The 57,671-nt window shown below is 72.8% G+C and carries 50 protein-coding genes, 1 tRNA gene and 1 pseudogene (1 of these 52 running past the window's edge); 33 read left to right on the forward strand and 19 right to left on the reverse strand.

Annotated elements, in window-relative coordinates:
• The 3 genes from rocD to E1258_RS00385 all read right to left on the reverse strand — a co-directional run.
• Positions 1–1,034, reverse strand: a 1,034-nt coding sequence (gene rocD, locus E1258_RS00375) for an ornithine--oxo-acid transaminase (RefSeq protein WP_207919343.1), incomplete at its 3' end; no start/stop codon positions are given.
• Complete coding sequence (ddaH, locus tag E1258_RS00380) at positions 1,034–1,849, reverse strand: dimethylargininase (RefSeq protein ID WP_207919344.1); 816 nt, start codon at positions 1,847–1,849, stop codon at positions 1,034–1,036. The genes rocD and ddaH, both read right to left, overlap by 1 nt.
• Positions 1,850–2,272: 423 nt before the next feature.
• Positions 2,273–3,139: a DUF4383 domain-containing protein gene (locus tag E1258_RS00385; RefSeq protein WP_243715083.1), complete on the reverse strand. Its 867-nt coding sequence runs from the start codon at positions 3,137–3,139 to the stop codon at positions 2,273–2,275.
• 249 nt (positions 3,140–3,388) lie between these two features.
• Between E1258_RS00385 and E1258_RS00390 the strand changes: the two genes are divergently transcribed.
• Entirely contained in the window at positions 3,389–4,240 is an 852-nt protein-coding gene (locus E1258_RS00390) for an Fpg/Nei family DNA glycosylase (protein WP_132395705.1), read from the forward strand.
• 3 nt (positions 4,241–4,243) lie between these two features.
• Here the strand turns inward: E1258_RS00390 and E1258_RS00395 are convergent, their stop codons facing one another.
• Complete coding sequence (locus tag E1258_RS00395; protein WP_243715085.1) at positions 4,244–5,137, reverse strand: aminoglycoside phosphotransferase family protein; 894 nt, start codon at positions 5,135–5,137, stop codon at positions 4,244–4,246.
• A gap of 112 nt (positions 5,138–5,249) precedes the next feature.
• Between E1258_RS00395 and E1258_RS00400 the strand changes: the two genes are divergently transcribed.
• Positions 5,250–6,020, forward strand: coding sequence for an alpha/beta fold hydrolase (locus tag E1258_RS00400; protein ID WP_243715088.1), 771 nt, complete (start codon positions 5,250–5,252; stop codon positions 6,018–6,020).
• Positions 6,021–6,077: 57 nt separating this feature from the next.
• On the opposite strand, the gene E1258_RS00405 is transcribed toward E1258_RS00400, so the two are convergent.
• The 5 genes from E1258_RS00405 to E1258_RS00425 all read right to left on the reverse strand — a co-directional run bounded on the left by E1258_RS00405 (position 6,078) and on the right by E1258_RS00425 (position 11,825).
• Positions 6,078–7,496: a WGR domain-containing protein gene (locus E1258_RS00405; RefSeq protein WP_132395709.1), complete on the reverse strand. Its 1,419-nt coding sequence runs from the start codon at positions 7,494–7,496 to the stop codon at positions 6,078–6,080.
• Positions 7,497–7,654: 158 nt separating this feature from the next.
• Positions 7,655–9,028, reverse strand: a complete 1,374-nt coding sequence (locus tag E1258_RS00410) for an FAD-dependent oxidoreductase (RefSeq protein ID WP_132395711.1) — start codon at positions 9,026–9,028, stop codon at positions 7,655–7,657.
• A 72-nt stretch (positions 9,029–9,100) separates the two neighbouring features.
• Positions 9,101–10,246 carry a glutamate--cysteine ligase gene (locus E1258_RS00415; RefSeq protein WP_132395713.1) on the reverse strand — a complete coding sequence of 382 codons (1,146 nt, stop codon included), beginning with the start codon at positions 10,244–10,246 and terminating at the stop codon, positions 9,101–9,103.
• A 199-nt stretch (positions 10,247–10,445) separates the two neighbouring features.
• Entirely contained in the window at positions 10,446–11,114 is a 669-nt protein-coding gene (locus tag E1258_RS00420) for a DedA family protein (protein ID WP_132395715.1), read from the reverse strand.
• A gap of 96 nt (positions 11,115–11,210) precedes the next feature.
• On the reverse strand, positions 11,211–11,825 hold the full coding sequence (locus tag E1258_RS00425; protein WP_132395717.1) for a DUF1349 domain-containing protein: 615 nt from the start codon (positions 11,823–11,825) through the stop codon (positions 11,211–11,213).
• A gap of 78 nt (positions 11,826–11,903) precedes the next feature.
• Between E1258_RS00425 and E1258_RS00430 the strand changes: the two genes are divergently transcribed.
• Positions 11,904–13,556 carry an alpha-amylase family protein gene (locus E1258_RS00430; protein ID WP_132395719.1) on the forward strand — a complete coding sequence of 551 codons (1,653 nt, stop codon included), beginning with the start codon at positions 11,904–11,906 and terminating at the stop codon, positions 13,554–13,556.
• 57 nt (positions 13,557–13,613) lie between these two features.
• Entirely contained in the window at positions 13,614–14,372 is a 759-nt protein-coding gene (fabG, locus tag E1258_RS00435) for a 3-oxoacyl-ACP reductase FabG (RefSeq protein WP_132395721.1), read from the forward strand.
• A 102-nt stretch (positions 14,373–14,474) separates the two neighbouring features.
• Here fabG and E1258_RS00440 read toward each other — a convergent pair whose 3' ends face one another.
• Together E1258_RS00440 and E1258_RS00445 are read right to left on the reverse strand one after the other, a co-directional pair.
• Positions 14,475–14,885, reverse strand: a complete 411-nt coding sequence (locus tag E1258_RS00440) for a hypothetical protein (protein ID WP_132395723.1) — start codon at positions 14,883–14,885, stop codon at positions 14,475–14,477.
• Positions 14,878–15,273, reverse strand: a complete 396-nt coding sequence (locus tag E1258_RS00445; protein WP_132395803.1) for a hypothetical protein — start codon at positions 15,271–15,273, stop codon at positions 14,878–14,880. Before E1258_RS00445 ends, E1258_RS00440 begins: the two co-directional genes overlap by 8 nt.
• Before the next feature lie 270 nt (positions 15,274–15,543).
• On the opposite strand from E1258_RS00445, the gene E1258_RS00450 reads away from it, so the two are divergent.
• Positions 15,544–16,449 carry a Gfo/Idh/MocA family protein gene (locus tag E1258_RS00450; RefSeq protein WP_207919346.1) on the forward strand — a complete coding sequence of 302 codons (906 nt, stop codon included), beginning with the start codon at positions 15,544–15,546 and terminating at the stop codon, positions 16,447–16,449.
• A gap of 708 nt (positions 16,450–17,157) precedes the next feature.
• Here the strand turns inward: E1258_RS00450 and E1258_RS00455 are convergent.
• A complete protein-coding gene (locus tag E1258_RS00455; protein ID WP_132395725.1) occupies positions 17,158–17,349 on the reverse strand; it encodes a DUF2795 domain-containing protein in 192 nt (63 codons plus the stop codon).
• Between the two features lie 116 nt (positions 17,350–17,465).
• On the opposite strand from E1258_RS00455, the gene E1258_RS00460 reads away from it, so the two are divergent.
• Positions 17,466–18,722, forward strand: coding sequence for an erythromycin esterase family protein (locus E1258_RS00460; RefSeq protein ID WP_132395727.1), 1,257 nt, complete (start codon positions 17,466–17,468; stop codon positions 18,720–18,722).
• Positions 18,723–18,799: 77 nt separating this feature from the next.
• Here E1258_RS00460 and E1258_RS00465 read toward each other — a convergent pair whose 3' ends face one another.
• Positions 18,800–21,022 carry an MMPL family transporter gene (locus E1258_RS00465; RefSeq protein ID WP_132395729.1) on the reverse strand — a complete coding sequence of 741 codons (2,223 nt, stop codon included), beginning with the start codon at positions 21,020–21,022 and terminating at the stop codon, positions 18,800–18,802.
• Between the two features lie 73 nt (positions 21,023–21,095).
• The gene (locus tag E1258_RS00470; RefSeq protein ID WP_132395731.1) at positions 21,096–21,641 is read right to left on the reverse strand and encodes a TetR/AcrR family transcriptional regulator; all 546 of its coding nucleotides are present in this window, start codon (positions 21,639–21,641) and stop codon (positions 21,096–21,098) included.
• 164 nt (positions 21,642–21,805) lie between these two features.
• Between E1258_RS00470 and E1258_RS00475 the strand changes: the two genes are divergently transcribed.
• Positions 21,806–22,588, forward strand: coding sequence for an isocitrate lyase/phosphoenolpyruvate mutase family protein (locus E1258_RS00475; RefSeq protein WP_132395733.1), 783 nt, complete (start codon positions 21,806–21,808; stop codon positions 22,586–22,588).
• A 277-nt stretch (positions 22,589–22,865) separates the two neighbouring features.
• Here the strand turns inward: E1258_RS00475 and E1258_RS00480 are convergent.
• From E1258_RS00480 to E1258_RS00495, 4 genes are all read right to left on the reverse strand, one after another.
• Positions 22,866–22,940, reverse strand: a tRNA-Arg gene (locus E1258_RS00480).
• Positions 22,941–23,004: 64 nt separating this feature from the next.
• Complete coding sequence (locus E1258_RS00485) at positions 23,005–23,697, reverse strand: winged helix-turn-helix domain-containing protein (protein ID WP_132395808.1); 693 nt, start codon at positions 23,695–23,697, stop codon at positions 23,005–23,007.
• Between the two features lie 186 nt (positions 23,698–23,883).
• Positions 23,884–24,558 (reverse strand): DUF305 domain-containing protein, encoded by a 675-nt coding sequence (locus E1258_RS00490; RefSeq protein ID WP_132395735.1) that lies wholly within the window; start codon positions 24,556–24,558, stop codon positions 23,884–23,886.
• Between the two features lie 44 nt (positions 24,559–24,602).
• On the reverse strand, positions 24,603–25,418 hold the full coding sequence (locus E1258_RS00495) for a DUF3105 domain-containing protein (RefSeq protein ID WP_132395737.1): 816 nt from the start codon (positions 25,416–25,418) through the stop codon (positions 24,603–24,605).
• A gap of 100 nt (positions 25,419–25,518) precedes the next feature.
• Between E1258_RS00495 and argS the strand changes: the two genes are divergently transcribed.
• The 11 genes and pseudogenes from argS (at position 25,519) to prfA (ending at position 41,546) form a co-directional block, all read left to right on the forward strand.
• Entirely contained in the window at positions 25,519–27,183 is a 1,665-nt protein-coding gene (gene argS / locus E1258_RS00500) for an arginine--tRNA ligase (protein WP_132395739.1), read from the forward strand.
• Positions 27,184–27,279: 96 nt separating this feature from the next.
• Positions 27,280–28,665 carry a diaminopimelate decarboxylase gene (lysA, locus tag E1258_RS00505; protein ID WP_132395741.1) on the forward strand — a complete coding sequence of 462 codons (1,386 nt, stop codon included), beginning with the start codon at positions 27,280–27,282 and terminating at the stop codon, positions 28,663–28,665.
• Positions 28,666–28,673: 8 nt separating this feature from the next.
• Positions 28,674–29,981 (forward strand): homoserine dehydrogenase, encoded by a 1,308-nt coding sequence (locus tag E1258_RS00510; protein ID WP_207919347.1) that lies wholly within the window; start codon positions 28,674–28,676, stop codon positions 29,979–29,981.
• A gap of 175 nt (positions 29,982–30,156) precedes the next feature.
• Positions 30,157–31,206 (forward strand): threonine synthase, encoded by a 1,050-nt coding sequence (gene thrC / locus E1258_RS00515; RefSeq protein ID WP_132395745.1) that lies wholly within the window; start codon positions 30,157–30,159, stop codon positions 31,204–31,206.
• Between the two features lie 149 nt (positions 31,207–31,355).
• A complete protein-coding gene (locus E1258_RS00520) occupies positions 31,356–34,607 on the forward strand; it encodes an efflux RND transporter permease subunit (RefSeq protein WP_132395747.1) in 3,252 nt (1,083 codons plus the stop codon).
• Positions 34,608–34,856: 249 nt separating this feature from the next.
• A pseudogene (locus tag E1258_RS35625) lies at positions 34,857–34,937 on the forward strand (hypothetical protein); the annotation flags it as partial.
• A gap of 178 nt (positions 34,938–35,115) precedes the next feature.
• Positions 35,116–36,357 (forward strand): MFS transporter, encoded by a 1,242-nt coding sequence (locus tag E1258_RS00530; protein ID WP_132395749.1) that lies wholly within the window; start codon positions 35,116–35,118, stop codon positions 36,355–36,357.
• Between the two features lie 102 nt (positions 36,358–36,459).
• The gene (thrB, locus tag E1258_RS00535) at positions 36,460–37,413 is read left to right on the forward strand and encodes a homoserine kinase (RefSeq protein WP_371688545.1); all 954 of its coding nucleotides are present in this window, start codon (positions 36,460–36,462) and stop codon (positions 37,411–37,413) included.
• 295 nt (positions 37,414–37,708) lie between these two features.
• The gene (rho, locus tag E1258_RS00540; RefSeq protein ID WP_132395753.1) at positions 37,709–39,763 is read left to right on the forward strand and encodes a transcription termination factor Rho; all 2,055 of its coding nucleotides are present in this window, start codon (positions 37,709–37,711) and stop codon (positions 39,761–39,763) included.
• A 355-nt stretch (positions 39,764–40,118) separates the two neighbouring features.
• Positions 40,119–40,343 carry a 50S ribosomal protein L31 gene (rpmE, locus tag E1258_RS00545; RefSeq protein ID WP_007072707.1) on the forward strand — a complete coding sequence of 75 codons (225 nt, stop codon included), beginning with the start codon at positions 40,119–40,121 and terminating at the stop codon, positions 40,341–40,343.
• 114 nt (positions 40,344–40,457) lie between these two features.
• A complete protein-coding gene (prfA, locus tag E1258_RS00550; protein WP_007072706.1) occupies positions 40,458–41,546 on the forward strand; it encodes a peptide chain release factor 1 in 1,089 nt (362 codons plus the stop codon).
• 87 nt (positions 41,547–41,633) lie between these two features.
• Here prfA and E1258_RS00555 read toward each other — a convergent pair whose 3' ends face one another.
• Positions 41,634–43,184, reverse strand: coding sequence for a diguanylate cyclase (locus tag E1258_RS00555; RefSeq protein WP_132395755.1), 1,551 nt, complete (start codon positions 43,182–43,184; stop codon positions 41,634–41,636).
• Positions 43,185–43,224: 40 nt separating this feature from the next.
• On the opposite strand from E1258_RS00555, the gene prmC reads away from it, so the two are divergent.
• From prmC to E1258_RS00630, 15 genes are all read left to right on the forward strand, one after another.
• Positions 43,225–44,301, forward strand: a complete 1,077-nt coding sequence (gene prmC, locus E1258_RS00560) for a peptide chain release factor N(5)-glutamine methyltransferase (protein WP_371688546.1) — start codon at positions 43,225–43,227, stop codon at positions 44,299–44,301.
• The gene (locus E1258_RS00565; protein WP_132395812.1) at positions 44,301–44,945 is read left to right on the forward strand and encodes an L-threonylcarbamoyladenylate synthase; all 645 of its coding nucleotides are present in this window, start codon (positions 44,301–44,303) and stop codon (positions 44,943–44,945) included. Before prmC ends, E1258_RS00565 begins: the two co-directional genes overlap by 1 nt.
• Positions 44,946–45,557, forward strand: coding sequence for a phosphotyrosine protein phosphatase (locus E1258_RS00570; RefSeq protein WP_132395757.1), 612 nt, complete (start codon positions 44,946–44,948; stop codon positions 45,555–45,557). It abuts the gene before it with no gap.
• 221 nt (positions 45,558–45,778) lie between these two features.
• Positions 45,779–47,899: a transglycosylase domain-containing protein gene (locus tag E1258_RS00575; protein ID WP_132395759.1), complete on the forward strand. Its 2,121-nt coding sequence runs from the start codon at positions 45,779–45,781 to the stop codon at positions 47,897–47,899.
• 190 nt (positions 47,900–48,089) lie between these two features.
• Positions 48,090–49,379 (forward strand): serine hydroxymethyltransferase, encoded by a 1,290-nt coding sequence (gene glyA, locus E1258_RS00580; RefSeq protein ID WP_207919345.1) that lies wholly within the window; start codon positions 48,090–48,092, stop codon positions 49,377–49,379.
• Complete coding sequence (locus E1258_RS00585) at positions 49,372–49,803, forward strand: hypothetical protein (protein WP_132395763.1); 432 nt, start codon at positions 49,372–49,374, stop codon at positions 49,801–49,803. Before glyA ends, E1258_RS00585 begins: the two co-directional genes overlap by 8 nt.
• A gap of 182 nt (positions 49,804–49,985) precedes the next feature.
• On the forward strand, positions 49,986–50,222 hold the full coding sequence (locus tag E1258_RS00590) for an AtpZ/AtpI family protein (RefSeq protein WP_132395765.1): 237 nt from the start codon (positions 49,986–49,988) through the stop codon (positions 50,220–50,222).
• Positions 50,223–50,233: 11 nt separating this feature from the next.
• The gene (gene atpB / locus E1258_RS00595; protein WP_007072697.1) at positions 50,234–51,031 is read left to right on the forward strand and encodes a F0F1 ATP synthase subunit A; all 798 of its coding nucleotides are present in this window, start codon (positions 50,234–50,236) and stop codon (positions 51,029–51,031) included.
• A gap of 67 nt (positions 51,032–51,098) precedes the next feature.
• Positions 51,099–51,332 carry an ATP synthase F0 subunit C gene (locus E1258_RS00600; protein ID WP_007072696.1) on the forward strand — a complete coding sequence of 78 codons (234 nt, stop codon included), beginning with the start codon at positions 51,099–51,101 and terminating at the stop codon, positions 51,330–51,332.
• 28 nt (positions 51,333–51,360) lie between these two features.
• Positions 51,361–51,900, forward strand: coding sequence for a F0F1 ATP synthase subunit B (locus E1258_RS00605; protein WP_132395767.1), 540 nt, complete (start codon positions 51,361–51,363; stop codon positions 51,898–51,900).
• Entirely contained in the window at positions 51,900–52,721 is an 822-nt protein-coding gene (locus E1258_RS00610; protein ID WP_132395769.1) for a F0F1 ATP synthase subunit delta, read from the forward strand. The genes E1258_RS00605 and E1258_RS00610 overlap by 1 nt, the downstream gene beginning before the upstream one ends.
• Positions 52,722–52,823: 102 nt before the next feature.
• Complete coding sequence (atpA, locus tag E1258_RS00615) at positions 52,824–54,464, forward strand: F0F1 ATP synthase subunit alpha (protein WP_007072693.1); 1,641 nt, start codon at positions 52,824–52,826, stop codon at positions 54,462–54,464.
• A gap of 9 nt (positions 54,465–54,473) precedes the next feature.
• A complete protein-coding gene (locus E1258_RS00620) occupies positions 54,474–55,403 on the forward strand; it encodes a F0F1 ATP synthase subunit gamma (RefSeq protein ID WP_132395771.1) in 930 nt (309 codons plus the stop codon).
• The gene (gene atpD, locus E1258_RS00625; protein WP_132395773.1) at positions 55,403–56,857 is read left to right on the forward strand and encodes a F0F1 ATP synthase subunit beta; all 1,455 of its coding nucleotides are present in this window, start codon (positions 55,403–55,405) and stop codon (positions 56,855–56,857) included. Before E1258_RS00620 ends, atpD begins: the two co-directional genes overlap by 1 nt.
• A gap of 213 nt (positions 56,858–57,070) precedes the next feature.
• Positions 57,071–57,671, forward strand: partial view of an LCP family protein gene (locus tag E1258_RS00630; protein ID WP_132395775.1) — the 5' portion only. 545 nt of this gene lie beyond the right edge of the window; 601 of the gene's 1,146 nt are visible here — the first part of the coding sequence; the start codon lies at positions 57,071–57,073; its stop codon lies beyond the right edge, outside the window.

Raw genomic sequence — 57,671 nt, forward strand, 5'->3', positions numbered from 1 at the left:
GCCCAGAGCCCCCGGCCCCGCACGGCGACGAGGCCCCGGCCGATCAGGGCGCGCAGGCCGGCGTGCAGCCGCTCGCCCAGCTCCGCCGAGCGGCGCTGGAACTCGCCGGTGGTCAGCAGCCGGACGACCTCGGTGGCCACCGCGCAGGCCAGCGGGTTGCCGCCGAACGTCGACCCGTGCTGACCCGGCTGGAGCACCCCGAGCACGTCGGCGTTCCCGGCGACCGCGGAGACGGGCACGATGCCGCCGCCCAGCGCCTTGCCGAGCAGGTACAGGTCCGGTACGACGCCCTCGTGGTCGCAGGCGAACGTCGCACCGGTGCGGCCCAGGCCGGACTGGATCTCGTCGGCGACGAACAGCACGTTCCGCTCGGTGCAGACCCGGCGTACGCCCGGCAGGTAGCCCTCCGGCGGCACCACGACGCCCTGCTCGCCCTGGATCGGCTCCAGCAGCACGGCCACGGTGTTGTCGTCGATCGCCGCTTCCAGCGCCGCCAGGTCGCCGTAGGGGACGACGGTGAAGCCCGGCGTGTACGGCCCGAAGTCGGCGCGTGCCTCGTCGTCGGTGGAGAAGCTCACGATGGTGGTCGTACGGCCGTGGAAGTTCCCCTCGGCCACCACGATGTTGGCCTGCCCGGCCGGTACGCCCTTGACCCGGTAGCCCCACTTGCGGGCCACCTTGATCCCCGTCTCCACGGCCTCCGCGCCGGTGTTCATCGGCAGGACCATGTCCTTGCCGCACAGCTCGGCCAGCTCCCGGCAGAAGTCGGCGAACTGGTCGTGGATGAACGCCCGGCTGGTGAGGGTCAGCCGGTCGAGCTGGGCGTGCGCGGCGGCGATCAGCCGGGGATGCCGGTGGCCGAAGTTGAGCGCCGAGTATCCGGCGAGGCAGTCCAGGTAGCGCCGGCCGTCGATGTCGGTGAGCCAGGCACCCTCGGCCGAGCTGACCACCACCGGCAGCGGGTGGTAGTTGTGCGCGGTGAAGCGCTCCGCGTCCCGGACCGCGCCCGGCGTCCGCAGCATGTCTTCCACGATCACTTGCTCGCCTTTCCCTGACGGAGTCGCAACGTGCAGCACTTCGGTCCGCCGCCGGCCTTGCGCAGCTCGGACAGGTCGACCCCGATGGTCTCGTAGCCCCGGTCGCGCAGCCGCGCGGCCAGGTCGGTGGCCTGCTCGGGCAGCACCACGTGCCGGCCGTCGCTGACGGCGTTGAGCCCGAGCACCTCCGCGTCGGCTTCGGTGGCGTGGACCGCGTCCGGGAAGAGCCTGCGCAGCGCGGCCCGGCTGCCGGGCGAGAACGCCTCCGGCAGGTACGCCACGGTGCGCTCGTCCAGCACGGTGAGCGCGGTGTCCAGGTGGTAGAAGCGGGGATCGACCAGTTGCAGGGTGATCACCGGGTAGCCGAAGACCTCCTGGAGCTGGGCGTGCGACGCGTGCGCGGTGCGGAATCCGGTGCCGGCCAGCAGCACGTCGCCGGCGAGCAGGATGTCGCCCTCTCCCTCGTTGACGTGCTTGGGGTCGTACACGTCGAAGCCGGCGGACTCGAACCAGACCCGGTAGGCGGGGGCCTCGTCGGCGCGCTGGGGGTCGCGGAACTGCACGGCCATCGCCTTGCCGTCGATCACCGTGCCGCCGTTGGCCGCGAAAACCATGTCGGGCAGACCGGGCACGGGCACGATCTCCTCGACGGTGTGGCCCAGCTCGCGGTAGATCTGACGCAGCCGCTCCCACTGCCGGACGGCCAGCTCGGTGTCGACGGGGGCGGTGGGGTCCATCCAGGGATTGATCGAGTAGTCGACGGCGAAGTACGTCGGCCGGCACATGAGAAAGCGCTGGCTGGTGGCGTCCATCGGCACTGTGCTGCTCCCAGGGGTCGGGCGCGCCCGGCCATCTTCGGCCCACGGGCTGGCGCCGTTGCCCAACCGTATGCGGGGGAAGCGACGACATCCACCGCCGGAAGTTGCGTCGCCCGACGATTCGTTGCGTCTCACGGGCCAGTCATGGCGATTCGTTGCGTCGATGCCCTGGCGGTGTCGATGCCCTGGCGATCTGCCGGTCCGTCCCCCGACTGGCCGCTCCGGCCCACCCCGCCGGCCGCCTCGCCCTGCGACCTGTCCGCTTCTGCGCCGTGGCCCGGCCGGCGACGCCGCACGGGTGACGCCGGACATGCTTCGGGGGCGGCGAACCGCCGCCCCCGAAAAGGTGTGCCCGGCTGGTGAACCACCAGACCCGTCGGGCTGCCGGCGCACCGCCGGCGGGGTCCTATGTGCCCGTCAGCGGCGGCCGACAAACTGTGAGTCGAGCCACTCGCGCAGCCGCTGCACCCAGTCGCCGTCGGTGGTGGGCCAGTCGAACTGACCGGTCATCGCCAGCACCCCGAGGACCACGGCGGCCACACCGAAGGCCATGCCCAGCAGCGCGTCGGACTTGCCCGCGATGTGCCGGCGGCGGGTGGCGAGCAGGCCGAACACCGACAGCACCGCGCCGACCGCGCCGACCGCGATGCCGTACCCGGCGAGGGTGCCGGTCAACACGGCCGCCAACCCGGCGACGCCGACGACCAGGCCGCAAGTCGCGAGCAGGCTGGCCCGAGGCCTCGGCCCGGCCACCACCGGCACCGGCTCCCGTCGGGCCTCGCCCTGGGCGTCGGTCCGGTCGGTCGGCAGGGGCGGCTGGGCGGCACGGTCCCGCTCGGCCGTACGGTTCGTCGGCTGCCCGGCCGCGGGGTCCGCCGGCAGCGGTCGCTTGTCGGTGTGCTCCCGGTCGCCGTCCCGGTCGAGGGTGCGCTCGGTGACGGGGGAAGCGGCGGCGGGGGGAGCGGTCGTGGCGACGGCCGGGCGGCGCACCTCGCCGTCCGGGGTGCGGGCGGTGGCCGCGCGGGCGGTGGCGGCCCGGGCCAGGGCCCCGCGCTCGGCCGCCCGTCGCTCCGCGTCCGAGGCCCGCTCGTCGTCGGTGGCGGTCGCGCTGCTGCGGTACGTCGCCTGCTCCTCGCCGCGGCCGGTGACCACCGGCTGCCCGTCCGGGCGGCTGCCGGCGCCGGACGCGACAGCTGGGTCGCGTTCGTTAACCCGCCCGTCGCCGTTGCTGTCGTATGTCGTCGCCGGCTCGTTCCGGCGGGACAACAGTGGAAAAATCCTCACCACGTCACCTCCCTGATCAACGCGGGGTGGCCTCGGAAGCGCCGATGGCCGCCGCGCGGTAGCGCCACCGGGGTACCCAACCGTCGATCCGCCGACACCTGCGTCACCCGATCGGGCGCGGGCCGCGCTGACCGTGTTCGGGATTGCCCACCCCGACGGCCGGCCGAAGGCCTCCGGTTCGTCGCCGCCGGCCGGCGGCGAACAGGGGCAGATGGCGGCGGTGAGCCCGGCTGACTACCCTTGGCGGCCGTGCCAGAGGGACACACCATCCATCGCCTCGCCGCCCGGCACGCCGAGCTGTTCGCCGGCGACAGGGTGCAGGCCGCCAGCCCGCAGGGCCGCTTCGCCGAGGGCGCGGCCCTGCTCTGCGGCACCGTCCTGGAGGGCACCGAGGCGTACGGGAAGCACCTGCTGCACCACCACTCGGGTGGCCTGACCCTGCACGTGCACCTCGGCCTGTACGGCAGGTTCGCCGACGGGCCGGGCGAGCCCCCACCACCAGTCGGCCAGGTGCGGCTACGGCTGACCAGCGACGGTTCGAGTACGGGGCGCACCGGGCCGGAGTCGCCGCACGATCGGCACTGGCTGGACCTGCGCGGCCCGAACGCCTGCGAGCTGCTCACCCCGCCCGAGGTGGCGGCGCTGCGCGACCGCCTCGGCCCCGACCCGCTGCGCGCCGACGCCGACCCGGCCCGCGCGTACGCCCGGATCTCCCGCAGCCCGACCCCGCTCGCGGCGCTGCTGCTCGACCAGTCGGTGGTGGCCGGCACGGGCCTGATCTTCGTCACGGAGGCGCTGTTCCGGGCCGGCCTGTCGCCGCTGCTGCCCGGTTGGGAGCTGGCCCCGGCGCGGTGGCGGGAACTGTGGACGGACCTGGTGGACCTGATGACCCGGGCCGTCGAGGTGGGCCGGATCGACACCGTCCGGGACGCCCACCTGCCGGAGGCCACCGGCCGCGCGCCCCGGGTCGACCGGCACGGCGGCGAGGTGTACGTCTACCGCCGCCCGGGCCAGCCCTGCCACGTCTGCGGTGACGAGGTGCGCCGGGGCGCGCTAACCGGCCGAAACCTGTACTGGTGCCCCACCTGCCAGCCGCGGTAGGACTCAGGCGAGGTCGAGCAGCCAGCGTGTCACGTCGATCTGGTTGGTGAACACCACGTCCTCGGCCATGCTCCAGGCCAGCGTGTGCCCGATCGCCCAGCCCAGCGCCCGCTCCCGGTCCAGGCCCAGCTCGTCGGTGAGCCGGTCCAGCCGCCGCCGCACGGCAGCCGGGGAGTGGCCCAGCTCCGGCCCCCGGACGATCGCCACCACGCCGAACTCGCGCTCCCCGGCCAGCGGCTTCGGGTCGATCACCAGCCACGGCTCGCGGGTGGCCCGCAGGATGTTGCCCGCGTGCAGATCCTGGTTGACCAGTACCTGCTCGCCCTGCGTGCCGGCCAGCTCGGCGAGCCGGCCGAGCCCGGCGTCGAGCAGCCGGCGCTCGAACGGCCGGCCGAGCCGCGCCCACTGCACCGGCAGCCGCTCCAGCCAGCCGGCAGCCTCCTCGGCCAGCGGGGTGAACGGCGCGCCGGCGGGCCGCCAGAGCCGGGGCAGCAGCCCGACGACCACGTCCAACGCCGCGTCCAGTCCCCCGTCCTGCGTGAGGGCGTGCAGCGGCGTGCCCGGGTCGCAGCGCTCCACCAGCAACGCCCGCCGGCCCGGGACGTGCGCCAGCAGCCGGGCCGCCCCGTCGCCCGCCCAGCACGCCAGGGCCGCGGCCTCGTGCGCGCTGTCGGCGTCCGGGTACTGGAGCTTGAGCACCGCCCGGGTGCCGTCGGGCAGCTCGGCCGGCAGCGCCAGGGAGGCGAACGCGTACGCGAAGGGCGGGCCGGTGACCCGCAACCCCCAACGCCGGACGCACTCCGCCAGCCGGGCCGGCAGCACCGCCAGCCAGGCCCGCCCGGCGGGCGTGCGCCCCACCCAGCCCAGCCGCTCGGGGATTTCCAGCTCCATCTCCATCAGACCATTCTCGGTTGGTCCGCGACCGGCCCTACCACCGCTCGCGGGCGACCCCGACCAGACGGACGACCTGGCCAACCCTCGTGGCTGTGCCACCATGATCGGTGTGACGATGTTCGTACATGAGGCGGGCCCTGCGGACGGGCCGCCCGTGGTCCTGCTGCATGGCGTGGGCACCACCGGTTGGATGTGGACGAAGCAGCTCTCCGCCCTCTCCGGCGAACTGCGTCTGCTGGTCCCTGACCTGCCTGGCCACGGACGGAGTAACGCCCTCCCGTGGGAGTCGATCCCGGAGACCGCCCGTCTCGTGGCCCAGATGATCAGGGCGCGGACCACAGACGGCAGGGCGTACGTGGTCGGACTGTCGCTCGGCGGCTACGTCGGTGCGCTCGTCGCCGCCACCGCGCCCGATGTGGTGCTGGGCGCGATCGTGAGTGGGGTGAACGTGCTGCCGTTGCCCCATCCCGGCCGGCTCCGGCTCATGGGTGCGCTGATCGCACCCGTGATGGGGTGGGGCCCTGTGCTACGGGCGAACGCCCGCGCGCTCAACGTCCCGGCTGAGGATCTCCACGGTTACCAGGCGGCCGCGCGTACGACGAGTCGGCAGGCGTTCCGTAGGGTCAACAGCGAGGCCCTCGACTTCCGCCTTCCCGACCAGGCCACGTCCTCGCGTTGCCCGGTCCTGGCGGTGGCCGGGGAGAACGAGCACGATCTCACGAAGCGGTCCCAGACCGTGATCGCCTCGACGTTTCCGAACGCCCAGGCACGCCTGGCGTCGGGGGTGGGCCACGCGTGGAACGGTGAGAACCCAGCGCTGTTCTCGGCCATGATCCGCTCCAGGGTCACCGGTGCCCCGCTGCCCGACGAGCTGATCCCCGGGTGACCCGCCGTCGGCCGGCAGCGGTGCCGCATGCCGCCGGCCGACGGCGGGGCGGGCCGCTCAGCGCAGCCGGCGGATGTCGCCGTACGCCCGGTAGAAGCCGCCCCGGCCCGCCTGGCGGACCTCGGTGACCAGGTAGCGCGCGCCCGGCTCGCGGATGCCCTTGGGGAACTGCACCGACCAGTCCCGCCGGTAGCCGTCGGAGAGTACGTGGACGCGCAGCCGGCCGCCGTCGTCGACGCACTGCACCACCACGCCGCTCCGGTCGTCGGTGACCACCTCCACGGCGCGCCACGCCGCCGGCTCGGGCTGCCGGGCGGGGGCCTTGACGTCCACCACCTCCGGCACGCTGCCCGCCTCGGCGGCCCGGATCGCCGGCTCGCTGGCGTCGACGCAGGCCAGGTAGCCGCTGGTGGTGACCACGTACAGCCGGTTTTCGTGGTACTGCATCGAGTATGCCGAGCCGCAGCCGGTGCCGAGCTTCCACAGCCGGTTGCCGGCCGCGTCGAAGCAGTAGATCGAGGACTGGTTGTCGCCGGCGAAGACGTACCGGCCGTCCTCGGCGGTGGCGCACGAGAAGACCGGGGCGTCGCACCGGTACGTCTGCTCGGCGCGCCCGTCCTTGCGCAGCCGCACCACCTCGCGGGTGCCGGTGCCGGCGAACACGGCGTCGCGCTCCTGCCAGCCGAACAGCACCGACCCGGTGCGGGTGTGCCACAGCTCCCGCCCGGTGCGCCAGTCGTAGCCGGTGACCCCCTGCGAGTGGCCGTGGTAGAGCGCGTCGGCGTCGCAGCGCACCATCCACGCGGCCCGGCCGCGCCCAGGCCGCCGCCAGAGGAACTCGTCCTCGTGGTCGATCGCGGCGATGCCGCCGTCGGCGTCGGAGACGCCCAGCACCCCGTCGTGGATGTCCAGCCAGTAGATGTCGATGTCGGGGGCGATCGCGTACGCCACCCGGGGCACCTTGCCGGACAGGTCGTAGACGTTACCGTCGTCGCAGCCCGCGTAGATCCAGGCGTCGTCGGCGACGATGCACTTGACCCCCTCGGGCAGGCGGACCTGGTCCAGCACCCGGGCGTCGTGGTCGAGGGTGGTGATCACCCCGTGCTCGTTGCCGACCATGCAGTGCTGCCCGTCGACGAAGATGCCGAACGCGGGCGCGCCCGAGGCGTACCGCCACAGCACCGGGGCGGTGCGGGCCGTCGAGCGGGTGCTGACGATCTGCCGCCGCGACACGGGCCGCTTCTGGCGGACGCCGGGCACCGCCGGGGCGTACCCCTTGCGGACCTTCTCGCCGATCTTCTTCGCGGCGGCGGCGCGGGCGCGGGCGTTGTCCGGGTAGGCCGAGGTCTTCACCTGCCCCTGGTCGCCGATCCGGCCGTAGCGCACGGTCAGCGCGGTGTCGTCCACCACCACCTCGTAGAACTTGTGCGCACCGTCCACTTCGGACAGTTCGAGGTAGGTCGTCTCCTGCGACATGGCGATGCCTTTCGAGGGGGAAGGGCGCCGGACCCGGCACCACGACAACGCCCACACGCTAACCGCGCCCCCCGACAGAACCGGTCGCCGTGCCGCCCGGCGTGTTAGGAGGGGGCCCTTGCTATACCCGAAGCGTTAACAGGGGCCCTTCCTTGCACCTAGCCCCGGTGCAGGGCGTCGACGGCCTTGCGGGCCGCGATCAGCACCGGGTCCCACACCGGCGCGTACGGCGGTGCGTAGCCGAGGTCGAGGGCGGTCATCTCGTCCACCGTCATCTCGTTCCACAGCGCCACGGCCAGCGTGTCGATCCGCTTGGCCGCCTCGGACCAGCCGACGATCTGCGCCCCGAGCAGCCGCCCGCTGGGGCGCTCGGCGATCAGCTTCACCGTCATCGTCCGCGCGCCCGGGTAGTAGCCGGCCCGGTTCGTCGACTCGGACAGCACCGAGACGAACTCGAAGCCGCTGGCCGCGGCGTCCCGCTCGCGCAGGCCGGTGCGCCCCACCTCCAGGTTGCAGACCTTCGTCACGGCCGTGCCGATGACGCCCGGGAAGGTGGCGTACCCGCCGCCGAGGTTGATCCCGGCGACCCGGCCCTGCTTGTTGGCGTGGGTGCCCAGCGGCATGTGCACGGGCAGCCCGCTGACCCGGTGCAGGGTCTCCACGCAGTCACCGGCCGCCCACACCCCCGGCACTCCGGGCACTCGCATCCGCCGGTCCACCCGGATCGCGCCGGAGGGGCCGACCGGCAGGCCGGCGGCCTCGGCGAGGGCGGTGTTGGGGCGTACCCCCAGGCCCAGGACCACGACGTCGGCCGGCAGCGGGCCGTCGGCGGTGACCACCGCGGACACCCGCCCGTCGCGCCCGTCGAGCCCGGTCACCTCGGCTCCGGTACGGATGTCGACGCCGACGCCGCGCATCGCGTCGGCAACCAGCGCGGCCATGTCCGCATCAACGGTCGACATCGGCTGGTGGGCCTGCTCGACGAGGGTGACCGACAGCCCGCGCTGGATCAGCGACTCGGCCATCTCCACCCCGATGTAGCCGCCGCCGACCACCACCGCGCGGCGGGGCGCAGGGTCGGCGTCCAGCCACTCGCGCAGCGCCGAGGCGTCGTCGAGGGTCTGCACGCCGAAGACGCCGCGCACGCCGGGGGTGGCCCAGTCGGGCCGCTTCGGCACCGCACCGGCGGCGTACACCAGGTCATCGAAGCGCTCGCGGACCTCGCCGCCGCCGTCGAGGTCGCGGGCGACGACCTCCCGGCGGCCCAGGTCGATCGCGGTGACCTCGTGCCGCAGCCGGACGTCGATGTCGAAGTCGGCGCGGAAGGTGGCCGGGTCGCGGGCGACGAGCTGGTGCCGCTCCGGGACCACCCCGCTGATCCAGTACGGGATGCCGCACGCCGAGTACGACGTGAAGCTCCCCCGCTCGAACGCCACGATCTCCAGGTCGGCGCGATCGCGGCGGCGGCGTGCCTGGGAGGCCGCCGACATGCCGGCGGCGTCCCCGCCGATGATGATCAGCCGTTGCGCCACGACGACCATCCTGTCACGCCGCACCAGGCCACGGGCCCGTCCCGGCGGTGCGCGGGCGTCCGGCCGCCGCGCTCAGCCACGGGTCTGCCGGGCCACGTCCCGCACCACGTCGACCAGGCTCCCGGTGCGCGCGAAGACGGCCCGCTGCCGCGCCGCCCCGGTGCCGTGTCGGCGCAGCCCGCCCAGCAGGTCGGTCACCTCCGCCAGGTCGCCGTGCCGCTCCAGCGCGGGGCCGAGCCGCTCGACGAGGGAGTCCAGCAGCTCCCACGCGGGGCGCAGCTCGCCGTCGGTCAGGTCGACGCACCGGCCCTCCAGGCCGTCGTGGGCGGCCCGCCAGTGCGCGGCCACCAGCAGGTGATGGTCGGTGCGGATGGGCGGGCCCTCGGCGATGTCGGTCATCGCGGTCGCCACCAGGGCCCGGACCAGCGCGGCGACCAGCACCGCGTCGTCCACCGAGGGGCAGACGTCGCCGATGCGGATCTCCACCGTCGGGTACTTCGCCGACAGCCGGGCGTACCAGTAGAGCATCCCCTCGTCGAGCATCACACCGCTGGCGATGAGCTGCCGGATCAGCCGCTCGTAGTGCTCGTGCGACTCCAGGTACGGCGTCGGCGCCACCGACGGCCAGCGTTCCCACTCCACCGACCGCCAGCTCGCGTACCCGGTGTCCTCCCCGGCGAAAAACGGGGAGTTCGTGGTGACCGCGTGCAGGATCGGCAGCCAGGGCCGGACGTGGTTGAGCACCCGCACCCCGGTCTGCGGGTCCGGCACCCCGACGTGCACGTGCATGCCGTTGTTGCCGGGGCCCGGCACCAACAGCCGGAACCGCTCGATCATCCGGTCGAAGCGGGGCTTGTCGACCACCGGCGGAACCGGGCCGTCGACCGGGCCGGTGCCGATGGCCAGCACCCGTACGCCGGCCCGCTCGGCGGCGTCGGCCAGCGCCCGGCGCAGCACCCCGAGGGAGTGCCGGATCGAGGACAGCTCCAGCCCCGGCGGGCTGCCGATCTCGATCTGGCTGGTCTGGAACTCGCGCTCCACCTGTCCGCGCAGCTCCGCCGGCACCTGCTCCATGACCAGGTCGACGGCCGGCACGGCGGTGCCGGTGTGCGGGTCGACGAGCAGGAACTCCTCCTCCACGCCGACGGTGAACAGGTCGGTGCCGCCCGGGGCGGCGTGCCGTTCCCGCTCGGCCACTGGCCCGCTCATCGTCCTCACCGTCCGTTCCGTGCCGGTCGCGGCACCGTGCCGCGACGTCGACGGCGCATTACCCAACGTGTCGGTGCGGGGAAACGCCAGGGCCCGCGTGTCGCCCCGCGCGCCGCGAGCGAGGAAGGGCCCCCTCTTAACGCCTGCGGTGGAGAAGGGGCCCCTTCTCACCCTCGTCCCCGGCCACCCGCCACGCAGATCCGCGCGGTCAGCGGCCGGCGGTCACGGACTGCCGGTCGCGCCGCGCGCGGCGACGTACCTTCTTCACCGCCCAGCTCACGATCATCACCCCGAAGACGGCGAAGATCGCGTAGTTGAACCAACTGCTGTACCGGTCCACCTCTTCCCAGCGCGACCCGAGCGCGAAGCCGGCCCCCACGATCAGCGCGTTCCACACCCCACTGCCCAGCGTGGTCAGCGCGACGAACTCACCCAGCGGCATCCGGTTCGCCCCGGCCGGGACCGACACCAGGCTGCGTACCACCGGCACCAGCCGGCCGATCAGCACCGCCCACCGGCCGTGCCGTTCGAACCAGCGGTCGGCCTTCTCCAGGTCGTCGCGGTCGACCAGCGGGATGTGGTCCAGCCAGCGCTTCAGCCGCTCCTCGCCGATCGCCGCGCCGAGCCAGTAGAGCACCAGCGCCCCGACCAGCGAGCCGACCGTCGCGGCGAGGACGATCAGCACCACGTTGAACCGGCCCTGCGAGGCGAGGTAGCCGGCCATGGCCAGCACGATCTCGCTCGGGATCGGCGGGATGACGCTCTCCAGGGCCACGAGCAGGGCCACCCCGACCGCGCCCGTCGCCTCGATGACGCCGGCCACCCAGCCGGTCAGCCCCGTGAACTGCGACGGCTCGACGTCTTGGGCGAGGGCCATGGGTGTCCTTCCGTGGAGCCTCCGGGGGATCAGGAGGTGTTACCCAGTCGGCGGGCGATCACACCCGCCGGTGACGGGGCCCACCCGACGCGGCGCTCAGTGCTCGGGGTGCAGCGCCGCGTCCGCCGGGCCCTGCCGCCAACCGGTGAACACCACTACCAGCCCGCCCCGGGTCGGCGAGCAGCAGAACGGCCCGGCCGACGCCTCGGCGTCCGGCGCGAGCGGGGCCACCCGGACCAGCCGCCACGGCTCGCCGCCGGCGCGGGCCCGAACGGTCAGCGCGTCGCCGGCCCGGCTCACCCGCACGGTCACCGTCCGCCCCGACCACTGCGGCACCGGTGCCACCGACCAGTCGGAGAACTCCCGGGTGACCACCGCGCCGAGCTGCGGCTCGCCGTCGCTGATCTCCACCCCGGCCTTGACCCAGTTCCGTTCGTCCACCCGGACCAGCACGCCCGCCTGGTCGAACTGCTCGGTGAAGTCGAACCGGAAGCCGACCTCCACGGCGCTGCCGCCGGGCAGCGGGGCGAGCAGGGCCGGGCCGTCGTCGTGCACGAAGCCGTAGCTGGTGTGCCGCCAGAAGTCGCTGCCCGAGCCCGGCTCCACGACCAGCCCGCCGTCCGGGGTCGGCTCGGCCCGTACCGGTCGGTGCAGCCAGTCGCCCTGCGCCCAGTCGACGTCGCGGTGCCCACTACCCGATCCGATGCTCATGCCCGGAACGCTAACGTCCGCGCGACGCGGAAGGAATTCGCGTTTCCCGGCGTGCCGAATCGGAGAAGGTACGCCGGCATGGGTGACAGGTGGTACTCCGAGGCTGTCGTCTACTGCCTCGACATCGACACGTACGCGGACTCCGACGGCGACGGGGTCGGCGACATCCGGGGCCTCATCGGCCGGTTGGACTACCTGGCCCGGCTCGGGGTGACCTGCCTGTGGCTGCACCCGATCCACCCGTCGTCCAACCGGGACGACGGCTACGACGTCACCGACTTCTACAACGTGGACCCGCGCTTCGGCACCCTCGGCGACTTCGCGGAGCTGCTGCACCAGGCACAGAACCGGGGCATCCGGGTGATCATCGATCTGGTGGTCAACCACACCTCCGACCAGCACCCGTGGTTCCAGTCGGCTTGCTCGTCGCCGGACTCGCCGTACCGGGACTGGTACGTCTGGTCCGACCACGAGCCCGCCGACCGGCACCAGGGCATGGTCTTCCCGGGCGAGCAGAACGAGACGTGGACGTACGACCGGACGGCGAAGTCCTGGTACTACCACCGGTTCTACAAGTACCAACCGGACCTCAACTTCGCGAACCCGAAGGTGCGCGCGGAGGTCAAGAAAATCGCCTCGTTCTGGCTCCAGCTCGGCGTCTCCGGGTTCCGGATGGACGCCGTGCCGTTCATCATCGAGCTGACCGAGCCGGGCAACCCGGACTCCCCGAAGGACTTCGAGTTCCTCACCGAGCTGCGCCAGCACGTCCAGTGGCGCCGGGGCGACGCGGTCCTGCTCGCCGAGGCCAACGTGGAGCCCGACCAGCTCCCCACCTTCTTCGGCGACGGCAGCGGCTCCGGCAACCGGATCCACATGCTGTTCGACTTCATGCTCAACGGCCGGCTCATGCTCGCCCTGGCCCGGCGCGACCCGGAGCCGATCGTCGAGGCGCTGCGGGGCACCCCGATGCTGCCCGCCGGCGGACAGTGGGCCACCTTCCTGCGCAACCATGACGAGATCGACCTGTCGCGGCTCGACGCCGAGCAGCGCAACCAGGTGTACGCCGAGTTCGGCCCCGAGGAGCACATGCGCATCTACGACCGGGGCATCCGCCGCCGGCTCGCCCCGATGCTCGGCAACGACCGCCGGCGCGTCGAGCTGGCGTACGCGCTCCAGTTCTCGCTGCGCGGCACGCCGGTGCTGCGCTACGGCGAGGAGATCGGCATGGGCGAGGACCTGTCGCTGCCGGGGCGGGAGGCGATCCGCACCCCGATGCAGTGGTCGTTCAAGCCGAACGCCGGCTTCTCCACGGCGGAGGAGGAGAAGCTGGTCCGCCCGGTGATCGACTCGGGCGACTTCTCGTACGAGAAGGTCAACGTCACCGCCCAGCGCGGTGACCCGCGCTCGCTGCTGTCCTGGTTCGAGCGGATGATCCGGACGCTGCGCGAGGCCCCGGAGATCGGCTCCGGGTCGACCACCCACATCGACGTGCCGATGCCGACCGGGGTCCTCGCGCACCGGGCCGACGGCCCGACCGGGACGATGGTCTTCCTGCACAACCTCGGCACCGAGGACGTGGAGGTCGACCTGGGCGGCCTCGCCGCCGAGGCGGACCTGCCGATGGACGTGCTCGCCGACCGCCACTACGGCGAGGTGGGAAAGCTCGACTCCCTGAAGCTCTCCGGCTACGGCTACCGCTGGATCCGGCTCTGCCGCGGCGCCGAGGTCTGATCGCCGACGGGTGGGCTACGCTCCCCCGGGGTCGCCGCAAGTTACCGGGAGGTAGTCATGTCTGAGGAGCAGCGGGTCGCCATCGTGACCGGGGCCGCACGGGGGATCGGGGCGGCCACCGCCCGCCGGCTGGCCGCCGACGGGCTGGCCGTCGCCGTGGTCGACATCGAGGAGTCGGCCACCAGTGACACCGTCGACGCCATCATGGCGGCCGGCGGCCGGGGGATCGGCGTCGGCGCCGACGTGGCCGACCGGGCGCAGGTCACCGCCGCCGTCGAGCGGGTCGCCGCCGAGCTGGGCGCGCCCACCGTGCTGGTCAACAACGCCGGCGTGCTCCGCGACAACCTGCTGTTCAAGATGACCGACGCCGACTGGGACACGGTGATGGGCGTGCACCTGCGCGGCGCGTTCCTGTTCAGTCAGGCCGCCCAGCAGCACATGGTCGAGCGGCGCTGGGGCCGGATCGTCAACCTCTCCAGCACCTCGGCACTGGGCAACCGGGGCCAGGCCAACTACGCGGCTGCGAAGGCGGGCCTGCAGGGCTTCACCAAGACCCTCGCCATCGAGCTGGGCCCGTTCGGGGTGACCGTCAACGCGGTCGCGCCCGGCTTCATCGTCACCGACATGACCGCCGCCACCGCCGCCCGGATGAAGCTGGACTTCGAGGCCTTCCAGAAGCACGCCGAGTCGGAGATCCCGGTGCGCCGCGTCGGCCGCCCGGAGGACGTCGCGCACACCATCTCGTTCCTGGTCAGCGAGGGCGCGTCCTTCGTCTCCGGCCAGGTCGTCTACGTGGCCGGCGGCCCGAAGGACTGACGGGTGAGGAAGGGCACCTTGTTGACGCCTACGGTATAGCGGGGCACCCCTTCTCACCCGGTCGTCGGTGTGGAGGTTGGTGCGGACGACGGGTGAGGGGCCTCAGTGGGTGCGGGTGCGCCAGAGCCAGAGCAAACCGAGCGCCGGCAGCACCAGCGGGACGTAGCCGTATCCGCTGCCGAACCCCGACCAGACCGTCTCGTCGGGGAACAGCTCCGGGTCGGCGAGGCTGAGCACACCCACGCCGACCACCCCGGCCAGCTCCACCGAGCAGCAGGCGAGCGCGACCCGCCGGCCCGCGTGCCCGGCGCGGGCCAGCCCCACGGCGGCCACGATGTAGATCAGCGCGGCCAGCGCCGACAGCAGGTACGCCACCGGCGCCTCGGCGAACCGGGTGGCGATCTGAAGGCCCGCCCGGGAGGTCGCGGCGATGGCGAAGAGCAGGTACACGGCGATCAGCAGCCGCCCCGGCCCCGTGTTGGTGGCCCGCTGGGGCGCCCGCGTCTCAACCACCGACGACCTCCCAGGTCTGCTGGAGCCGGACCGCCACGACCGGGGTGACCAGGCAGATCGCGCAGACGATCGCCGAGCCCCACCGGGTCGGCTCCATCCGGGCCAGCACCCAGGCCAGCGGCGGCAGGCAGACCAGCGTCACCAGGTAGCCGAAGAACGCGCCGGGCTCGCCCGGCCGCTCGCCGCCGCCGAGCGCGACCAGCGTCACCACCGCCAGCGCGAGCAGCGCCAGCTCCAGCGCGGCCAGGCCGGCGAACTGCATCCGGTCCGGCGGCCGGTTGCGCACCGCCGCCACCAGCGCCCACACCGCGAGTACGAGCGACAGCACGATCGTCGTCGTCGCCAGGTGCCCGTCCACCGGCGAGCCGGCCACGGCCGCGCTGGTCATCGGCGTCAACGGCGTCGCAGTCTCGGTCACCGGGACAGCCTACTAAGCCGTGTAGTACACCCTCCCGGCCCGGTCGCCGAGTGCCCCGTCCCGCGCGTGCCCCCGGCGCGTGCCCCCTCGGCCTGGTGGCGCGTTCGCGGCGCGTACCGCCTGGGCCTGGCGTGTGTGTCTCCGTTCCCGCCGCGTCGGCTGCGGCGGGCAGGCCGGACGGCTAGCGTGGATCACGGCCCCGGGCTCGCCGTGGCCGACGACGGACACCGGGGGTGCACCGTGCTGCGGTTCGGCTTGTTCGGCACCGGCCACTGGGCTGCCGGGACGCACGCGGCGGGCATCGACGCGCACCCCCGCGCGGAGCTGGCCGGCGTCTGGGGCCGCAACCCCGACCGGGCCGCCGCACTGGCCAGCCGGCACGGGGTGCCCGCCTTCACCGAGGTCGACGCGCTGCTCGACGCCTGCGACGCGGTCGCCGTGGCACTCCCGCCGGACGTCCAGGCCGATATCGCAGTCCGGGCCGCCATGGCCGGCCGGCACCTGCTGCTGGACAAGCCGCTGGCGCTCAGCCGCGCCGACGCCGACCGGGTCGTCACCGCCGCCGGGCAGTCCGGCGTCGCCTCCGTGGTCTTCTTCACCAACCGCTTTCAGCCGAACATCGCCGGATTCCTCGCCTCGACCGCCGCCGCGGGTGGCTGGCACACCGCCAAGGCGATCCGGTTCGGGTCGATCTTCCAGCCCGGCAGCCCGTACGGCGGCTCGCGATGGCGCCGCGACCGGGGTGCGCTGTGGGACATCGGCCCGCACGCCCTGTCGATCATCCTGCCGGTGCTCGGCCCGGTGACCCGGGTCGCCGCGATGGACGGCCCGCGCGGCCTGGTCCACCTGCTGCTCACTCACTCCGGCGGCGCGACGAGCACCGTCTCGCTCACCCTCGACGCCCCGCTCGAGGCGGTCGCGAGCGAGTTCACCTTCTACGGCGACAGTGGCGTGCAGATGGTCCCGCCCGGTGACGGCAGCTCGCTGACCGCGTTCGGCGTGGCGATTGACCAGCTTCTGGAGGAGATCGACGCCGGCACCCGGGACCACCGGTGCGACGTCCGGTTCGGCCGCGACGTGGTGGTCGTCCTCGACGCCGCCGGGACCGCCCGCGCCGAGGGCCGCACCGTCACCCTCCCCGGCTGAGACCGCCTCACCACCGGCCGCAGGTGAGACGGGCCTGCACCGGGCGGTCGAGCTTGCGCGGCAGCTTGCGGCTGCCCGATCGACCCGAACGGTGCAGATCGGCGGTGTGGTCCGCTCACAACCCGAGTTCGGCCCGTAGTCCGGCCAGCGAGATCGGGCGTCGCCGGCGTCGATGCGGGCCAGCGGTGACATAGGTGATCCGCCGGCGCGGTGGGCCAGAGGTGCCGGCAAGATCGGTCGCGGGGTCGTGCCGTCCCGGCGTACCATCCCCCGCATGTCCGCGCACGCTCTGATCGACGTGGCCGGTACGCCGGCCGCGTGGGCCCCGCTGCTGGTGGCCCGCCCGCGAGTCCGGCGTCCGGCCCCGGCCGGCCGGGACGCGACCCGCGCCTGATCGCCTCCGTCGATCCGACCCGCCCGCTGAGCGGCACAGCCGCCGACCCGACCCCTGCTCCCCGCGCCGAGCCGCGCCGGGAGCCGCCGGTCGGGCGGTGAACGCCGCCGTCGTCCCCCGCGCCGAGGGTTGTCCGAGTCCCCATCCGACCGGACAGGCCCACCTGCCGGCTGCCCGCCGGCCGCCTGTCCGTGCCCGTCGCCACCGGCGCGAGCAGTGGATCACCCTGCACCGCTGCTCCGCTGAGGTGCTTGCAGGGGCCCCCTGTAACGCATTCTGTTGTACAGGGGGCCCCTGCAAGCACCTGCGGTCGCTCAGGTGAGCGTGCTCAACGCCTCGGTCAGCTGCGCCGGGGAGGAGAACTCCTCCGCCGGCAGCGCGCGCAGCATCTGCAACACCTCGGTGCTGGCACCGTTCTCCTGGCCCCAGCGGACGAGGTCCTCCCGGGACACCGGGTAGTCGAGCCCGGCGACGTACTCCTGCAGTTGCAGCCCACTGACGGTCATGCCGGTCGCCTACCCGCTCCGCGCGTCCCCATGCCCGCGCGTCCCTGTCCCCGCGCGGTCCCGCCCGCCCGCGGCGGTGAGCGGTTTGCCCTGGCGGGGGCCGGGTAGCCGCGGACATGCTGGTACAGCGGCTCGGAGCGCCGAGCGACTTCGATCCCCTGCTGGAGCGGACCCGGGGTGCCCGGATCGTCATGATCGGCGAGGCGACGCACGGTACCCACGACTACTACCGCCTCCGCGAGCAGCTCACCCGGCGGCTCGTCGCCGAGCAGGGTTTTCGCTTCGTCGCGGTCGAGGGGGACTGGCCGGACTGCGAGCGCGTACACCGGTCGGTCACCGTCGCTCCAGGCGGGCTCGCCGATCCGCAGGCCGCGCTGGAGCGCTTCATCCGCTGGCCGACCTGGATGTGGTCCAACGCCGAGGTGGCCCGCTTCTGTCGCTGGCTGCGCGCCTGGAACCAGGAACGCCCGCAAAAGCAGCGGGCCGGCTTCCACGGGCTGGACGTCTACAGCCTCTGGGAGTCCATGCAGGCGATCTTCGACTACCTGGGCGAGGAGGAGCCGGCCTCGCTGGAGGCCGCCCAGGAGGCGTACCGGTGCTTCGAGCCGTACGGGCGGCGGATCGAGGAGTACGGCGCCGCCAGCCGATTCGCCTCGGCCCGCTGCGAGGAGGAGGTGGTGCGGCTGCTGGCCCGTACCCGGGAACAGGCCACCGCGGACGGCCCGGACCGCTTCTCGGCGTGGCAGAACGCGGAGGTGGTGGCCGGCGCGGAGCGTTACTACCGGGCGATGATGGGCGGCGGGCCGCATTCCTGGAATGTTCGGGACATCCACATGGCCGACACCCTGGACCGGCTGCTGGACTTCCACGGCCCCGGCTCGCGGGGGATCGTGTGGGCGCACAACACGCACGTCGGCGACGCCCGAGCCACCGACATGGCCACCGGCGGGATGATCAATATCGGGCAGCTCGCCCGCGAGCGGCACGGTGCGGACGCCGTGGCGCTGATCGGCTTCGGCAGCTACCGGGGCACGGTTGTCGCCGCGCCGCGCTGGGGCTCGCCGGCCGAGGAGATGGTGGTGCCGCCGGCCCGCCCCGGCTCGGTGGAACGGCGGTTGCACGAGTTGCTGCCCGAGCGGGCGGTGCTGGTTTTCGGCGGCCCAGACCAGCCCGGCTGGGTCACCGAGGAGCACGACCACCGGGCGATCGGCGTGGTGTACGACCCGAGCTTCGAGTCGTGGGGCAACTACGTGCCGACCCGGCTGGGCGAGCGCTACGACGCGTTCGTCTGGTGCGACGAGACCACGGCCGTGCGTCCCCTGCCCGCGCTCACCACGTTCGGCGAGATGGAGACGTACCCGGCGGGGGTGTGAGCGGGCGGTGCCGAGTGGTGCAAGGAGGGGCCCCTATACAACAGAATGCGTTGACGGGGGCCCCTCCTTGCACAGCGTCAGACGTGTGCCGGCTCCTTCTCGGCGAGGTGCACGCGCAGGCCCTCGCCCTCGACGTCCACGTTGGGCAGCGCCCTGTGCAGCCAGCGCGGTATCCACCACGCCGCCGCGTTGAGCAGTGACATCACCGCCGGGACGATGGTCATCCGGACCACGAAGGCGTCGATCGCGACGCCGACGGCGAGCGCGAAGCCCATCGACTTGATCACAGGATCGTCGAGGAAGACGAAGCCGCCGAAGACCGAGATCATGATCAGCGCGGCGGCGGTGACCACCCGCGCGCCGTGGCCCATGCCGTTGATCGTGGCCTGGCGCGCGCTGTCGCCGTGCACGTAGTCCTCCCGCATCCGGGAAACCAGGAAGACCTCGTAGTCCATGGCCAGGCCGAACAGGATGCCGATGAGCAGGATCGGCAGGAAGCTGACCAGCGGGCCGGGGGTGTCCAGGCCGACCAGGCCGGCCAGGTGCCCCTCCTGGAACACCGCCACCGTCATGCCGAACGTCGCGGCGACCGTGAGCAGGAAGCCCAGCGCCGCCTTGACCGGCACCAGGATCGACCGGAACACCAGCATCAGCAGCAGGACCGATAGGCCGACGACCAGCAGCAGGTAGACCGGCAGCGCGTCGGAGAGCTTCTCCGACACGTCGATGCCGATCGCGGTCGCGCCGGTGAGCAGCACATCCGCGCCGGTGACCCCGGCGACCTGGCGACGGATGTCGTGCACCAGTTCCTCGGTGGCCTCGTCGGTCGGGCCGCTGCGCGGGATCACCCCGAGCAGCGCGGTGCGTCCGGTCGGGTCGGTCTGCGGCGGGGCCACCGCGAGCACCCCGTCCGTGGCCTGGATGAGCCGGGCGACCTGCGGGGCCGTGGCGGCGGTGGCCTGCGGGGAGTCGGCCGTGACGACCACCGCGAGGCGGCCGGTGAAGCCGGGGCCGAAGCCCTCCCGGATCAGGTCGTTGTTCACCCGGGCCGGCGAGCCCGCCGACGCGGTGCTGGCGTCCGGCAGAGCCAGCCGCATGTCGGGGGCGGGCACCGCGAGCAGGCCCAGGCCGAGCAGGGCGACCAGGATCACCGGTACGCGCAGCCGGATGACCAGATGGGCCCAGCGGAAGCCGAAGCCGGACCGGTCCTCGGCGGCCGCCTTGACGGGCGCGGACCCGGCGCGCTCCTCGCCGGCCGGCGTTCCGCCCACCGCCGTGCTGCCGGCCCGGCGCAACCGGCGGGGGAGGACCCGGTTGCCGGCGAAGCCGAGCAACGCGGGGGCGAGGGTGATGGCGACCAGCACGGCGACGGTCACCGTGCCGGCGGCGGCCAGGCCCATGACGGTGAGGAACGGGATGTCCACCACCGCGAGGCCGGCCAGCGCGATGACCACGGTGGCCCCGGCGAACACCACGGCGGAGCCGGCGGTGCCGACGGCCCGGCCGACCGCCTCCTCCGGGGAGTGCCCGTCGACCAGGTTCTGCCGGTGCCGGGAGGTGATGAACAGCGAGTAGTCGATGCCGACCGCGAGGCCGAGCATCAGGGCCAGGACCGGCGCGGTGCTGGTCAGCTCGACCGTGCCGCTGAGCGCGAACAGGCCGGCCATGCCGACGCCGACGCCGATCAGCGCGTTGAGCATGGTCATGCCGGCTGCTACCAGCGACCCGAACGTGATGACCAGGACGATCGCCGCCACCAGTACGCCCAGCGCCTCGGTGGAGCCGACCTCCGGCTCGCCGCCGAGCACCTCGCCGCCCGGGGCGATCTGCCAGCCCTGCGCCTCGGCCTGCGCGCCCACCTTCTCGTACGCGTCGCGCTGGGTGTCGGTGACGTCGTCGGCACGGCCGGCGAACTGCACCTGGATCAGCGCGTACCGGCCGTTCGGGGAGATCGCCTGGGACTGGTACGGGTCGACCGCGCCGACCACGCCGGGCACGGTGGCCGCCTCCTGGGTCACCTGCTTGACCAGAGCCTGCCCCTCGGGCGTGGCGAGCTGGCCGTCCGCCGGTGCCTTCACGGCGATGGTGCCGGTGGCGCCGCTGGCCGCCGGGAACCGTTCGGTGAGCAGGTCGATCGCGCGCTGGGACTCGGTGCCGGGCATGGTGAAGTTGCTCGTCGTCGGGCCGCCCAGCGTCGCCGCAGCGACGCCGAGGCCGACGAGCACGACGAGCCAGACGACGGCGACGAGCCGACGGTGGCGCAGCGAGGCCCGGCCGAGCCGGTACAACAGGGTCGCCATCAGATCCTTGTCCTCGGTCGTGGGTGGGGTCGTGGGGTGAACTGGTCGCGCGGGTGAACCGGGCGGTGGTGGGTCAGTCGGGTGGCACCAGGGCGCGACGGACGAGGCCGAGCAGGGCGTCGCGCAGCTCGTCGTCGCCGAGGTCGTCGAACTCGCCGCAGGTTTCGGCGATCCCGGCGAGCACGACCAGCGCCGCGACCCGGGCGGCCGGGCGCGTCGAGTGGCCGGCGAACGCCGCGACGAGCCGTTCGGAGATCTGCTGCACGTGCGCGAAGGCCGGCTGCTGGAGCAGCACGGGAAACTCGCCGCGCAGCAGCGCGATCTGCCGGCGGAAGCGCACCGCGAGGTCGACGAAGTCCTCGGCGGCGACCCGCTGGGCCTGGCCGCCGCTCAGTCCGGTGATCCGCTCGTCCAGCTCGACCGCCGCCGCCAGCTCCGGGGCCATCAGCTCGATGAGCAGGGCCTCCTTGTTGGCGAAGTGGTAGAGCACGGTCGCCTTCGAGACGCCGACCTCGCGGGCGATGTCCTGCAACGAGGTGCCCTTGTATCCGGTCACGGCGAATCGCCGCCCCGCCGCCGCCAGGATCTCGGCGTGTGTCTCCGGTACCGCCCGCGCCATGCCGGCCACCTCCCGGCCACCAGCATGCCTGACCGATCGGTCAGAACCTGACCGATCGGTCAGAAGGTTCGGGTGGCGTTCGTCACAGCCGCCGCCACCCCGCCGTGACGGCGACACGGCCAACTCGAAGAACCGGGTCCGCCCCGGGCTGCCATGATGCGGGGATGACCGAGAACCCATCGACCTCCGTCGAGCGCGCCGACGCGCTGCGCGCCCTGCACAAGTCCGGCGACCCGCTGGTGCTGCCAAACGCCTGGGACGCCGGGTCCGCCCGCGCCGTCGTCGCCGCCGGCTTCGCGGTCGTCGCCACCAGCAGCGCCGCCGTCGCCGAGTCCCTCGGGTACGCCGACGGCGAGGCCACCCCGGTCGAGGAGGCGTTCGCCGCCGTCGCCCGGATCGTGCGTGCCGTGCCCGTCCCGGTCACCGCCGACCTGGAGCGGGGGTACGGCCTGCGCCCCGCCGAACTGGTCGAGCGGATGCTCGCCGCCGGCGTCGTCGGCTGCAACCTGGAGGACTCCGACCCGCGCACCGGCGCGCTGTACGAGGCCGAGGAGCAGGCCGACCTGCTGGCCGCCGTACGGGCGGCGGCCGACGCGGCCGGGGTGCCGCTGGTGCTCAACGCCCGGATCGATCTGTACCTGCGCGAGGCCGGCGACGCGGCCGGGCGCACCGCCGAGGCGATCCGCCGGGCCCGGCTCTACCGGGCCGCCGGGGCGGACTGCGTCTACCCGATCTTCCTGGCCGACCCAAAGCGGATCGCGGAGTTCGTGTCCGGGACGGACGCCCCGGTGAACGTCGGCTTCAAGCCCGGCGGGCCCAGCCTGGCCGAGCTGGCCGGGCTGGGCGTGGCCCGGGTCAGCTTCGGCCCCGGCCCGTACCGGGTCAGCCAGGCGCGGATCGCCGGCCTGCTCGCGGCCGTCCACGCCGGCACCAACCCGTACGCGTGAGGGGGCCCATTCGGCACCCCCAGGACGCGCCGGTTTCAGCCTCACGCACAGCGGAGGGTCACATTCGCGCGGGTCCGGGCGTCGCGCGCCTCACCCTCCGCGCCGACACCAGCGCCATCCCCCGGCGCGACGTGTCAGCTCTCCTCGACAGCCTCGATCCGTCGCTGATCGCGGCGCTGCGCGAGGAGGGGCTGGATCAGGCAGGAGCGGAGCGGATCGTGGCCCGCTCTCGATGAGCCGGCGACGAGGTCAGCGACCTTTTCGTGCTGGTCTGCTCTGGTGCCCCCGGCAGGATTCGAACCTGCGCCCCCGCCTCCGGAGGGCGGTGCTCTATCCCCTGAGCTACGGGGGCTCAGCGACGGGAGAAGACTAGCAAACGTCGCCACCGATCGCCGAATCGGTATCCGGCCGGCGGGTCAGGCCGCGATCGCCCGCCCGCAGCTCGGCAGCGGGTGCAGCGCGATCCGCCGGGGCAGCCGGCGCGGCCACTCGTTCTTCGGCCAGGAGCCGTCGACGATGAGGTGTACCGGGTTCTCCTCGGCCCCACTGAGCCGCAGGACGAAGTCGCGGGGCAGCGGCGGGTCGACCGACGGTGTGGTGATCATGAAGCGGACCCGGCCCCGGGACGACACCGCGGAGATCACGTCGGCCGCCGGCATCGTCCCGCGCAGCCGCACCCGGCCGAGCCAGTAGACCTCGGCAAGGTGCTCCTGGGCGGCCCTGGTGATCGCCGGGTACTCCAGGCGTACCCAGCGCTCGACCGCGCCGACGCAGAGCCCGCAGGCGCGCTCGCGCGGCTCGCGCGGCCCCAACCCCCAGGCCCGCAGGTACGCCCCGACGGCGCCGACGTCCGCCCGTGGGTCGAAGCGGCGCTGGACGAGCGTGGTGAGGCTCTGCCGCGTCCACAGCTCCTCGTCCAGGCCGAACTCGTCGGGGTGGACGCCGCGCAGGACGTCGATCAGCTCCAGCTCCTGTTCGCGGCTGAGCGTTCCCGGCTCGCCCTGCCGCTGTCCGCGACGGACGGCTGCCACCGTCCCGTCACCGCCGATGGTGTGGCGTCGGCACCAGCTGGTGACCGACCGCCGTGCGTCTCTGAGTGCAACCCCCACGTCCTGCGCAACGAGCCCGAATCGCAACTGGTCACGATATGTGGGTGGAAAAGTCTCTCAAGCCCGCGAAAGGGTCGGATAGCTTCTAAACGGACACGGTTTCATCGTGGATACGGGAGCGGACACGGGAAAGGCCCGCGCCGCCGCCGGGGTCGGCGGGGCGCGGGCCTTCCGGTGCTGCGGCGGTCAGCCCTTGACGAGCCGGTCGCGCGCGGCCGTGAGGTTGGTCAGGTCGGTCTGTTGCGTGTTCTTCATCGTCTGGGCCACCCGCACGACCTCGGGATCGTCGCTGGCGTCGAGGATGCCGTCGATCATGTGGACGCCGCCCAGGTGGTGCTGGATCATCAGCTCCAGGAAGAGAACGTCCTTCTCCCGGCCCCGGGGGGTGTCCCGCAGCTTCGCCATCTGCTCCGGGGTGGCCATCCCCGGCATCAGGCCGTTCTTGACCGACGCCGTGCCGTCTGGCATCCACCCCATCCGGGGCTGCGACCCGGTCGGGTCGAGGCCCCAGGAGCGCAGCCACGTCTGCATGATGCCGATCTCGCCCTGCTGGCCGGTGGCGACGTCGACACCGATGCTGACCACCTCGGGGTCGGTGCCCTGTTGGTACGCGATCAGCCCCATCTGCACCGCCTGAGCGTGGTGGGTGGTCATGTCCCGGGCGAAGCCCGCCTCCGCCGAGGCGTCGCCGGGGCGGGTGAGCCCCGGCGTGAGCAGGCCGCCCGCGTACCCGAGCAGGAGGCCGACCACGACGGCGGCGGCCACCGCCAGTGTGCCGAAGCGGCGCGCGGAGGCCCGGTCGTCGTCGTGGGTGGCCGGGACGTCGTCCAGGGCGGGGCCCGTCGTCGTGGGTGCGGTCATTGCCGTCCTCGTCGTCCGTCGCGGAATCCGGCGGGTAACCGGAACTACTGGGTGGGCATCTGGGCGCCTTCACGCGGCGTGGTGCCGGTGGCGGTGATGCCCGGCTGCCCGCAGTTGGCGGTCGGACCCTCGATCGAAGCGTTCACCCGCAGCGTCTTGATGAACTCGTCGATCCGGCTGTCGTCGGCGTTGTCGACCTTGAGCTGGTACCCCCAGGCCTGGAGCGAGATCGGCTTGTCCAGCCCCTCGTACGGGCTGAGCATCAGTTTCTCCTGGCCCGCGACCTTGCTCTTGAGCGTCGCCACCTGGTCGGCCGGCAGGTCGGGGCGATAGGTGATCCACACCGCGCCGTGCTCCAGGCTGTGCACCGCGTGCTCGTTGGCGATCGGGGCATCGTAGACGTCGCCCATGCAGTTCTGCCAGGTGGCGTTGTGCGGGCCCGCCACCGGCGGGGACTGCGCGTACTTGATCGGGCCCTGCTGGTGGTTGCTGCCCTTGACCAGCTCCGGGTCCGTCTTGCGGAAGTTGACGATGCCGCTGATGTCGGCGGCCCGGTCCTCCCACGGCTTCGAGCCCTGGAACGTCGCCCAGGCGCCAAAGCCGATGATGCCGACGGCGAGCACGCCGACCGCGGTGAACAGCGCGATCGGGCCCCACGAGCGGCCCTGGCTCACCTTCACCGGGGCGATCGGCTTGCGGGGGCCCTTGCCCTTGCCGCCCGCGGCGGGGCGTGGGGCGTCGCCGGTCGACTTGCCGGCCCCGGCCTTGGCGCCGGGCGCCGGCCGGCCCGCCGCCGGCTTCTTGCCGGTGGTGACCACGGTCGGACGGCGTTCCGGGCCGCCCGGGGTGCTGATGCTCATCGTGCCTCGTCAGGTCGGTCGGTCAGAGTGGGTGGCGGGTCGGATTTCACGCGCAGGGTCGCCGCCGAGTGACCGAGTCTACCCCCGATAACATGGTTCGGTGACTCCCGCAGAACTGGCCGAGGTCGTCCTCTCCGCAGCCCACGCAGTCTTCACCGACCGGGGCCTGGACAGCTCCGTGCTTCCGGGGCGCACCGCCGTCGAGCGACCGCGCAATCCCGAGCACGGCGACTACGCCTCGACGCTCGCCCTCCAGCTGAGCAAGAAGGTGGGCGTGCCCCCGCGGGAGCTGGCCACGGCGCTGGCCGAGCAGCTCGGCCGGGCCGCCGGGATCAAGTCCGTGGAGATCGCTGGCCCGGGCTTCCTCAACATCCGACTCGACGCCGCCGCCGCCGGCCAGCTCGCCCGGTCGATCGTCGAGGCCGGCCCGGCGTACGGCCGCAGCACGGCCCTCGCCGGCCAGAAGATCAACCTGGAGTTCGTCTCGGCCAACCCGACCGGCCCGGTGCACATCGGCGGGGTCCGCTGGGCCGCCGTCGGCGACGCGCTGAGCCGGCTGCTGCGCGCCACTGGCGCGGACGTCGGCACGGAATACTATTTCAACGACGCCGGCTCCCAGATCGACCGGTTCGCCCGGTCCCTGCTCGCCGCCGCGAAGGGCGAGCCCGCCCCGGAGGACGGCTACGGCGGCGCGTACATCGCGGAGATCGCCACCGAGGTCCGCACCCGCCGGCCCGACGTGTTGGAGCTGGCCGACGACGCCGCTCAGGAGGTGTTCCGGGTCGAGGGCGTGGCGCTGATGTTCTCCGAGATCAAGTCCTCGCTGCGTGACTTCGGGGTGGAGTTCGACACGTACTTCAACGAGAAGGACCTGCACGACCGGGGCGAGCTGGACCAGGCCCTGGCCCGGCTGCGCGAGCAGGGCCACGTCTTCGACACCGACGGGGCCACCTGGCTGCGCACCACGGACTTCGGCGACGACAAGGACCGGGTGCTGCGCAAGTCCAACGGCGAGTGGACGTACTTCGCGGCGGACTGCGCGTACTACCTCGACAAGCGCGAGCGCGGCTTCGACCGCGTGGTGATCATGCTGGGCGCCGACCACCACGGGTACATCGGCCGGATGAGGGCCATGGCGGCCTGCTTCGGCGACGACCCGGCCGTGACCCTGGAGATCCTGATCGGCCAGCTCGTCAACCTGCTCCGCGACGGGCAGCCGGTGCGGATGAGCAAGCGGGCCGGCACCGTTGTCACCCTGGAGGACCTGGTCGACGCGATCGGCGTGGACGCCTCCCGGTACGCGCTGGCCCGCTACTCCAGCGACTCGCCGATCGACATCGACGTGGAGCTGTGGACCCGGGCCACCCGGGACAACCCGGTCTACTACGTGCAGTACGTGGCGGCCCGCACCGCCAGCGTGGGCCGCAACGCCGCCGAGGTGGGGCTGATCCGGGGCGACGCCGAGGCGTTCCGTCCCGAGCTGCTCGCCCACGACAGGGAGAACGACCTGCTCAAGGCGCTCGCCGAGTTCCCCGCCGTGGTCGCCACCGCCGCCGAGCTGCGCGAGCCGCACCGGGTGGCCCGGTACCTGGAGGAACTGGCCGGGGCGTACCACCGGTTCTACGACAACTGCCGGATCCTGCCGCGCGGCGACGAGGAGGTCACCGACCTGCACCGGGCCCGGCTCTGGCTCAACGACGCCACCCGCACGGTGATCGCCAACGGGCTGCGCCTGCTCGGCGTGTCCGCGCCCGAGAGGATGTGATCGCATGCGAGCCCGGGTTGCCAGGCAGGGACGTGATCGCGTGCGAGCGCGGGGAGTGAGCTTGCGGGTTTCGCAGTCGCGAAGTGGAGAGAGCTGATGCGGGCACACGAGGCCGGCGCGTTGCACGGCGAGATCGGCAGCCGGGGACCGGCGTGGCTGCGTCCCCCGGCCGACGTCAACGCCCTGGTGCCGCCGCTGTGGCCGCGTACGGTGACCCGGGCCGTCGATGGCGCGCTCGCCGTCGGCGGGCTCGGCGTCCGCGAGATCGCGGCCGAGTTCGGCACCCCGGTGTACGTCCTCGACGAGGACGACCTCCGCTCGCGCTGCCGGGACTTCCGGGCCGCCTTCCCGGACGCCGACGTCTACTACGCGGGCAAGGCGTTCCTGTGCCGGGCCGTGGTGCGGATGATCGCCGAGGAGGGCATGTTCCTCGACGTCTGCACCGGCGGCGAGCTGGCCACCGCGCTGTCGGCCGGAATGCCGGCGGAGCGGATCGGCTTCCACGGCAACAACAAGTCGGTGGCCGAGCTGACCCGGGCGCTGGACGCGGGGGTGGGGCGGATCGTCCTCGACTCGTTCACCGAGATCGACCGGCTCACCGCGCTGGCCCGCGAGCGCGGGGTCCGTCCCGGCGTGCTGATCCGGGTCACCGTCGGCGTGGAGGCGCACACCCACGAGTTCATCGCCACCGCCCACGAGGACCAGAAGTTCGGCTTCTCCCTGGCCGGCGGGGCGGCGGCGGCAGCCGCGTTCAAGGTCATCGACGAGGGCGTGCTCGACCTGCTCGGGCTGCACTCGCACATCGGTTCGCAGATCTTCGATGCCAGCGGCTTCGAGGTCTCCGCCCGGCGGGTGCTCGCCCTGCAGGCGCAGATCCGCGACGCCCGGGGCGTCGAGCTGCCCGAGCTGGACCTGGGCGGCGGGTTCGGCATCGCGTACACCACCCAGGACGACCCGGCCGCCCCGCAGGACCTGGCCAAGCGGCTGCGCAAGATCGTCGACGGGGAGTGCGCCGCCGAGCGGCTGGCCGTGCCGCGCCTGTCCATCGAGCCGGGCCGGGCCATCGTCGGCCCGGCGGTGTTCACGCTCTACGAGGTCGGCACGGTCAAGAACGTCGACGGCATCCGGACGTACGTGAGCGTGGACGGGGGGATGAGCGACAACATCCGCACCGCGCTGTACGACGCGTCGTACTCGGCCACGCTGGCCTCCCGGGCCTCGGCGGCCGAGCCGCTGCTCGCCCGCGTGGTGGGAAAGCACTGTGAGTCCGGGGACATCGTGGTGAAGGATGAATTCCTGCCCGCTGACGTGCAGGCCGGAGATCTTGTCGCGGTGCCCGGCACGGGTGCCTACTGCCGGAGCATGGCCAGCAACTACAACCACGTGCCCCGTCCTGCGGTGGTGGCGGTGTGCGACGGCCGGGCGCGACTGATCGTCCGGCGGGAGACGGAAGAGGACCTGCTCGCATTGGACGTCGGATGACCTCACCTGTGCGCTTGGCGCTGCTCGGCTGCGGAACGGTCGGCAGCGAGGTGGTGCGGCTGCTGCACGAGCAGTCGGCCGACCTCGCGGCCCGCATCGGCGCTCCCCTGGAGATCGCCGGGATCGCCGTGCGCCGGCTCGGTCGAGCCCGGGGCGGCCTGCCGGTCGACGAGGCGCTGTTCACCACCGACCCGCTCGGCCTGATCAAGCGGGACGACGTCGACGTGGTGGTGGAGGTCGTCGGCGGGATCGAGCCGGCCCGGGGCTGGCTCGTCGAGGCGCTGCGGGCGGGCAAGAGCGTGGTCACCGCCAACAAGGCGCTGCTCGCCGAGGACGGCGCGGCCCTGCACGACGCGGCGGCCGAGGGCGGTGCGGACCTCTACTACGAGGCGTCGGTCGCCGGGGCCATCCCGCTGCTGCGCCCGCTGCGCGACTCGCTGCACGGCGACCGGGTCAACCGGGTCACCGGCATCGTCAACGGCACCACCAACTTCATCCTCTCGGCCATGGACGCCACCGGCGCCGGTTTCGCCGAGGCGCTGGAGGAGGCCACCGAGCTGGGCTACGCGGAGGCCGACCCGACGGCCGACGTGGAGGGCTTCGACGCCGCGGCCAAGGCGGCCATCCTCGCCTCGCTGGCGTTCCACACCCGGGTCACCGCCGCCGACGTGCACCGTGAGGGGATCACCGAGGTCACCGCCGCCGACGTCGCCAGCGCCAAGGGGATGGGCTGCACGATCAAGCTGCTCTGCATCGCAGCCCGGGGCCGCGACGCCGCCGGCAAGGAGACGGTCAGCGTCCGGGTGCACCCGGCGATGATCCCCCGGAGCCACCCGCTGGCCAGCGTCGGTGACGCGTTCAACGCGGTCTTCGTGGAGGCCGAGGCGGCCGGGCAGCTCATGTTCTACGGCCGGGGCGCGGGCGGCGCGCCGACCGCCAGCGCGGTGCTCGGCGACGTGGTGGCGGTGGCCCGCAACCGGCTCGCCGGGGTGCGCGCGCCCAGCGAGTCGGCGTACGCGGACCTGGCGGTGCGGCCGATGGGGGAGGCCCTGACGCGGTACCACATCAGCCTCGACGTGGCCGACCGTCCCGGCGTGCTCGCGGCGGTGGCCGGGGTGTTCGCCCGGCACGACGTGTCCATCGCCACCGTCCGGCAGGGCTCGGCGGACGGCCCGGCCGGCGCCGGCGATGCCGAGCTGGTCATCGTCACCCATGTGGCGCGCGACGCCGCGCTCGCCGCCACCGTGCGGGAGCTGCGCGGGCTGGACATCGTGCGGTCGGTGGCGAGCGTGCTGCGGGTCGAGGGCGGAGCCTGACCGCGCCGCCGGGCGGCAGGTCGCGGGCGTCTCGCCTGGTGACACGGCGGGCGGCGGGGCGTGTTCGCGTCTCGCCTGGTGGTTATGCGCGGGTGTGGCGTGCGTGGGTCGGCGAGGCTGGTCCACGCTGGGGGATGCCCCGGGTCGGCGGGGCGGTAGAGGCGAGGAGAGCGACATGTGGCGGGGTCTGATCGAGACGTTCCGGGACCGGCTGCCGGTCACCGACGCCACTCCGGTCGTCACCCTGCACGAGGGGAACACCCCGCTGCTGCCCGCGCCGGTGCTCTCCGCCCGGCTCAGCTGCGACGTCTACCTCAAGGTCGAGGGTGCCAACCCGACCGGCTCGTTCAAGGACCGGGGCATGACGCTGGCGGTCTCCAAGGCCGTCGAGCACGGCGACAAGGCGATCATCTGTGCCTCGACCGGCAACACCAGCGCCTCCGCCGCGGCGTACGCGGCCCGCGCCGGGATCACCTGCGCCGTGCTGGTGCCACAGGGCAAGATCGCCCTCGGCAAGCTGGCCCAGGCGCTGGTGCACGGCGCACGGCTGCTCCAGGTCACCGGCAACTTCGACGACTGCCTGGCGCTGGCCGCCAAGCTGGCCCAGGACTACCCGGTCGCGCTGGTCAACTCGGTCAACCCCGACCGGCTGCACGGTCAGAAGACGGCCGCGTTCGAGATCGTCGAGGCGCTCGGCGACGCGCCCGACATCCACTGCCTGCCGGTCGGCAACGCCGGCAACATCTCCGCGTACTGGATGGGTTACTCCGAGGACCTGCACGACGGCAACGCCACGAAGACCCCGAAGATGTACGGCTTTCAGGCGGCTGGGGCCGCTCCGATCGTCACCGGTCAGGTGGTGCACGAGCCGTCGACCATCGCCACCGCGATCCGGATCGGCAACCCGGCGAGCTGGACGAAGGCCGTCGACGCCCGGGACGCCTCCGGCGGCCTGATCGCCGCCGTCAGCGACCGGGAGATCCTGGCCGCGTACCGGCTGCTGGCCCGCGAGGTCGGCGCCTTCGTGGAGCTGGGCAGCGCGGCCAGCGTCGCCGGGCTGCTCCAGCAGGCCGCCGCCGGTCGGGTGCCGGCTGGCTCGACGGTCGTCTGCACGGTCACCGGCCATGGCCTGAAGGACCCGGAGTGGGCGATCTCCACGGCCCCCGCCCCGATCACCATCGGCAACGACGCCCTCGCCGCCGCCCGCTCCCTCGACCTGGCCTGAGCCCGCCGGCCGCCGGGCCGCGCGGCGACGGACGCGACACGTCACCCGGTGGGTCGGCGCGACCCTGGCCCCGGCGGGAGAGATCGGATCGGGCACACTCCTTGCTAACGAGCTGTCCCGCCTTCCTCTTCCAGGAGTGAGCCACGCCGATGTCGCTGCTCGCCAGATTCAGCCTCGCCAACCGAGGGCTGGTCGCCCTCATCGCGGTGGTCACGACGCTGTTCGGTCTGTTCGCCGTCCCGTCGTTGAAGCAGCAACTCCTGCCGTCGCTGGAGTTCCCGGGCGCGTTCGTCGTGGCGGTCTACCCCGGCGCCGCGCCCGAGATCGTCGAGTCGCAGGTCACCGAGCCGATCGAGAACAGCCTCCAGGGCATCCCCGGGGTGGAGAAGGTCACCTCCACCTCCCGCGAGGGCTCGTCCACGGTCGAGGTGGAGTTCACGTTCGGCACCGACCTGGACAACGTGGTCAACAAGATGGAGACTGCGCTGAACCGGATCGACAGCCAGCTCCCCGAAAGCGTCGACCCGCAGGTCCTGACCGGCACCACCGACGACCTTCCGGCCGTGGTGCTCGCCGCGTCCGGCGGCGGCGACGAGCGGGTGCTGGCCGACCGGCTGCGCGACGCCGTCGTACCGGAGCTGGAGGCGATCGACGGGGTCCGCACCGTTGTCGTGACCGGCACCCGCGACCAGGTCGTCACGGTCACCCCGGACCCGGCGAAGCTGGCCGCCGCGAAGCTCGCGCCGACCGCGATCGGCACCGCCCTGAAGACCAACGGCGTCGCCGTGCCGGCCGGCGCGGTCAGCGACGGGTCGCGGGCGCTCATCGTCGGAGTGGGTACGCCGATCCGCTCCCTCGACGACCTCAAGGGCATCGTGCTGGTTCCGACCGCGCCGAAGGCCGCCCCGGTGAAGCTCGGCGACGTGGCGACCGTGGCGCAGCAGCTCGCCCCGGCCACCTCGTTCACCCGCACCAACGGCCGGGACAGCCTCGGCATCGCCGTCACGGCCGCACCGGACGGCAACGCCGTCGAGATCTCCCACGAGATCCGCGAACGCCTCGCCGACCTGCGTTCGGCCTCCGGCGCTGAGCTGACCGTCGTGTTCGACCAGGCCCCGTTCGTGGAGAAGTCCATCGAGAGCCTCACCACCGAGGGCCTGCTGGGCCTGGTCATGGCGGTCGTGGTCATCCTGGTCTTCCTGCTGTCGGTGCGCTCGACCGTGGTCACCGCCGTGTCCATCCCGCTTTCGGTGCTGGTGGCGCTCATCGCGCTCTGGATCGGCGACTACTCGCTCAACCTGCTCACCCTCGGTGCGCTGACCATCGCGGTCGGCCGGGTGGTCGACGACTCGATCGTGGTGCTGGAGAACATCAAACGCCACCTGGAGTACGGCGAGCCGAAGCGGGCGGCGATCCTCACCGCGGTCCGCGAGGTGGCCGGCGCGGTGACCGCGTCGACGCTGACCACGGTCGCCGTCTTCGCCCCGATCGCGCTGGTCGGCGGTTTCGTCGGGCAGCTCTTCGCGCCGTTCGCGATCACCGTGACGGTGGCCCTGCTCGCCTCGCTGCTGGTCTCGCTCACGGTGATCCCCGTGCTGGCGTACTGGTTCTTGAAGTCGAAGCGGGGCGGGGCGGACGACGAGGCCGAGCGCCGGGTCGCCGAGGAGAAGGAGCTGCGCAGCCCGTTGCAGCGGGCGTACCTGCCGGTGATCGGGTTCGCCACCGGCAGCCGGCGGACCCGCTGGATCACCTCCGGGCTGGGGCTGCTGGTGCTGCTCGGCACGCTGCTCCTGTCCAGCACGCTCAAGACCAACTTCCTGGACGACTCCGGCCAGGACACCCTGACCATCACCCAGCAGCTTCCGGCCGGCAGCGGGCTGGTCGCCACCGACCAGGCGGCCCGCCGGGTCGAGGCGGTGCTGGACCGAGCCGACGGCGTCGAGACGTACCAGGTGAGCGCTGGGGGCAACGACCAGCCCTGGGCGGGCGGCGGCGGCAACAACGCCGCCACCTTCTCCGTCACGCTCGACGGCGAGACCGACGTGGCCGAGGTGAAGGAGGCCCTGCGCCGCGAGTTCGACTCCCTCGGCGCCGCCGTCGGCGAGGTGAGCTTCGGCGGGGCCGACGGGGGCGGGTCGACCAACCAACTGGAGGTCGTCGTGCAGGCGGCCGACTCCGAGGTGCTGGCCCAGGCGGCCGAGCAGGCGCGGGCCGCCATGACCGCCACGGCCGACGTCGAGGACGTCTCGACCAGCCTGGCCGAGCGGGTGCCGCGGGTGGACGTGACCGTGAACCGGCTGGCCGCGGCGCGGGCGGGACTCACCGAGGCGGCCGTCGGGCAGCTCGTCGCCCAGGTGTACCGGGGCACCCCGCTGGGGCAGGTCACCCTCGACGACGGCCAGCAGGACGTGGTGCTGCGCTCCGGCGCGCAGCCGCCGCTGACGGTGGAGGAGCTGCGGGAGCTGCGCGTCGGCCCGGTGAGGCTGGACGACATCGCCGACATCACCCAGGCCGAGGGGCCGCAGCAGGTGACCCGCATCGACGGGGAGCGCAGCGTCACGGTCACCGGCACGGCGACCGGCAGCAACCTCGGCGCGACCACCAAGGAGCTCCAGAAGAAGCTGGACGCCATCGACGTTCCCGGCGCGACGATGAGCATCGGCGGCGTCAGCGCCGACCAGAGCGAGGCGTTCGCCGACCTGGGGCTGGCCGTGCTCGCGGCCATCGCGATCGTGTTCCTGATCATGGTGGCGACGTTCCGCAGCCTGACCCAGGCGCTGATCCTGCTGATCTCGGTTCCGTTCGCGGCGACCGGCGCGATCGGCCTGCTGCTGGCCACCGGCACCCCGCTGGGCGTGCCAGCGCTGATCGGCGTGCTGATGCTGGTCGGCATCGTGGTGACCAACGCGATCGTGCTGCTGGACCTGATCAACCAGTACCGGGCGCAGGGCATGGGGGTCAACGAGGCGGTTGTCGAGGGCGGCCGACGCCGGCTGCGCCCGATCCTGATGACCGCCGTCGCGACGATCTTCGCGCTGCTGCCGATGGCGTTCGGCCTGACCGGGGAGGGCGGCTTCATCTCCAAGCCGCTGGCGATCGTGGTGATCGGTGGCCTGCTCAGCTCCACCCTGCTCACCCTGATCCTGGTTCCGACCCTCTACACGATGGTGGAGAACACCAAGGAGTCGCTGCGGGCCCGCCGGCTCCGCCGCCGGGGCGCTCCAGCGGCGGAGTCCATTGGCGACGGCGGTACGCCGCCGGCCGGCGAGCCCGTCCCCGCCGCCGCGCCGGCCGCCCCCGCCCGGCCCACGCCGTCGGCGGCCCTGGTGGACGGCACCGACCAGTTCGAGGTGCTTCGCCTGCCGAAGAGCCGGCAGTCGCCGCTGCCGCCGGCCGAGTAGCCGCCACGACCAAGAACGCCCCCGCCGGGACACCGTCCGGCGGGGGCGTTCGGCGTACGGCTGCGTCGCCTGTCCGACCAGGCACGATGAGTCGGATGCCGCACACTGACGGTGTCGGGTCACCGGGGGTGACCCGCTGTTCGGCGGGGAGCGGGCCGTGGCGGACGGCGCTGGCCGGTGGGGGCGGCGGACCGCACAGCGGCTGGTGGCGCTCACTTTCGACGACGGCCCGCGCCCACAGTGAACCCGATGGTGCTCGACACCCTGGACCGGTACACCGTGCCGGCAACGTTCTTCCTGGCCGGGCAGCGAGCGCGGCAGCACGCGGGCCTGCTGCGCGGCCGGCTCGGCCGGCACGAGGTGGGCAACCACAGCTGGGCGCACCGACCTGGTCCGGCACGACGCCACCGAGGTCCACGACGACCTGAGCCGGGCGCACGACGCGATCGCCGAGCGAGCTGCTGCGGCAGGCAGGCGCACCGCAGCCCGGAGGGTAGGGTTCCCGGACGTGTCGCCCACCCTCTCGGTCCTGGTCCGCAACCGCAGCTTCCGCAACCTTTTCCTGGCCGAGCTGGTGGTCTTCGGCGCGGACTGGTTCGTCATGGTGCCGCTGCTCGTCCTGCTGCCGAAGCTGACCGGCAGCGGGGTCTGGGGTGCCCTCGTGCTCGCCCTGGACACCGGCGTGGTGGCGCTGCTGCTGCCGTACACGGGGACGGTCGCGGACCGGTTCGACCGTAAGAAGGTCATGATGGCGGCCAACGCCGCCGCGCTGCTCGGGGCCCTGCTGCTGCTCGGCGTCCGCGGCCCGGGGACGGCGTGGCTGGCGATGGTGGCGATCGCCGTGATCGCGGTGGCGAAGGCGTTCTACTCGCCGGCCGCCCAGGCGGCCCTGCCCAACGTCCTCGATCCGCAGGAGCTGGCCGCCGGCAACGCGGTCGCCGGCTCGGCCTGGGGCACCATGACCGTGGTCGGCGCGTCGCTGGGCGGCGTGCTCAGCGCCGCCGCCGGCCCGTACGCCTGCTTCTGGGTGGCCGCAGGCGGCCTGACGCTGGCGGCGGGGCTGGCCGCGCTGATCCGCCGCCCGTTGCAGGCCCCCCGCGCAGCCGACGCGCCGGCGCAGCGCACCTGGGCGGCGATCCGGGAGGCGCTCGGCTACATCGGGCACCGCCCCCGGGTGCTCGGCCTGGTCACGGTGAAGTCGGCGGTCGGCCTGGGCAACGGCGTGCTGACCGTCTTCCCGCTGCTCGCCGGCGTGTACGGGGTGGGCGCGATCGGCGTGGGCCTGCTCTTCGCGGTACGCGGCGCGGGCGCCCTGGTCGGCCCGATCCTGATGCGGCGGGTGCTGACCAACCGGGCCTGGCTGCTGCCCGGCCTGGCGCTGTCGATGTCCCTGTACGGCCTGGCCTACCTGGGCACCTCGGTGGTGGACTGGTTCCCGCTGGTGCTGGCGCTGGTGTTCGTGGCGCACTTCGCCGGCGGGAGCAACTGGGTGATGTCGAACTTCGCCCTCCAGGGCGAGGTGCCGGACCGGCTGCGCGGCCGGGTCTTCGCCACCGACATGATGCTGGCCACGCTCGCCATCTCGGTGAGCCAGCTCGTGGTGGCCGGGGTGGTGGACCTGGTTGACGAGCGGGTGGTGCTGGCCGGCTGCGGCCTGGTGACGCTGGTCTACGCGCTCGGCTGGCGGATCGCCACCCGGCGGCTGTCGCTGTCCGACCCGGTTGCCGAATCCACCCCGACGGGGGCGTGAGGGGTGCCCCCCCTCGTTCGGACCCGTCGGGCGTCAGCTAGCGAAGGCGGTCACGTCCCACGGGCCGGGCGGGCCGGCGCGGTGGTGGCCCGGCGGCCTAGCATGAGCGGCGTGCCGACGACATTCGTGTCCGGGCCGGTGAAGGTCCGGGTTCCCGCCACCAGCGCCAACCTCGGGCCGGGGTTCGACGCGCTGGGTTTGGCACTCGGCCTGCACGACGACGTGGCCGCCGAGGTGGTGCCCGACGGCGTCCGGGTGACGGTGACCGGGCAGGGCGCGGGTGAGCTGCCCGACGACGAGACGCACCTGGTCGTCCGGGCCATGCGGGCCGCCTTCGACGCGCTGGGTGGTCAGCCGTCGGGCCTCGCGGTGGAGTGCGTCAACCGGATCCCCCAGGCCCGGGGGCTGGGCTCCTCGTCGGCGGCCATCGTGGCCGGCGTGCTGCTGGCCCGGGCCCTGGTCGTCGACGGCGTGGCCCGGCTGGACGACGCGGGCGCGCTGCGGCTGGCGGCCCAGATCGAGGGGCATCCCGACAACGTCGCGCCCTGCCTGCTCGGCGGCTTCACGATCGCCTGGACGGAGCCGGCCGACGCCCGGGCGGTGTCGCTGGCCGTGGCCGACGGGGTGCGCCCGATCGTCTTCGTGCCCGCCGAGCGCGGGCTGACCGCCGAGGCCCGGGCCGCGTTGCCGGCGGCCGTCCCGCACGGCGACGCCGCGTTCAACGCCGGCCGGGCGGCGCTGCTGGTGCACGCCCTGACCGCCGAGCCGGCGCTGCTGCTGCCCGCCACGGTCGACCGGCTGCACCAGGACTACCGCGCCGCCGGGATGCCGGACTCGTCCGCCCTGGTCGGCGTGCTCCGTGCGGCCGGTGTGGCGGCGGTGGTCAGTGGGGCCGGTCCGACCGTGCTGGCGCTGACCGAGCCCCCGGAATATTTCGCGCCGGGGGCAGGTTGGCAGGTCTGGCCGTTGGGTATAGACAGGCGCGGAGCGCGGGTCGCACGGGGTAGACTTGAACACGCCGAGCGGGACCCTGTTGCCGCAGGTCGGAAGAGTTGATTACGCTCTAGACTTAGCACAGCCGCGAAGCATGCGATCCTCCTGCGGGTCGGCGCACCCCCGAAGCTCTCGGCGGTCAGCCCGTCACCCCTGCCTAAGGCCCACGCCGCACCGCAGTTTCCGCAGGTCGCCGCAGACGACGAGACCTGCTCACCGAGGTTGGTGAGTCGGGAAACCGGCCGGCTGCTGTGTCACAGTCTCCCGCGACGCGTCATGCGAGGCGGGTGCACCGAGGCCGCCCGGCCATCTGCTTGTCGACTCCGGGCAGTCCCGGCCTATCGAGGGAAGGAATCCATTGAGCGACACCACCGACGTGACGTCGGATGTTTCCAACGTCGCTGGCGATGCCACCGCCGCTGCCCCCACCCGTCGTCGGCGTAGCGGCACCGGCCTGTCGGCGATGCTGCTGCCGGAGCTCCAGAGCCTGGCCGCGTCGCTCGGCATCTCCGGTACGGCTCGCATGCGCAAGGGCGAGCTGATCAGCGCGATTTCCGAGCGGCAGGGCGGCGCCGCCGCCGGGACCCCTCGACCGCGGGCCGAGGTCGCGGCGGCCGCCGCCGCTCCCGCCCGCGAGGAGGTGCGCGCCGAGGTCTCCCAGGCCCCGTCGGGCACCGATCAGAACCGGACGCCGGCCGAGCCGGCTGCCGCCCCGGCCGAGGGCCGGACCCGGGCCCGGCGTAGCCGGACCGCTGCTGTGGCCGAGTCCCGGCCCGCCGAGGCGGAGTCCCGGCCGGCCGAGACCCGGGCCGAGGAGTCCCCGAGCGTGACCGCCCCGGAGCCCGCCGAGCGGGTTGACGGGCGCCGGGAACGCGGCGAGGGCCGGGGCGGCCGGGACCAGGCCGAGCGCACGGAGCGCGGCGAGCGGGCCGACCGCGGTGACCGGGCCGAGCGCGGTGACCGCAACGAGCGCGGTGACCGCACCGACCGGGCCGAGCGCACCGACCGGGCCGAGCGCAACGACCGGACCGAGCGCACCGACCGTGGTGACCGGGCCGAGCGCGTTGACCGCAACGAGCGGGTCGACCGCGGCGACCGCAACGACCGTAACGACCGGGGTCAGCGCGCCGAGCGGGACAACGGCGGTGACGACGACGACGAGAACGGCGGCCGGCGGGGCCGGCGCAGCCGCTTCCGGGACCGCCGTCGGGGCCGGGGCGAGCGTGGCGAAGGCGACGGCGCGGCCGCTGGCGGCGGTCGCGAGCCGCAGGTGAGCGAGGACGACGTCCTCGTCCCGGTCGCCGGCATCATCGACGTGCTCGACAACTACGCCTTCGTCCGGACCACCGGCTACCTGGCCGGCCCGAACGACGTCTACGTCTCGATGTCCCAGATCAAGAGGTACGGCCTGCGCCGCGGTGACGCGATCACCGGTGCGGTGCGGACGACCCGGGACGGCGAGCAGCGGCGGGACAAGTACAACCCGCTGGTGCGGCTCGACACGATCAACGGGATGGAGCCGGACGAGGCGCGGCGGCGGCCGGAGTTCTACAAGCTGACCCCGCTGTACCCGCAGGAGCGGCTGCGGCTGGAGACCGAGCCGCACATCCTGACGACGCGGGTCATCGACCTGGTCATGCCGATCGGCAAGGGCCAGCGGGCGCTGATCGTCTCGCCGCCGAAGGCAGGCAAGACGATGGTGCTCCAGGCGATCGCGAACGCCATCACGCACAACAACCCGGAGTGCCACCTGATGGTGGTGCTGGTGGACGAGCGGCCCGAAGAGGTCACCGACATGCAGCGGTCGGTGAAGGGCGAGGTCATCGCGGCCACGTTCGACCGTCCGCCGCAGGACCACACGACGGTGGCGGAGTTGGCGATCGAGCGGGCGAAGCGGCTGGTCGAGCTGGGGCACGACGTGGTCGTGCTGCTCGACTCGGTGACCCGGCTCGGTCGGTCGTACAACCTGGCGGCGCCGGCCTCCGGCCGGATCATGTCGGGTGGTATCGACTCCACCGCGCTCTACCCGCCGAAGCGCTTCCTGGGTGCGGCCCGCAACATCGAGAACGGCGGCTCGCTGACCATCCTCGCCACCGCGCTGGTGGAGACCGGTTCCATGGCGGACACGGTCATCTTCGAGGAGTTCAAGGGCACCGGCAACGCGGAGCTGAAGCTGGACCGGAAGATCGCCGACAAGCGCACCTTCCCGGCCATCGACATCCACCCGTCCGGCACGCGTAAGGAGGAGATCCTGCTCGCGCCGGAGGAACTGGCCATCATCCACAAGCTCCGTAAGGTCCTGCACTCGCTGGACTCGCAGGCGGCGCTGGACCTGCTGCTGGACCGGCTCAAGCAGTCCCGTACCAACATCGAGTTCCTGATGCAGATCGCCAAGTCCACACCGGGGGAGTGACCCGGTAGCACGCGCCGAAGGGCACGGTCGCCGGCGACCGTGCCCTTCCGCACGGTACGCGCCCTGTGCCCAACGAGCTGCTCGCGACCGCCCGGCGCTCGGGGGACGTGAGAAGGGGATCCTGCTCTACCGGAGGCGTTAAAAGGTGCCCTTCCTTGCGTCGTGGGAATGCGGGAGGGGACAGGCACGTTGACGAAGCCGGACCTGCTGTGCGGCCCGCCTGGATGGTCGGCTCATGCCCATGGCACACTGGTCAATCGGCCACCGGTTCCGGTTCACGCCCGAGCCCGACGCGCGCCACGCGTCGGGGCCGCACGGCGACCCGGCGACCACCAAGTGAGAGGACCGAGGCGACATGAAGCCCAACATCCACCCGGAGTACACGACCACCGCGGTCAGCTGCTCCTGCGGCAGCACCTTCACGACCCGCAGCACCGCCAAGGGCGGTTCCATCCACGTCGAGACCTGCAGCGCCTGCCACCCGTTCTACACCGGTAAGCAGCGCGTTCTCGACACGGCCGGCCGGGTCGCCAAGTTCCAGCAGAAGTACGCCAAGGTTCAGGCCAAGAAGGCCAAGTAGCTCCACGTTCGGCGCCCGCGTCCGGCTTCCTGCCGGGCGCGGGCGCTGTCCGTATTGCCCCGCACATCCGGTTGTCGCCGGTCGGGCCCTCGTCGTCGAAGGAGCACCCCGAGCATGAGCAGTGAGCGGTTGGCGGCCCTCCTCGACGAGTACGCCGAGCTGGAGAAGCGCCTCGCGGACCCGGCGATCCACGCGGACCAGAACGCCGCCCGTCGGGTCGGCCGCCGCTACGCGGAGCTGTCGCCGCTGCACAAGGCGGCTGCCGAGCTGGAGCAGGCCCGCGCCGACCTGGCTGCGGCGCGGGAACTGGCCGCCGAGGACCCGTCCTTCGCCGCCGAGACGGAGTCGATCGCCGCCGGGCTGCCCGCGCTGGAGGAACGCCTCGCCGAGCTGCTGATCCCGCGCGACCCGCACGACGCCAAGGACGTGATCGTCGAGATCAAGGCCGGCGAGGGCGGCGAGGAGTCCGCCCTGTTCGCCGGAGACCTGCTGCGGATGTACACCCGGTACGCCGAGCGTCGCGGCTGGCTCACTGAGGTCATCGACGCGCAGGACTCCGACCTGGGCGGGGTCAAGGACGTCTCGCTGGCGATCAAGACCAAGGGCGTCCCGGAGGGCGGCAACGGCGTGTGGTCGCGACTCAAGTGGGAGGGCGGGGTGCACCGGGTGCAGCGTGTCCCGGTCACCGAGTCGCAGGGACGCATCCACACCAGCGCCGCCGGCGTGCTGGTGCTGCCCGAGGCCGAGGACGTCGACGTGAGCGTCGACCCGAACGACCTGCGGATCGACGTGTTCCGCTCGTCCGGGCCGGGCGGGCAGTCCGTGAACACCACCGACTCGGCGGTACGGATCACCCACGTGCCGACCGGGATCGTGGTCTCCTGCCAGAACGAGAAGTCCCAGCTACAGAACCGCGAGCAGGCGATGCGCATCCTGCGGGCCCGGCTGCTGGCCGCCGCCCAGGAGCAGGCCGACGCCGCCGCCTCGGACGCCCGCAAGGCGCAGGTGCGTACCGTGGACCGCTCGGAGCGCATCCGCACGTACAACTTCCCGCAGAACCGGATCACCGACCACCGAATCGGCTACACGGCGTACAACCTCGACCTGGCCCTCGCCGGCGAGCTGGACGGTGTGCTGGACGCCCTGGCCGACGCCGATCGCGCCGCCCGACTGGCCGGCGACACGGAGCTGACCCGCCGCTGAGGCGGGGCCGGGCCGATCTGCGGCTACCGCACCTGAGGTGGGCAGGGGCCGACCGGCCGTCACCGCACCGGAGGCGGCCCCCTGGCCTCAGGAGGCGCGGGAGCGGTTCTTGGCGGCCAGCATCTCCCGGTCGGCGGTCTCGAACGCCGCGCCGAGCGCGTCGCGCAGGCCCGGGCCGCTGGCCCTGACCTCGGCGAACCCTATGGTCACCCCGACCGGGGTGCCGGGCACCAGGGCCTCCCAGTCCTCGGTGCGCACCGCCGCCTCGATGCGGCGGGCCACCTCGGCCGCCTCGGTCATTCCCGCCCCGGAGAGCACCACCACGAACTCGTCGCCGCCGTAGCGGGCCACGAAGTCGCCCCGGCGCATGACCCGGTTGATCACCCCGGCGATGCGCTGGAGAACCAGGTCGCCGGAGTGGTGGCCGTGGCGGGTGTTGACCGCCTTGAAGCCGTCCAGGTCGCAGACCCCGATCACCACCCGCTCGCCCCCGGCCACCACGGCCGCGATGTAGCGCTCCAGCCGGCGACGGTTGGGCAGGCCGGTCAGCGGGTCGGTGAGCGCCTCGCCCTCGAACCGGGCCGCCTCCCGCCGCATCTCCTCGTGGTCGATCCGGGCGGCTATGCCGTCGATGTAGACGTCCCGCAGCCGGTCGTTGCGCTGCGCGGCGAGCCGGAACGCGTGCCGGTCGGCCCGGTGGGCCGCCGCGTGGTCGCCGGCCCGGCCGTACGCGATGCTGCGCAGCCGGGCCCGCTCCGCCGCGCCGAGCGTCTCGTTGGAGACCCGGGCGGTGTCGAGCCGGGTGATCGCCTCGATCGGGTTGCCGGCCGCGATGGCCAGGCACACCTGGCCGAGCTGGCGCATGTCCCGGGCCCGGGCGCTGTCCGCGCCGTGGCCGAGCAGCCGGTTCGGGTCGGCGTCGGTGGCGGTCTCCACCCGGTCGCCGAGGGCGGCCCGGCGGGCGGCAGCGTAGCCGTACGCGGCCAGGCTGCTCGGGCGCAGCTCGTCGGCCCGCCCGCCGCGCAGGAACCGGCCCAGGTCGGCGGCGACGTCCCGGAGCACCCGCAGGCAGCCGTCGCTGTCGCCGTTGTGGTCGAGGGCGACCGCGTTGCGCAGCCGGATGCCGGGCGCGGCGAAGGTCTCCTCGGGGATGCCGGCGGCCAGCCCGAGCTGGCGGGCGCGCTCGATGGCGCCGAGCGCGTACCCGTGGAAGCTCAGGTAGGAGTAGGCCATCGCGAGGTCGTGCCAGCCCCAGGCGGTGTCCCGGTCCGGGTCCTCGACCGCCCCCAGCGCCCGGGCCGCCTTCACCAGGTGGGTGACGCACCGGTCGAGCGCCCCCTGATGGTGAGCGGCGAGCGCGGCCAGCGCGTTGAGGTGCCCGTGCAGGTACGGCTCGGCGAGGTCCCGCACGGCGGCGGACGCCTCCTCGATGGCCCGGGTGTACTCGGCGGTGCGCCCGAGATTGATCAACGCGGACAGGCGCTGCACGAGCGCGTCGGCCCGGGCGTACGGGTCGCTGGTGCTGCGGATCACCCCGTCGAGCAGGAGGCACGACTCAGCGGAGCGACTCACCTCCTGAAGCGCGCGAGCCCGTGTCAGGACGTCAACCTGGTCGTTGACCCGGTTGAGCCACCCCACGCGCGACCTCCTGTCGGTGTGCGGAGGGACGCACCAACTCATGGCGCGGCCCGCGACGCTTCATGATTATGTCGTGACCTCCCGCCCGCAACACCCGTCCGAAGGGTCAGAACGCCGTCGGCCCACGGTGGCGGTGGCCCGCGCCGCCCGCCTTCTCGCCACGGCGGGGATCGAGTCGCCTCGCGTCGAGGCCGAGCTGCTCGCCGCCCACGTGCTGGGCGTGCCCCGGGGGCGGCTGGCGCTGGCCGACGGCCTCAGCCCCGACCAGCTCGAGCGGTACGACGCCCTGGTCGCCCGCCGGGTGGCCCGGGAGCCGCTGCAACACCTCACCGGCGGAGCCGCCTTCCGGCACCTGGAGCTGGCGGTCGGTCCGGGCGTCTTCGTGCCCCGGCCGGAGACCGAGCTGCTCGCCGGCTGGGGCGTGGACCAGGCCCGGCTGCGGGCCTGCGACCCCACGGCTGAGGGCGACCAGGGGGCGGCCGGTGGGCCGCTGGTCGTCGACCTGTGCAGCGGGTCGGGAGCGATCGCCCTCGCGGTGGCCCAGGAGGCACCCGCCGCCCGGGTGGTGGCCGTGGAGCGGTCCCCGGCGGCGCTGGCGTGGCTGCGCCGCAACGCGGCCGACCGGGCCGCCGCAGGGGACCGGCCGGTCGAGGTGGTGGCCGCCGACGTCACCGATCCGGGCCTGCTCGGCGAGCTGGTCGGGCGGGTGGACGTGTTGCTGTGCAACCCGCCGTACGTGCCGAGGGCCGTCCAGGTGCCCCCGGAGGTGGCGGCGCACGACCCGGACGAGGCGGTCTTCGGCGGTGCGGACGGGCTGGACGTGATCCGGCCGGTGCTGGCCCGCGCCGCACAGCTACTCCGCCCCGGCGGGGTGCTCGGTGTCGAGCACGACGACACGCACGGCGCGGCGGTGCCCGCGCTACTGGCCGCCGACGGCCGGTACGAGGAGATCGTGGAGCACCGGGACCTGACCGGACGGCCCCGGTTCGCGACCGCCCGCCGCCGATTCCCGGCATCCTGCCGCACACCGGGGACGGCGGGCGGACCCGGACCTGTGGGACCCGTTCACGCCGAGGACACCGACCGGGCCGGGGCGTGGCAGACTGGCTCCTCGTGATGCTCTACGACTGTCGGTCGCTCGCCGACCGGGACCGCGGCATCGCCGCTGCCATCGAGGCGGTCAAGAACGGCGAGCTGGTCGTCCTGCCGACGGACACGGTCTACGGGATCGGCGCGGACGCCTTCACCCCGTACGCGGTGAGGGCGCTCTCGGACGCCAAGGGCGGCACCCGGCAGGCGCCCCCGGTGCTGATCGGGTCCCGCCACACCCTCGACGGCCTGGTCTTCACGCTGCCCCGGTCGGCCCGCGACCTGGTCGAGGCGTTCTGGCCGGGCGCGCTCACGATCGTGGTGGAGCACTCGCCGAGCCTGTCGTGGGACCTCGGCGACGACAGCGGCACCGTCGCGGTCCGGATGCCGCTGCACCCGGTGGCCCTGGAGGTGCTGCGCGAGACCGGCCCGATGGCGGTGGCGTCGGCCAACAAGGTCGGCCAGCCGGCGGCGGTGACCGCCGAGGCGGCCCGGGAGCAGCTCGGGTACACCGTCCGGGCGTACCTGGAGGCCGGGCCGTGTCCCGATCCGGTGCCGAGCACCATCGTCGACCTCACCGGCGAGGTGCCGAGGCTGCTGCGCGCCGGGGCGATCCCGGTCGAGAAGCTGCGGGACGTCGTGCCGGACATCGTCGAGAGCCAGGTGGGCTGAGTGCCTCCGTTCACCGTCCTGCACGTCTGCATGGGAAACATCTGCCGCTCACCGATGGCGGAGCGGCTGCTGGCGCTGGCCGTCCGCGAGCGGCTGGCGCGGCGCGGCATCGACCCGATCGGCGCGGACGGGCTGCTGCACAGCCACAGCGCAGGCACCGGCGGCTGGCACGCGGGCGAGGAGATGAACCCGCCGGCGGCCCGTCAGGTGGTCTCCCGGGGCGGCGACGTGGACGGCTTCGCCGCCCGCAAGCTGCGCTCCGACCTCATCGACGCGGCGGACCTGGTGCTCACCGCCACCGCCGACCAGCAGGAGTACGTGGTGGCGCTGCGCCCCGACGCCGCGCCCCGCACGTTCGTGCTCGGTGAGTTCGGCCGGCTGCTGGCGGCGGTCGACGCCGCCGGGCTGCCCCCGGCCGACGCCACGGGGGACGCCGTGTACGCCCGGGGCGTGGCCCTGGTGGCCGCCGCGCACGCCGCCCGGCAGGGCGCGGCCCCGCTGCACACCGACGACCTCGACGACCCGTGGGGGCGCGGCGACCAGTGCTTCAGCCGGGTCGCAGACGAGATCGAGGAGACCGTCCACCCCCTGGCCGCCGCCCTGCTGCCCTGACGGCGCCGCTGTCCTGCCCCTGACAGCACGCCGCTGTCCTGCCCTGACGGCGCTGCGGCTTCGGCGAGGGCGCGGCGCGGTGGCTTCGGCACGGCGGCTCCGGCACGTCGCGTGTCTTTTTCGCGAAATTCGTCCCCCTTTGGGGAAAACCGGCCGGGTGCGCTGCCGCCCGGGTCATTCTGAACGGGTTCGCACCTGACCGGCTCCTGCGGGGAGAGCTGATGATCCGGGCCTGTCGTCTCAACAAGCTGATGACCATCGTGATCGCCGGCGTGCTCGCCGGGCTGGCGCTCGCGGTGGCCGCACTGCCGGCCGCCCTGGTCTTCGGATTCGGCATCCGGGGGATCACCGAGCCGTGGTCGGACCTGCCGGCGTCGCTGCTCACGCCGCCGACGGCGCAACGGTCCACCCTCTACGCCAACGACGGCCGCACTCTGATCACGTCCTTCTACACGGAGGACCGGGTCGACGTGCCGCTGGCCCAGGTGGCGCCGGCGATGCGTCAGGCCGTGGTCGCCGCCGAGGACGTCCGCTTCTACGAGCACCCGGGCGTGGACGTGCGGGGCGTGGTCCGGGCGTTCACCGCCAACCGGCGCGACGGCGCGCCCCGGCAGGGCGCGTCGACCCTGACCATGCAGTACGTGCGCAACGTGCTCGCCAGCGACCCTGGGCTGACCGAGGAGGAGCGGGCCAAGGCCACCGAGGTCACCCTCAGCCGCAAGATCAAGGAGATGCGGTACGCCCTGGCGCTGGAGCACGAGATGAGCAAGGACCAGATCCTCGCCGGCTACCTCAACATCGCCTACTTCGGCGCGGGCGCGTACGGGGTGGGTGCGGCCAGCAAGCGGTACTTCTCCAAGCTGCCGGCGCAGCTCACCCTGGCCGAGTCGGCCCTGCTGGCCGGGCTGGTGCGCTCGCCGCACACCGACGACCCGATCAACGGCGACGCCGACGCGGCGCTGGCCCGCCGGACGTACGTGCTGGACCGGCTGGTCGAAACCGGCCAGGTCGCGCCCGACGTGGCCGCGGCGGCGAAGGCCGAGCCGCTCGCCCTGAAGCCCAGCGCGACGCCGAACGACTGCACGGCGGTCCCGCAGGAGCACAACGACTGGGGCTTCTTCTGCGACTGGTTCACCCGGTGGTGGAGCGAGCAGCAGGCGTTCGGCGCCACCGCCGACGAGCGGCAGCGCACCCTGCGCCGGGGCGGCTTCCGGATCGTCACGTCGCTCGACCCGGCGGTGCAGCGGACCGCGGCCGAGCAGGTGTTGCGGATCTACGACGTTGACGACCCGCGTACCGCGCCGACGGCCGTGGTGCAACCGGGCACGGGGCGGGTGCTCGCCCTCGCGGTGAACCGGAACTACAGCGTCGAGGAGAACCCGCCGGGCTGGCGCAACCGCCCGAACACCGTCAACCAGCTCGTCGCTGGGGGCGGAACCATCCACGGGTACCAGGCCGGGTCGACGTTCAAGATTTTCGCGGTGCTCGCCGCGCTGGAGGCGGGACTGCCGCTGGACACCCTCTTCGACGCCCCGTCCCGCATCGTCACCCGCTTTCCGGTGACCGGCGGCTCCGCCGAATGCCGTGGCCGCTGGTGCCCGGTCAACTCCGACCCGATCGCGATGGACGGTTACCGGACCATGTGGGACGCGTTCGGCCGCTCGGTCAACACGTACTTCGCGTGGCTGACCGAGCGGGTCGGCGCGGACCGGGTGGTGGAGATGGCCGAGCGGCTCGGCATCCGGCTGCGCGCCGAGTCCGACGCCCGGATGGCCAGGTACGGCGCGCGGGAGTGGGGCCCGTTCACGCTGGGCGTCGCCGCCACCACCCCGCTCGACCTCGCCGGGGCGTACGCGGCGGTGGCGGCGGAGGGGCTGTGGTGCGCGCCCACGCCGGTGGTCCGGATCCTCGACGCCGCCGGGCGGGAGGTCACCGCCGGGCGCCCGGACTGCCGACAGGTGCTCGACACGGACGTGGCCCGGGGCGCGGCCGACGCGGCCCGGTGCCCGGTCGGCGACCAGTCGATGTACGGCGGCTGCTCCGACGGCACCGCCCGGGACCTGCGCGGCCGGCTGGGCCGGCCGGTGGCCGGCAAGACCGGCAGCTCGGAGGGGAACGGCACGGAAACCGTGGTCGCCTTCACTCCGCAGCTTGCCGTCGCCTCGATCGCGGCGAACCCGGACGATCCCCGGGACGCGGTCGGCCTGGCGGTCCAGGCCGAGCTGGTCGACCTGGTCGGCCGCACCCTCCACGACGGCCTCCGGGACCAGCCGGTACGCGACTTCGTCCCGCCCAGCGAGTCGGTGGCCCTGCGCGCCACGGCCCCCCGCTCCGGCAACTGAACCGCCTGCCCGCCGAAGGCGATCGCGTGCAACGGGAACACCACCCCCGGTAGGCGTGGCCAACCAGGCAACGCACCTGGCGCCCCTCGGCCAGCAGCAGGGGCGCGAGTCGCCCGCCGGTGTGCCCCGGTCGCGCCGGTGACGAGGCATCTCACGGCCCCCGGTGTGCGGCTCCGTAGACTCCTTCGCTGTGGAGAACGCGAGGAGCACCTTCTGGGGGCCGGACTTCGAGCAGCTCAGCACCATCGATCCGGAGATCGCCGGGGTGGTGCTCGGCGAGCTGGACCGGCTGCGCGGCGGCCTGCAACTGATCGCCAGCGAAAACCTGACCTCCCCGGCGGTGCTGGCCGCGCTCGGCTCGACGCTGACCAACAAGTACGCCGAGGGGTACCCGGGCCGGCGCTACTACGGCGGCTGCGCCGAGGTGGACCGGGCGGAGGAGATCGGCATCGCCCGGGCGAAGGCGCTGTTCGACGCCGAGCACGCCAACCTCCAGCCGCACTCCGGGGCGAACGCCAACCTCGCCGCGTACGCCGCGCTGGTGCAGCCGGGGGACACGGTGCTGGCGATGGACCTGCCGCACGGCGGGCACCTGACCCACGGCAGCCGGGTGAACTTCTCCGGCAAGTGGTACGGCACGGTCGGCTACCGGGTCCGCAAGGACACCGAGCTGATCGACTACGACGAGGTGCGCGATCTCGCCCGGGCCCACCGTCCCAAGATGATCATCTGTGGGGCGACGGCGTATCCCCGGTTGATCGACTTCGCCCGGTTCCGGGAGATCGCCGACGAGGTGGGCGCGTACCTGATGGTGGACGCCGCGCACTTCATCGGGCTGGTCGCCGGCCGGGCCGTACCGTCGCCGGTGCCGTACGCCGACGTCGTCTGCGCCACCACGCACAAGGTGCTGCGCGGCCCGCGCGGCGGCATGATCCTGTGCCGGGAGTCGCTGGCTCAGCGGATCGACAAGGCGGTCTTCCCGTTCACCCAGGGCGGGCCGCTGATGCACGCCGTCGCGGCCAAGGCGGTGGCCCTGCGCGAGGCCGCCCAGCCCGAGTTCCGGGCGTACGCCGCGCAGGTGGTGGCCAACGCCCGCGCGCTCGCCGCCGGGCTCGCCGCCGAGGGGATGCGGCCGGTCTCCGGCGGCACCGACACCCACCTCGCCCTGCTCGACCTGCGCGCGGCCGGGGTGACCGGGGCCGAGGCCGAGGCGCGCTGCGACGCCGCGGCCATCACCCTGAACAAGAACGCGATCCCGTACGACCCGCAGCCGCCCATGGTCGCCTCGGGCGTCCGGGTGGGCACGCCGAGCGTCACCACGCAGGGCATGGGCGAGGAGGAGATGCGCCTTGTCGCGGCCCTGATCGCCCGCGCGGTTCGCGCCGATCCCGCCGCTGCGGGCGGCGTCGACACCCTCACCCGGGTCGCCGCCGACGCGGCCGAGCTGGTCGCCGCCTTCCCGGCGTACCCCCGTGGCTGATCCCGTGGTGGACGCGGCGCGGGCAACCGACGACCGGGGCTGGCGGCTGCGCCACCTGCCGGTGCTGCTGGCCGCCTCCGCCGCGGTGGCGGCCCTGGGCGCGGTGGCGGGCGGCGTTCTCGGCGGGGCGGACGCGGCGCTGGGCGTGGCGGCCGGGGTGGCCGTGACCGTGGCCAGCTACGTCCTCACCACCGTGGTCCTGGCCTGGGCGGATGCGCGCAACCCGCAGCTCGTGCTCCCGTTCGGGGTCGGCCTGTACGTCGCGAAGTTCACCCTCCTGGGTGGGGTGATGGTGGCGGTCGCCTCGACGGGATGGGCGGCCATGGTCCCGCTCTGCATCGGCATCGCCGTCGGCGTGGTGGTCTGGACCGGCGCGCACATCTGGTGGCTCAGCACGGTGTACGCGCGCCGGACCAGGGGCTGAAGGCTCCTGCGTCCCACTTTTCGGTACGACGCGCGATTGTGTCCGACACCGGTCATTCATTCCGTGGTGGAAGGGGAGTAGCGTGCCCACAGACGACGCGCCCGCCAGAGGCCCACACAACGACGGTTGTGCGGGGGGTGAGGCACAGCCTCGTTTTCCCGACTGATATCGTTCGCCCCGTCATGGCTGGTGACCAAACCCCCCGACCCAGCGGCGGCCCGGACGACATTCCGACCGGTGCCGGCCAGGGTTGGACCGCGCTCTCGTACCTGATCGGGGGCATGCTCGTCTGGGGTTTCGTCGGCTGGCTGGTCGACCAGTGGCTCGACACCGGTGGCATCGCCACCGGGATCGGCGTCGTGCTCGGCATGGCCGGGGGGATCATCCTGGTCGTCCGCCGACTCGGCACGCCTACTTAGGAAGGGACGCGGTGTTCGGACAGGCGAACGTCCTGGCAGCGGGCCAGGCGGCATTCCCACCCAGCGTGGAGGACTTTTACCTGCCCAGCATCCTGCCCTGGGGTGCGCACGACTCCTACTGGTTCACCAAGATTACGGCCATGGTCTGGATCGCCGTCGGCGTCCTGATCATCTTCTTCCTGGCGACCTACCGGAAGCCGCAGCTGGTGCCGACGAAGAAGCAGTGGCTCGCCGAGTCCATCTACGGCTTCGTGCGCAACAACATCGCCGTCGAGATGATCGGGCACGCGGGGGTGCGGTTCGCGCCGTACTTCACGACGCTGTTCTGCTTCATCCTGCTGACGAACTTCTTCGCGATCGTTCCGCTGTTCCAGATCTCGCCGAACTCGCACATCGCCTTCCCGGCCTTCCTCGCCGTGATCAGCTACGTGATGTTCATCTGGGTGGGCATCCGGCACCACGGGTTCGGCAAGTTCGTCAAGAACTCCCTGATTCCGCCGGCGCCGTGGTACATCCTGCCGCTGCTGATCCCGATCGAGTTCTTCTCGACCTTCCTGGTCCGGCCGTTCTCGCTGGCCGTCCGTCTCTTCGCGAACATGTTCGCCGGCCACATGCTCCTGCTGGTCTTCACGCTCGGCGGGTTCGCGATGCTCAGCGCCAACGCCTGGCTGGCCCCGGTCTCGGTGCTGTCCTGGGTGATGACCATCGCCCTCACCTTCCTCGAGTTCCTGGTCATCTGCCTGCAGGCATACGTCTTCACGGTGCTCACCGCCAGCTACGTGCAGGGCGCGCTCGCCGACGAGCACTGATCCATCTCGCACCACCCGTTGTCGTCCCGCGTGAGAGTCACGCGTGATAACCAGGAGGAATCCACTAATGGACATCATCGCCGCGGTAGAGGGCAGCACCGCCGCCATCGGCTACGGTCTCGCGGCCATCGGCCCGGGCATCGGTGTCGGTTTGGTCTTCGCCGCCTACATCCAGTCGACCGCCCGCCAGCCGGAGTCGTCCCGGATGACCCTGCCGTACGTCTGGATCGGCTTCGCCGTCATCGAGGCGCTCGCGCTGCTCGGTATCGCCTTCGGCTTCATCTGGCAGGGCAACCTCTAAATCCCGCCCTTCGACCGGGAGGTTTCCCATGTACCTGCTCGCCGCAGAGGGTGGTGAGTCGACCCACAACCCGATCATCCCGATCTGGCAGGAGATCGTGGTCGGTGGCATCGCCTTCGTCCTGCTCTGCATCGTGCTGATGAAGTTCGTCTTTCCGCGCATGGAGCAGACGTTCCAGGCCCGGGTCGACGCGATCGAGGGTGGCATCAAGCGCGCCGAGGCCGCCCAGGCCGAGGCCAACCAGCTCCTTGAGCAGTACCGCGCGCAGCTCGCCGAGGCGCGCACCGACGCCGCGAAGATCCGGGACGACGCCCGGGCCGACGCGGAGGGCATCCGGCAGGACATCCTCGCCAAGGCGCGGGAGGAGTCCGACCGGATCATCGCGGCCGGCAAGGAGCAGCTCGCCGCCGAGCGGGCCACCATCGTGCGCGAGCTGCGCACGGAGGTCGGCGCGATCGCGGTCGACCTGGCCAGCAAGATCGTCGGCGAGTCGCTGGCGGACGAGGCCCGCCGCAAGGGCACCGTCGACCGCTTCCTCAGCGACCTCGAGAGCACGGGGGCCCGCTGATGCAGGCCGCCAGCCGGGAGTCGTACCGGGCCGCGACCGAGCGCCTGGCGGCGTACGCGCGGGGTGCGGAGCCGTCGGCGGTGGCCGCCAGCGCCGACGACCTGCTCGCCGTCGCCGGCCTGCTGCGGCGTGAGCCGCGGCTGCGTCGGGCGCTGTCCGACCCGGCCCGCTCGGGCGCGGACCGCGCCGGGCTGCTCGGGGACATGCTCCGGGGCAAGGTCGGCGCGGATGCGCTCGACCTGCTCACCGAGCTCGTCTCCGGCCGGTGGTCGGCACCGTCGGAGCTGCTCGACGGCGCCGAGCGCCTCGGCGTGGAGGCGCTGCTGGCCAGCGCCGAAGCCTCCGGCGACCTGGGCGAGGTCGAGGACGAGCTGTTCCGCTTCGGCCAGGTGGCCGCCGGTCAGCCCGCGCTGTCGGCGGCGCTGTCCGACCCGGTCGGCCCGGCCGAGCGGCGGGTCGAGCTGGCCCGCGAGCTGCTCGCCGGCAAGGCCCGCCCGGTCACCGTCCGCCTCGTCGAGGTGGCGTTGAACGGGTTCGGCGGGCGTTCCTTCACCGGCTCGCTCACCCGGCTGGTCGAGCTGACCGCCGACCGGCGGGACAGGAGGGTCGCGTACGTGACCGTGGCGGCCCCGTTGAGCGACGAGGACGAGCAGCGGCTCGGTGCCCGCCTGTCAGCGATGTACGGTCGGGAGGTCTCCGTCAAGCAGATGGTGGACCCCTCGGTCCTCGGCGGCGTCAGCGTCCGGGTCGGGTCCGACCTGTACGACGGCACCGTCCTGCGCCGCCTCAACGAGACCCGCAACGCGCTCGCGAAGCGCTGACCGGCATCCCGCTGGCACACGCGAAACGCCTGGATTGACAGACGCCATTCGGACCGGTCGGTACTAGGTATCCCGGGCCCCTGATACTTAAGGAAGCAGAGGATGGCCGAGCTGACCATCTCGACGGAGGAGATCCGCGGCGCCCTGGAGCGCTACGTCTCCTCCTACTCGCCCGACGTCTCCCGCGAGGAGGTCGGCACCGTCGCCGACACCGGCGACGGTATCGCCCACGTCGAGGGCCTGCCCTCGACCATGACCAACGAGCTCCTGGAGTTCGAGGACGGCACGCTCGGCGTGGCGCTGAACCTCGACGTCCGGGAGATCGGCGTCGTCGTTCTCGGTGACTCCGCCAAGCTCGAAGAGGGCCAGCGCGTCAAGCGCACCGGCCGGGTGCTCTCCGTGCCGGTCGGTGACGCTTTCCTCGGCCGCGTGGTCAACGCGCTCGGCCAGCCGATCGACGGCCTCGGTGACATCGCCAACGAGGGCTTCCGCGAGCTGGAGCTGCAGGCCCCGAACGTGATGGCCCGGCAGTCCGTCGACGAGCCGCTGCAGACCGGTATCAAGGCGGTCGACGCCATGACCCCGATCGGCCGGGGCCAGCGGCAGCTCATCATCGGCGACCGGAAGACCGGCAAGACCACGGTCGCCCTGGACACCATCCTCAACCAGCGGGACAACTGGCGCTCGGGCGACCCGAAGAAGCAGGTTCGCTGCATCTACGTCGCCATCGGCCAGAAGGCCTCCACGATCGCCTCGATCAAGGGCATCCTGGAGGACGCGGGAGCGATGGAGTACACCACCATCGTGGCCTCCCCGGCGTCCGACCCGGCCGGCTTCAAGTACCTGGCGCCCTACACCGGCTCGTCCATCGGCCAGCACTGGATGTACGGCGGCAAGCACGTCCTGATCGTCTTCGACGACCTGAGCAAGCAGGCGGAGGCGTACCGGGCCGTGTCGCTGCTGCTGCGCCGCCCGCCGGGCCGCGAGGCGTACCCGGGTGACGTCTTCTACCTGCACTCCCGTCTGCTGGAGCGCTGCGCGAAGCTCTCCGACGCGCTGGGCGGCGGCTCGATGACCGGCCTGCCGATCATCGAGACGAAGGCCAACGACATCTCGGCCTTCATCCCGACCAACGTCATCTCCATCACCGACGGCCAGATCTTCCTGGAGACGGACCTCTTCAACCAGGGCGTCCGGCCGGCCATCAACGTCGGCACCTCGGTTTCCCGGGTCGGCGGCGCCGCCCAGGTGAAGCCGATGAAGAAGGTCGCCGGCTCGCTGCGGCTCAACCTGGCCCAGTACCGCGAGCTGGAGGCGTTCGCCGCCTTCGCCTCCGACCTGGACAAGGCCTCCCGCGCCCAGTTGGAGCGCGGTTCCCGCCTGGTCGAGCTGCTCAAGCAGCCGAACTACTCGCCCTTCCCGGTGCAGGAGCAGGTCGTCTCCGTCTGGGCCGGAACCGAGGGCAAGCTCGACGACGTCCCCGTCGGCGAGGTGCGCCGGTTCGAGTCCGAGTTCCTCCAGTACCTGCGGCACAAGCACGAGGGCACCCTCGCGGCGATCGCCGACAACAAGTGGAACGACGACGTGATCTCCTCCCTCGACGAGGCCATCGCGAGCTTCAAGCAGATGTTCCTCGGCAAGGAGGACGAGCCCCGGATCAACGAGGCCCCGGCAGCCCCGCTGGAGGGCGAAGAGAGCCGCGAGACGGTGACCCGCTACCGCGACAACGCCGAGAAGCAGTAGGGCTGACTCATGGCGGCCCAGGTACGCGTTCTTCGTCAACGGATTCGCTCGGCGAAGGGGATGAAGAAGATCACCAAGGCGATGGAGCTCGTGGCGACGAGCCGGATCGCCAAGGCCCAGGCCCGGGTGCAGGCGTCCCTGCCGTACGCCCAGGCCATCACCGGCGTGCTCACCGCGCTGGCGTCCAACGCCCGGATCGACCACCCGCTGCTCACCCCGCGCGAGCGGGTGCGGCGGGCGGGCGTCCTGCTGGTAACCGCCGACCGGGGCCTGGCCGGCGGTTACAGCTCCAACGCGATCAAGACCGCGCAGTCGCTGATCGCCCGGTTGCGCGCCGAGGGCAAGGAGCCGGTGCTCTACGTCATCGGCCGCAAGGGCGTCGGGTTCTACCGGTTCCGGGACTGGCCGATCGAGGCGAACTGGACGGGCTTCTCGGAGCAACCGACGTTCGCCGACGCTCGCGAGGTGGGTGAGACGCTGATCAAGGCGTTCACCGCCGGCGCGGACGACGTGGACGGCTCCGCCGGGCCGGACGGGGTGCTCGGGATCGACGAGCTGCACATCGTCTACACCGAGTTCCACTCCCTGATGACCCAGACCCCGGTCGCGAAGGTCATCGGCCCGATGCAGGTCGAGGACCGGCCCAAGTCCGAGGGTCTGCTCCCGGCGTACGAGTTCGAGCCGGAGGCGGAGGCGCTGCTCGACGCGCTGCTGCCGAAGTACATCAACACGCGGATCTACGCGGCGTTGCTGGAGTCGGCGGCGAGCGAGTCGGCGTCCCGGCGGCGGGCGATGAAGAGCGCCACCGACAACGCCGAAGAGATGATCGAGAAGTACACGCGTGAGATGAACTCGGCCCGCCAGGCCGGGATCACCCAGGAGATCAGCGAGATCGTCGGCGGCGCGAACGCGCTCGCCGCGTCGGGAAGTGAAGTGTGATGACTGTATCCGCAGTTGCTGGTGGACCAGCAGAGACCAAGACGGCCACCGGTCGCGTGGTCCGGGTCATCGGCCCGGTCGTCGACGCCGAGTTCCCGCGCGACGCCATGCCGGCCCTGTTCAACGCCCTCAACGTCGACGTGAGCCTTTCCGGCGGCGAGAAGACGCTGACCCTGGAGGTCGCTCAGCACCTGGGCGACAACCTGATCCGCGCCATCTCGATGCAGCCGACCGACGGCCTGGTGCGCGGTGCCGAGGTGCGCGACACCGGTTCGCCGATCACCGTGCCGGTGGGCGACACGGTCAAGGGCCACGTCTTCAACGCCATCGGCGAGTGCCTCAATCTCACCGAGGGCGAGACGCTGAGCCCGGACGACTACTGGGGCATCCACCGCAAGGCCCCGGCCTTCGCGGACCTGGAGCCGAAGACCGAGATGCTGGAGACCGGCATCAAGGTCATCGACCTGCTCGCCCCGTACGTCAAGGGTGGCAAGATCGGTCTGTTCGGCGGCGCGGGCGTGGGCAAGACGGTGCTCATCCAGGAGATGATCACCCGGGTGGCCCGGAACTTCGGTGGTACGTCGGTCTTCGCCGGCGTGGGGGAGCGCACCCGCGAGGGCAACGACCTCATCGCCGAGATGACCGAGTCCGGCGTCATCGACAAGACCGCGCTGGTCTACGGCCAGATGGACGAGCCGCCGGGCACCCGGCTGCGGGTCGCCCTGTCCGCGCTGACCATGGCGGAGTACTTCCGCGACGTCAAGAAGCAGGAGGTGCTGCTCTTCATCGACAACATCTTCCGCTTCACCCAGGCCGGTTCCGAGGTGTCCACCCTGCTCGGCCGGATGCCGAGCGCCGTGGGTTACCAGCCGACCCTGGCCGACGAGATGGGCGAGCTCCAGGAGCGGATCACCTCCGTCCGGGGCCAGGCCATCACCTCGCTGCAGGCGATCTACGTGCCGGCGGACGACTACACCGACCCCGCCCCGGCCACCACGTTCGCCCACCTCGACGCGACCACCAACCTGGAGCGGTCGATCTCCGACAAGGGCATCTACCCGGCCGTGGACCCGCTGGCGTCCTCGTCCCGGATCCTCGCCCCGGAGTTCGTCGGCGCCGAGCACTTCGCGGTGGCCACCGAGGTCAAGCGGATCCTGCAGAAGTACAAGGACCTGCAGGACATCATCGCCATCCTCGGCATCGAGGAGCTCTCGGAGGAAGACAAGATCACCGTGCAGCGCGCGCGGCGGATCGAGCGCTTCCTGTCGCAGAACACCTACGCCGCCGAGCAGTTCACCGGCGTGCCGGGTTCGACGGTTCCGATCGCCGAGACCATCGAGGCGTTCAAGAAGATCAGCGAGGGGGAGTACGACCACTTCCCCGAGCAGGCCTTCTTCATGTGCGGTGGTCTGGAGGACCTGGAGCGCAAGGCCGCGGAGCTGATGAAGAGCTAGATTTGCGTCACACTGTCGAGGGCCGTCCCGGTAACAACCGGGGCGGTCCTCGTTCATCTACAGGCTCTATGATCTCCGCTGTCCGGTTGCTGATCGGCGGCTCCGTCGAACGCAAGGTACCGTCGATTCACGCCGTCCCCCGGACGAGTGAACATCATGGCAACTTTTCGGCTGCATACGCCCGTCTCCTAGTCGTGGGCGTGACGAACGGAGATGCTCGTGGGTAAGGCCGGCAAGGGCGGCAGGAAGAAACCGTCGGCGTGGTCGCGGGTGCCCCGCTGGTCGCGGGTGTGCACGGTCTTCGGGGCCGTGCTCATGCTGCTCAGCGGCGCGGTGCTGGTCGGCTACGAGGCACTGATGGCCCGGTACGAGGGCGCGGTGGGCAAGGGCGACCTGTTCGGCGACCAGGCCGCCGGCGCCCAGGAGCGCAAGAGTGACATCAAGGGGCCGCTCAACATCCTGCTGGTCGGCATCGATCCGCGTGACGCGAAGACCCCGCCGCTGGCCGACTCGGTCATGGTGCTGCACGTGCCGGCCGAGCTGGACCGGGCGTACCTCTTCTCGTTGCCCCGGGACCTGCGGGTCGAGATCCCGAGGTTCAGCAAGGCCGAGTTCGGCGGCGGCACCGACAAGCTCAACGCCGCCATGGCGTACGGCAGCCGGGTCCCCGGGCAGAACCCGGACGCCGCCCGGGGCTTCGAGCTGCTGGCCAAGACCGTGCAGCAGGTGACCGGGATCGACCGCTTCGACGGCGGCGCGATCATCAACTTCACCGGCTTCCAGAAGATCGTCGACGCGATGGGCGGCGTCGACA

Source organism: Micromonospora sp. KC207 (assembly GCF_004348615.1).
GTDB lineage: Bacteria > Actinomycetota > Actinomycetes > Mycobacteriales > Micromonosporaceae > Micromonospora.

Bases quoted from the DNA above. Each gene is read 5' to 3' on its own strand.
- E1258_RS00490 (WP_132395735.1), bottom strand. From the start codon at position 24,558: ATGACCGCACCCACGACGACGGGCCCCGCCCTGGACGACGTCCCGGCC.
- atpA (WP_007072693.1), top strand. From the start codon at position 52,824: ATGGCCGAGCTGACCATCTCGACGGAGGAGATCCGCGGCGCCCTGGAG.
- E1258_RS00590 (WP_132395765.1), top strand. From the start codon at position 49,986: ATGGCTGGTGACCAAACCCCCCGACCCAGCGGCGGCCCGGACGACATT.
- E1258_RS00395 (WP_243715085.1), bottom strand. From the start codon at position 5,137: ATGGAGATGGAGCTGGAAATCCCCGAGCGGCTGGGCTGGGTGGGGCGC.
- E1258_RS00520 (WP_132395747.1), top strand. From the start codon at position 31,356: ATGTCGCTGCTCGCCAGATTCAGCCTCGCCAACCGAGGGCTGGTCGCC.
- E1258_RS00575 (WP_132395759.1), top strand. From the start codon at position 45,779: ATGATCCGGGCCTGTCGTCTCAACAAGCTGATGACCATCGTGATCGCC.
- E1258_RS00600 (WP_007072696.1), top strand. From the start codon at position 51,099: ATGGACATCATCGCCGCGGTAGAGGGCAGCACCGCCGCCATCGGCTAC.
- thrB (WP_371688545.1), top strand. From the start codon at position 36,460: ATGAGCGGCGTGCCGACGACATTCGTGTCCGGGCCGGTGAAGGTCCGG.
- prmC (WP_371688546.1), top strand. From the start codon at position 43,225: ATGGCGCGGCCCGCGACGCTTCATGATTATGTCGTGACCTCCCGCCCG.
- E1258_RS00495 (WP_132395737.1), bottom strand. From the start codon at position 25,418: ATGAGCATCAGCACCCCGGGCGGCCCGGAACGCCGTCCGACCGTGGTC.
- fabG (WP_132395721.1), top strand. From the start codon at position 13,614: ATGTCTGAGGAGCAGCGGGTCGCCATCGTGACCGGGGCCGCACGGGGG.
- E1258_RS00420 (WP_132395715.1), bottom strand. From the start codon at position 11,114: ATGGCCCTCGCCCAAGACGTCGAGCCGTCGCAGTTCACGGGGCTGACC.
- E1258_RS00445 (WP_132395803.1), bottom strand. From the start codon at position 15,273: ATGACCAGCGCGGCCGTGGCCGGCTCGCCGGTGGACGGGCACCTGGCG.
- E1258_RS00605 (WP_132395767.1), top strand. From the start codon at position 51,361: ATGTACCTGCTCGCCGCAGAGGGTGGTGAGTCGACCCACAACCCGATC.
- ddaH (WP_207919344.1), bottom strand. From the start codon at position 1,849: ATGGACGCCACCAGCCAGCGCTTTCTCATGTGCCGGCCGACGTACTTC.
- lysA (WP_132395741.1), top strand. From the start codon at position 27,280: ATGCGGGCACACGAGGCCGGCGCGTTGCACGGCGAGATCGGCAGCCGG.
- E1258_RS00470 (WP_132395731.1), bottom strand. From the start codon at position 21,641: ATGGCGCGGGCGGTACCGGAGACACACGCCGAGATCCTGGCGGCGGCG.
- E1258_RS00460 (WP_132395727.1), top strand. From the start codon at position 17,466: ATGCTGGTACAGCGGCTCGGAGCGCCGAGCGACTTCGATCCCCTGCTG.
- E1258_RS00405 (WP_132395709.1), bottom strand. From the start codon at position 7,496: ATGTCGCAGGAGACGACCTACCTCGAACTGTCCGAAGTGGACGGTGCG.
- prfA (WP_007072706.1), top strand. From the start codon at position 40,458: ATGAGCAGTGAGCGGTTGGCGGCCCTCCTCGACGAGTACGCCGAGCTG.
- E1258_RS00610 (WP_132395769.1), top strand. From the start codon at position 51,900: ATGCAGGCCGCCAGCCGGGAGTCGTACCGGGCCGCGACCGAGCGCCTG.
- atpD (WP_132395773.1), top strand. From the start codon at position 55,403: ATGACTGTATCCGCAGTTGCTGGTGGACCAGCAGAGACCAAGACGGCC.
- E1258_RS00455 (WP_132395725.1), bottom strand. From the start codon at position 17,349: ATGACCGTCAGTGGGCTGCAACTGCAGGAGTACGTCGCCGGGCTCGAC.
- E1258_RS00620 (WP_132395771.1), top strand. From the start codon at position 54,474: ATGGCGGCCCAGGTACGCGTTCTTCGTCAACGGATTCGCTCGGCGAAG.
- E1258_RS00430 (WP_132395719.1), top strand. From the start codon at position 11,904: ATGGGTGACAGGTGGTACTCCGAGGCTGTCGTCTACTGCCTCGACATC.
- rpmE (WP_007072707.1), top strand. From the start codon at position 40,119: ATGAAGCCCAACATCCACCCGGAGTACACGACCACCGCGGTCAGCTGC.
- thrC (WP_132395745.1), top strand. From the start codon at position 30,157: ATGTGGCGGGGTCTGATCGAGACGTTCCGGGACCGGCTGCCGGTCACC.
- E1258_RS00465 (WP_132395729.1), bottom strand. From the start codon at position 21,022: ATGGCGACCCTGTTGTACCGGCTCGGCCGGGCCTCGCTGCGCCACCGT.
- E1258_RS00400 (WP_243715088.1), top strand. From the start codon at position 5,250: ATGTTCGTACATGAGGCGGGCCCTGCGGACGGGCCGCCCGTGGTCCTG.
- E1258_RS00425 (WP_132395717.1), bottom strand. From the start codon at position 11,825: ATGAGCATCGGATCGGGTAGTGGGCACCGCGACGTCGACTGGGCGCAG.
- E1258_RS00475 (WP_132395733.1), top strand. From the start codon at position 21,806: ATGACCGAGAACCCATCGACCTCCGTCGAGCGCGCCGACGCGCTGCGC.
- E1258_RS00565 (WP_132395812.1), top strand. From the start codon at position 44,301: ATGCTCTACGACTGTCGGTCGCTCGCCGACCGGGACCGCGGCATCGCC.